Source organism: Ketobacter sp. (assembly GCF_003671495.1).
Lineage (GTDB): Bacteria > Pseudomonadota > Gammaproteobacteria > Pseudomonadales > Ketobacteraceae > Ketobacter.
In genome coordinates, this window is sequence record NZ_RCHN01000042.1 from 1 (window position 1) to 57,671 (window position 57,671).

Consider the following 57,671-nt stretch of genomic DNA (forward strand, 5'->3'; position numbering starts at 1 on the left):
GCGACTCGGTGCTGTTTGCCACCACTTACAAATACCGCGTACATAGCTGCTGACTCCAACCGCTTCAAAAGCATCAGAATAGTGTGTCTTGTTCCGACTGACCAACCGACGCTCTTGCTTTGTTGGCGTCAGGTCACAGGGGGCGCAATTGTAAGGGAATCGGATAACGCACGCAAGCCTAAAGCTCAGCTCATTTTTCCAGCCCTACCGGCCGGCCTTACAGCAAGCAAAATCAAGTCTTTAGCTTGACACCCCCCGGACCCCGCCATAGCATTCGAGACAATTTCATGTTCTTTTTGGTGCGGTCGATTGTCGCGCCCTGTCCAGGTTGCTCTTCGTATGGATTTTAAAGCCATTTCCGGTGCGGTCGGAACCGACTTTCAACAGGTTAACGACTTTATTTTCAAGCAGTTACATACCCATGTACCGCTTATCAAGGAAATCGGTAACTACATTATTGACAGCGGCGGCAAGCGTTTGCGCCCGCTGGTATGCCTGCTGAGCGCCAGAGCCCTGGGGTATGAAGGGCACAAGCATGTGGAAATAGCCGCCGTGGTGGAGTTCCTGCACACCGCCACCCTGTTGCACGATGATGTAGTGGACGAGTCCTCCCTGCGCCGCGGCAAACCCAGCGCCAATGAGGTGTGGGGCAATGCCCCCAGCGTGCTGGTGGGTGATTTCCTGATCTCCCGCGCCTTTCAGATGGTGGTGAATGTGGGCAACATGCGCATTTTGCAGATCCTCTCCAACGCCACCAATCTGATTGCAGAAGGGGAAGTGTTGCAGTTGATCAACTGCAAGAACCCGGACACCACTGAAGCCCAGTACATGGAAGTGATTCGTTATAAGACGGCCAAGATGTTTGAGGCCTCGGCTCAGTCCGGTGCCGTGCTGGCTGCTCCATCCGAAGCAGTGGAGCTGGCCTTTGCCCGCTATGCCGACCACTTGGGATCGGCCTTCCAACTGATTGATGATGTGCTGGACTACACCGGCAGCGCTGAAGAGATGGGCAAAAATGTCGGCGATGATCTGGCGGAAGGCAAACCCACCCTGCCGCTAATTTATGCTTTGCAGCACGCCACCGAAGCGGAACAGGCTATGATTCGGACCTCGATCCAAACCGGTGGCCTGGACCAAATTGATGGGATCACTGCAGCGGTGCGGAGCTGCGGCGCCATTGACTACACCATCGAGAAAGCCAACGACCAGGCACGTTTTGCCAAAGAAGCACTTGGCGAAATTGAAAATTCCGTATATAAAGAAGCCCTGTTAGCGCTATGCGATTTGGCGGTTGCCCGTAATCATTAAACTGTCAGTTCAGTCGGAGTGTAGCTCAGCTTGGTAGAGCACTGCCTTCGGGAGGCAGGGGTCGGAGGTTCGAATCCTCTCACTCCGACCATCATCAAATCATCCCCCCTTATCGGAATACAAACCATTGAACAGCGGCAGCCACACCGAAAAGGTGCTGCCCTGTCCCGGCTGACTGCTTACGCTGACGTTTCCCTTAAGCAACTCCACCAGTTCTTTCACCAGCGCCAATCCGAGTCCGGTCCCTTCCGGGTTCAGCTTGTCGGATTTGCCAACTTTCTGAAACTTGTTGAACAGCTTGCCCATGTCCTCCGGTGAGATCCCGATGCCGTTATCCATCACCTGCAGCATCACGCCTTTCACCCCGGACTGCTCCTGCTCCCGCAGTGTCAACCTGATCTCACCCCCACTGGTGAATTTGATGGCATTGGACAAAAGGTTGATGATGATCTGCCGAACGCGGGTGGCATCTGCCTGTATAGTGCCGTGGAACTGACAATCGAGGATAAAGCGGTTGTCTTTGGCTTTCGCCAGGGGCATGAACTGATCGCGGGCCTCCATCAGCATCTCATCCAGCGGGAACTCCGAGATACTGAGATCCAGCTTCCCCAGATCCACCTTACTGATGTCCAGCAGGTTATTGATCACCCCCAACAAATGGTTGGCATTACGCTCCACAATCACCAAAGATTCGCGGCTGCGTTCGTCCAGGCGATTGCCGGAACGCCGCAGCACCCGCTGGGTAAAGCCGATCACCGAATTCAATGGTGTTCTGAGCTCATGGGACATACTGGCCAGAAATTCGGTTTTGCTCATGCTGGCCCGCTCCGCGAAGTTCTTGGCCTGCTCCAGCTCCTGGGTTTTGATATCAACCTGCTGCTCGATAATACGCTGGTGGGTCAGCATGGTGAGCAACACCGCTTCCAGCAGTGCCACATACAACAGGCCACCGATCAGAATCGCATAGCTTTGCCAGGAGGAGACCCGTGACAGAATGTCGGGGGTAGCCGATAGCTCAACGCGAAGGGCCCGACCAAGAAACTGAAAAACAGACTGCCAGTCTGCGGGGGACTGGGCTGACCGGCCCTCATGAAGTAAGACGGGCTGGCTGGGATCGGTGACATCGATCAGGCGCAGCGCGGATTTCAGTTCATCCTGGTCCACGGCCTGTGCCAATAACGGCTGCACGTTGAATATCACCTGGGCCAGTCCGGCGATGGACTGGCTGGAACCATGCCGCACCGGCGCCGCCAGGATGTAAGAACGCTGGTCACCGCTTGCCTGCACCAGCACCACCGGCTCACTGGCTTTGGGCTCACCGGTTTGCAGAATCTGCCGCGGCTCGCGACGGTTGCTCAACGCCAGCACGTCCAGCCCATGAGCCCGCTCATTCCCCGCCATGGGGAAGATATAGGCCAGGGGTAGATATTGCGGTCGGTCCCGGCTTACCAGCATCTGCCCCTGTAACCCAAGCTCGCGGATCTCAAACAGCGGATACCCCTGCTCACGAACACGGTGCACAAAATCCGCCCGTTTACCATCCGGTATCAGCGGTGCCCACTGCAGCGCCTGAATGGCGGCATTGCCTCGCAGCAGCGGCGCACTGAAGGTTTCGAAATCTTTGGCCGAGGCCGCTTCGCTGGCACTGAGAAAACTGCTCACCGCCTCCAGCACCACCCGCAGCTCATTGACGTTGAGCTTTAACACCGCTTCCAGCTGAAGGCCGATGTCCGCCACCACCGCCCGTCGGTTCGACTGCTCCAGGCCACGCACGAAGAGAAACGATGCAACCACCAACCCCAGAAAGATTATTGGCATCAGAGCGCCCTGCCAGGCCCGGGAGCCCGTGCGGGCCCCTTTCAGCATGCGCACCACAAACGGCGTGATCACCAGGGCCCCCACCGAATCCCCCACCCACCACAGCACCCAGTTACTGAACCAGGCACCCCAGGGCACCATCCCGAACCACACCAGCAGGGTGGCGCCATTGAGGGAATTCACCAGACAACTGACCGGCCCCACCACCAGTAGAAAGCGCAGAATCTGGGTGCCATTGGTGAGTTCGTGCGGCAGCAGGTGCAGACGCCTCATCAATACGCGGCCCACTGCGGCCTGGGCCACTGCTCCTGCGGCCACCGCAGCAGCAAAGGTGAGTTGCTCCGGAAAAAGCGGCATCCCCTGACTGACCGGGTTGGAAAGATTGGCTGCCAGCGCCCCCAGGAACACCCCCGGATAGAGGCGGGAACCATAGATAACGACAAATCCCAGGGCGATACCGGCAGAAGGCCAGACCGGAGTGGCATAGTCCGGGGGAATGGCCAATAACCCGGCGCACAGGGATAGCCCCCAGTAGAGCAACACCACCAACAGGTTAAGCAAGACCGTGCTGTTCACTGCAACGTCATCCTCTACCTTATCGACTCCCCGAATTCACCCATGCATAGCAGTATAGACCTGACTGGCAGAGCTGATTTTGGTGCCAGGGGGGGGATCATTCCGACGCGGGGCGTGAGGCTTACTGGTTGCCGGCCTTAAGTGGTTGGAATCGAAGATAGCGCGCCAACACTTCCTGCAGGGCCCGGGCATCCACCGGCTTTGCCAGATGCTCGTTCATACCACAACGACTGGCCTGTTCCTGGTGCTCCTTCAGAACATGGGCGGTGAGCGCAACGATGGGCAGGGCCGGCCACTGCTTGCTTTGCTCCAACTGCCGAATGCGGCCAGCTGCGGTATAGCCATCCAGCACCGGCATTTCACAATCCATCAGCACCAGGTCAAAGTGGCTGTGCTTGCGCATGAGCAGATCAATGGCGGCCTGACCGTTCTCACACAGCACATAATCCACCCCCAACTTGTTGAGTTGGCCACCAATCACCATTTGATTAACGCGATTGTCTTCCACCACCAATACGGTCTTGCCAGGGAAACCGGGGCCACCGGATTTCATGCGCTCGATGTCCGGCAGAAGCTGCACTTGCTCAAACTGCAATAACAGCTGCAGCAACTGACAGGGAACAAAGGGCTTTTGCAGGCAGCGGATCAGCCCCGGATATGGGTTTTCAGCACAACGCTGGGCTGCATTCATACCATTGAGCAACACAAAGCGCGGCCCATTACGTTGGTCGCGGGTGCAGACACCACCGATAAAGTCCAGGGCAGCCTGACTGTAATCCGTAACCACATAATCCACCCCATTGCCCTGGCTCGCTTCAAACTGCAGCATTTCCGTGCCTTCGAGCCAGCTATTGGCCACCAGCGGGCGAATGCCCCAGTCCACTGCCTGCTCCCGCAGCAGCTGCGCCAGGGTCAGGGATTCAGTCATAATCAGGAGTGATTTATTCTGCAGCGGCACCATAGGCAGTTGCCGCTCCTGAATGAATGTGCGCCCCGCCCGATGGCATTCGATGCTGAACCAGAAACGGCTGCCGCGCCCGGGCGTGCTGACGACACCGATTTCGCCGCCCATTAATTCCGACAGTTTTTTGGAGATATTCAAACCCAGGCCGGTGCCCCCGAATTTGCGAGCGACACTCAGGTCCGCCTGGCTGAAGGCTTTGAACAGTTTTCTCTGCACCGCGTGCTCAATACCAATCCCCGTGTCCAGCACGTCAAAGCGGATTTGTTGTGCACTTTGATCCCGAATGGCGGGAGCAGATGATACCCTTAAACTCACATAGCCTTGCTGGGTGAACTTGAACGCGTTCGCCAGCAGGTTAAGGAGGATTTGCCGCAGGCGCACAGTGTCCGCTCTTACATAGCGCGGGGTACCCGGCGCGAAGGAGCACAGCAAGTCCAGCTGCTTGGATTCAGCACTGGCGGAAAAGAACGTGATACACTCCCGGCACAGTTGCTCCAGATCCACGTCAACGACTTTCAACTCCAGATTCCCTTCGGCAATCTTGGCGTAATCCATGATGTCATCTATGATGCCGAGCAACGCCTTGCCGGATTGGGATATGGACGCCAGGTAATGACGTTGCACTTCGTCCAGACCGGTATCCAACATCAACTCGGACATCCCCAGCACGCCATTCAGGGGCGTGCGGATCTCATGACTCATGGTGGCCAGGAAGCGGCTCTTTGCATTGTTTTCCGCCTGGGCCATCAACAGGTTTTTGCGGGTCTTCAGGTCATCCACTGCGGCCTGATACTTCAGTTCCAGCAGCCGTTTGTGTTCCGCCCGGACTTTCAACTCGTTTTCCACCACCTGTTTTTGCGCATCCAGCTTGGCTTTACGTTCATCATTGATCCGATCCGCCAGCGCAAACGAAAACAGCAGCACTTCCACCGCCGAGGCGATCTGCACGGAATAATTGATCCACGGGTGACTGGGGAATACACCGAACTTGCTCAAGCCGGTGATGAACACCGACGACAACAACACGGTCCATGCCAGCACAAAAAAACGCGCCGCTCGCACGCCCAGGTGCATCAGATAGAAGCCGCAACAGATCACGATCAACGTGGTGGGCATGCCGACCATGGACACCAGGATGGTGGCGGAACGGTATTCCAGTACAAAACTCAAGGCCAGTACCGCCACAAAGCAGCAGGCCAACAGAACGAAGACCCAATACAGCCGGGGGGTGTTGCGCCGCACATCCAACAACGAAATGGCGAACAGGATGCCCATAAAACCGAAGACCGACAGTGCAGCAGGAATTGCGAAGGTATTGATCCAGGGGTAGTCCGGCCAGACAAACTGGAACCCGATCCCCTGCACTGACGCCACATAGGCCGAACAACCAAACGCGGCGCCAATGTAGTACAGGTAACTGAGATGCCGGACACTAAGATAAATAAACAGGTTGTACAACACCATCACCAGGATGATGCCGTAATACAGCCCCTGCCCCACCATGGTGGACTGCTGTTCATCAAAATAATGATCGTAGTTCCAGATTCTGAGGGGCGCACCGAGAGAGCTGGTGGAGCGAATACGCAGATACACATACAGGTGGGTGCCGGGCTCAAAGTGCAACGGCACCATAAAGTGGTTGGCATCAACCGGTCGCTGGTCAAAGGGGTAGGCATCCCCCAAATGCCACTCCTGGCTCAGCTCACCCCGTTCAAATACAAACACATCCACGTAGTCCAACAAAGGGTACTGCACTTCCAACAGGCTGGTGAGCGCCGCGTTGCCACCGTGTTGGAGGTGGACCCGCACCCAAAGCGTATCGGAGCTGTATCCAAAAAAGGGCGCCGTGCTCTGACTGGAAAACCAGTCCTGCCGGGGCAGGGCTTGCACATCGGTGAGCGTCAAAACACTGTTCTGATCGAGAAAGTACTCGGCGAAGGGACTGATGGCGACAGACTGCAGGTCATCCTGGAGCGTCACCGCCGTGCGGGCAAATACAGTAGCGGAAAAAAAAATTAAGACGAAGCCCAGACAGATGCTGAAATCTGCCCTGAAGAAATTTCTGCTTGTATCCCTGTGTGCGCTATCCCTTTCTGAGCTGCCTGCCGCGTGATGCAAGGGTATCCTACCAGTCCGTCCATATTTATCCGTATTCACTCAATATAGACCAAGACGCGGCCAAAATGTCCAAATTTGAACTGGTTACGTTGTTTTTTATCTAGCCAAAGGACCCTCCGCCGTCGCAGATTCCAGGCACCCGCTCGCCCGGAACCCACACTCCGCCGTTCAACCCCCTGATTTGGTGGCAATTTATAAACCAGTCAAACCACTCCAGAGCAACGGCAGGCCCCAGGGGCAAGGGAGCGCTTACATGGCGCTGTAGTTCGGCCCACCGCCCGCTTCCGGGGGTACCCAGGTGATGTTCTGGGTGGGGTCTTTGATGTCGCAGGTTTTGCAGTGCACGCAGTTCTGGGCATTGATCCGGAACACCGTTTTACCGCCCTCCTCCACCACCTCATACACCCCTGCCGGGCAATAGCGCTGGGCCGGCTCCTGAAACCGGGGCAGGTTATATTGCAGGGGAAGATCAGGGTCCCGCAGCTGTAGGTGGCAGGGCTGGTCCTCCCGATGGTGGGTGTTGGCAAGATAAACCGAAGCGAGTTTGTCAAAGGTGATAACCCCATCCGGTTTGGGATAGGTTATGGGCGTGGCCCGATCCAATGGCAGTAACGTCGCATGGTCCGGTTGGTCATCCCGCAACGTCAGCGGCAGACGCCCCCGCAGCAGCCCATAATCCACAAAGCTGAACAACGAACCCAACAGCATGCCGAAACGGTGCATGGCTGGCGCCACATTGCGGGCCTGGTACAGCTCCCGGTACAGCCAGGACTGGCGCACCGCCGTCTGGTAGGACGTGAGGTCGGCTCTCGCAGGATTCGAGCCAGGCTGTGAGCTTGGGCCTGCCGGTAGCGGTATCGCTGGTCTTGCCGCCTCGCTGTGCAGCGCGTCCGCCACCACGTCCGCGGCCAGCATCCCACTCTTCATTGCGGTGTGGTTGCCCTTGATCTTGGGGTAATTCATAAAGCCGGCATCACAGCCCAGCAACAAACCGCCCGGAAAACTCAGTTTGGGCACCGCCTGCAACCCGCCCTTGTTGATGGCGCGGGCACCATAGGCAATGCGCTTGCCACCGGCCAGCATCGGTTTAATCAGGGGGTGCAGCTTCCACTGCTGTAATTCGTCAAACGGGCTAAGCCAGGGGTTGCGGTAGTTGAGGTCGGTGATCAACCCGAGGGACACCTGATTGTGCTCCCCGTGATAGAGGAACGCACCGCCCCCGGTGGAGGAGCGGGACAAGGGCCACCCGAAACAATGCAGCACCTTACCCGGCTCGTGCCGGGCCGGATCGATCTCCCATACTTCTTTGATGCCGATGGCGTAATGCTGGGTGCCGCAGTCACGGTCCAGGTCAAAACGTTGGATCAGTTGTTTGCCGAGATGACCACGGCAACCCTCGGCAAACAGGGTATAAGACGCCACCAGGTCCACACCGGGTTGAAAACCCGCTTTGGGATTGCTTTCCCGGTCCAGGCCCATGTCCCCGGTGCGTACGCCCCGAACCGCCCCGTCTGCGTCGTACAGCACTTCACTGGCGGTAAAGCCTGCATAGATCTCCACCCCCAGGTCTTGGGCCTGTTCCGCCAGCCAGCGGCACAACAGCCCCAGGCTGATGATGTAGTTCCCATCATTGTGAATGACCCGGGACGCGAGCACACCCGGGAATCGCACGCTGCGACGCTCAGACAACAGGTAATGCACGTCATCCCGGGTCACCGGCACCCGCAGCGGCGCTCCCCGCTCCCGCCAGTCCGGGAACAACTCGTTGAGGGCCGTTGGTTGCAGCAGGGCACCGGAGAGGGAGTGCGCCCCCACCTCAGCGGCCTTTTCCAACACACAGACACTCAACTCCCGCCCTTGCCGGAGGGCGTTCTGTTTCAGGCGGCAGGCGGCGGACAGACCCGCAGGCCCGGCGCCCACAATCACAACATCGTATTCAAGGGTTTCCCGTTCCATGTTTGCTCTCCTGATTGCAACTGTTCCAGCGTAATCAAGAGCGCGCTTGTAGCACTCACCCCGAGGGGTGATTTATGAGGGTGAAACGGGTTCAGCGGGAGGGTGATTGCAGTTTCAACAGGGCTTGAGTGCGGTTCTCGACCCCCATTTTTCCGTACAGGTTGCGAATGTGCACCTTGAGGGTGTTGGGCGAGATGAACAGGGATTCGGCAATGGCCTTGTTCGATAACCCCTGCTGGATCAGCGCCAACACCGCCTGCTCGCGGCGGGTCAAAGGCTCGATTTCGCAACCCGTTTCCAACGGGGACTCAGCCTGATCAGTGTTACGAACACGGGCCTTCTCAGCGCCCGCCGCCAACGGCATGCGCGATAACCAATAAGCCCTGCTACCGGCCACGCCCTGCTCCAGCTGCAGCCACTCATCGTCCAACAAACGATGGGCCTGTGGCCACAGTTCATGCTGAATGCACAGCTCCATGGCATCCACATAATTGCCGTTCTCCTGCAGCCAGGACAGCGCCCGCTCGCAGTAGGCAATGCGTTCTACCGGCGCCCATTGCTGTGCCATCTGCAGCAGGAACTGACGAAACAAATCATGATAACGATACCAGGTGCGATGATTATCCATGGGCACCAAAAACAGATCGCCGGTTTCCAGTGCCAGGATCACCTGCAGGCTGTCACCGTTTCCGCTCACCGCATTGCACAAGCCGGCACAGAACTTGGGCGTCAGCGCAGACAACACCAAAAACCGCTGGCGTTCAGCGGTTTGTTTCTGGAACACCTCTTCCAGCAAATAGTCCGAAACATGGCGATCCAGCTGCGGCTTGTGCAACAAGGTATCCGCCGATGCCAGTTCCGATTTCAAGGACAGCGCCACCAATTGCATGCCCGCCACCCAACCTTCCGTTTTATGCCCCAGCGCGCTCAGCGTTGTGTCCGGTTGCGGCAGCGCCATGCAACGATGAAAAAACTCCAGCGCCTCACGCTCATCAAAACGCAATTCATCAAGGCCCATCTGCAGCAACTGGCCATTGGCCCGACGACGGGACAGCTTCAGATCCGGCAGAGCGCGTGCGGTCATCACCACCCGAATGGAGGATGGCAAATGATCCAAAAACAGGTTGATGAGCCCGATCAATTCCGGATGGGTAATGTAGTGAAAATCATCCAGTACCAGGGTAATGGGATCATCGGATTGATTGTGTTCCGACAGGGAGTCCAGATCATTGAGCAGTGAAATCACCACACTGGCATCATTGCACCGAGGTGACTGCAGCCAGATGGAAAGCGCCTCGTGACCCAGACGCGGTTGGATTTGCTGCAGGGATTGAATGACATATTGCCAGAACACCTCCAGCACATTGTGTTCAGGCCCCAGGCTTAACCAGGCAAACTGGTGCGGGTGATAGTGCAGCCACTGGCTGACCAGGGTGGTCTTGCCGTAACCGGCCGGCGCAAACACCAGGCACAACGAGCCTCCACCGCTGCCACGCAACGTTTGCAGCAAGCGCTTGCGAACCACACAATGGGTTCGTAACGGGGGAAGATAAAATCGGGTTCTTAGAAGCATAATGGGGCAAAGTCTTTACGTTGCCCCATTGTTGCAAATCCGGAAGCGGGATAGCAAAAGCTTTCGTTCAGGCTTCCTGGGCCTGATTGCTGACGGCGTCCGCGTCGGCATCGGCTTCGGAACGCTCAGGGGGATTCAGTTCGTCTTCCCGCGGGAATTTGAGCTTGGCCCAGCTCTGCGCGTAAATAACCCACATCAGTTGCAGCCGGGCGATTTTCATCTCTTCCGTGTTGCCACTGACTTTTTCCGCACGCAGCTGTTTGATTTTCTGTTCCAGCTCGATTCTGCGTTCATTCAGATTCTGGCGGATCTCCTCACCCTTCAAACCGGTCAGGTTCATGAAAGGAATGCGAAAATCCTCAGGAAACTCCGACATGGGAGACTTGTTCCACTCCAGAATGGCTTGCCAGGGATACTGGGTATAACGACCCTGGTGTCCACAGATTTCATCCAGGCAACGTACCACGTAACGGAGCTTTCCCTTCTCCGATTCCGCACTGCGTTCCTTCACCAGGCGAGCTTCACAGCCACAGGTACAAAAATTTATCTCCGGCTTTAACTCGTAAATCGGGTTTTCGTTTGTGTCGTTCATATTATCCGCGAGTCTTTGTAATACAACGATTTAATTCCCTTATGCCTTCTTAACACCTTAAGGCAACAGGTTATGCGAGAAATTCCCAAAACAGGAATAAAAGTAAACAAAAATAACACCACTGGCCACTTTACTGGGATTTGGCTCTTTTTTGAAGAGGAAGGTACAATCTAGCCCACTTTTTACCTAATAATATTTTGGGAAACAGCACTATGTCTTACTGGTTGTTCAAGTCCGAACCGGATACGTTCGGCATTGATGATTTGAAAGCGCGAGGAAAAAAAGGTGAACCCTGGGATGGCGTGCGCAACTACCAGGCCCGCAATATGCTGCGGGACGAAGTCAAGAAAGGCGATCTGATATTTTTTTACCACTCCAACACCAAAGTACCCGGTATCGTCGGCATTGCGGAAGTGATCAAGGATGGTTTTCCGGATCCCACACAATTTGATCCCGAAGCCAAATACTACGACCCGAAGTCCGATCCGGAAAATCCCCGTTGGTTTTGCCCCCAGGTTCGCTTTAAAAGCAAATTCAAGGACACCATCAGCCTGGACCAGTTAAAAGCCATTCCCGCCTTGCAGGACATGGCGCTGGTACGCAAAGGCAACCGCCTGTCGGTGATGCCGGTCACTGAGGAACAATGGCATTTTATTATGGGGCTGGTGGAGGCGTAACCCGGGCAATCTGCGCAAAGTACACTTTATCTGTCACCAGATCCTGCACCGAGTCGACCCGGTCCACGAAGGTTTTGCCGATCAGGTGGTCGTACTCGTGCAGAAAAATACGCGCAGGGAATCCGCTCAACTCCATCAACCTCGATTGACCATCCCGATCAGAGAACTGCACGGTCACCCCATCCGGGCGGGTGACCCTGCCACGCAACCCGGGCACGCTGAGACAACCTTCCCACAGTGTTGCATTGGTTTCGGAAAAGGATTGGGGTTGCGGGTTCAGCATTAATAACGGAGCCATGGCAGGCGCATCGGGATAGCGCGGGTTAGGACGTGAGGCGATGATCATCATCTGCAGGGGCACGCCGATCTGGGGAGCCGCAATACCCACACCGCCACGTTCGTTCATCCAGTAGGCCATGGCCTCCGCCACGTCCAGGGCATAGCCCATCTGCGCCTCTGTCACCGGTTTTGCCAACGCCCGCAAACGGGGATCACCCAACTCAACAATCTGGAAATCGGCGGGCTGCATGATCAGGAGAAAACCTTGCTCTTGGGTAATTTGCTCATCAGGCTCAGCGGATTCAGCGTAGGCAGGTAAACCCGGCGGGCACTGCGCTGCAACAGGTCCAGCGAGTGCAGCACATCCTTGGCGGATTTCGGCGGCGCCATCTGCAACAGGCCCAGCGTGTAAACCGCTTCCTTGGCCGCCCCCAAGACGGAGGAGGATACTGCGAAGTCCTTGAACAGCATGAAGGTATCCAGGTCGCCGAAGGTCACCACCTGGGGTTTATTGGAGGGCTGGAACGCTTTCAATGGCTTGTTGGCCAACAGGCGTTCGACGTTATGGGCCGCGGCTTTCCCCATATCAATGGCATGATAGGCCTGCTTGGCCAAGGGCATGCCCGCAGGATTGGCCGCATCCCCGATGATGAACACGTTTTCGCGGGCGTCACTCTGAAAGTAGGTATTCACATTGGCCCAGTCGCCCGCGTTTTCAGTGAGATAACTGCGCTGCAAAAAGCCGTTGGGGGCTGCGCCGGCGGACCAGATGGTGATATCACTTTCAATGGCGCCACCGTCGGTGAGGCACAGCCCTTCGGGGTCCACCGACTCCACGTGCTTACCCAGGTGATACTGCACCCGGAATCCATCGGTATGGCTGCGGATCTTACCATCCAGGTGCCCGGGTGAGCGGGGCAACAACTGCTCCGAGGCCTCTACGATATTGAACTCGAACTGGGGGCGATGACGGTAGGCGCGCATCACCTCACCAAAAGCTTCCACCCCTTCGATGCCGCCACCGACAATGGTGACCCGGGTAGTGCGATGGGTGAGCGAAGCCCGATGCAGCTTGCGCGCAATCACCTGGCACTGCTCCACGCTCTTCATGGGCAGGGCAAACTGATCCGCTCCTTCCACGCCAAAGGTGTTGTTAACGCTGCCGGTGGCAACAATGCAGACGTCGAAAGGCACCTTCATGCCGTTATCCAGCACAATGGCGGAGGAGGTCATCTCCAGGGCCCGGTTCAGCAGGAAGCGGTGTCCCAGGCGACGCACCAGGATATTGCGGGACAGCCGCAGATCATCTCCGCTTTTCACTCCGGAGATGATCTCGTGGATGTTGGGAAGCCACTCAATATGAGGACTGGGGTCGATGACGGTGACGTCATAACGGGACGCTTTCAATTGCTGGGCTGCGTTCAGCCCGGCAAAGCCACCGCCCACAATGGCCACCTTGGGTTTATTCTGTTTTCCGAACATAAATTCTGCTCCGCTGGAATCGGTCCCTGATCAGCGATTGAATGCAAGCCTCTTGCCACGGATATGGGGATTCACCGCTCCATTTTCAAAGGCCACCTCGCCGTTCACCAGGGTAGCCTGAATGGATGACTTGAATATGTACCCGGCAAAAGGCGACCAGCCGCACTTGGAATAAAGGGTTTGCTCGTCCACGACGGTGGGGCGATTCAGGTCCACCAGCACCAGATCCGCCCAGTAGCCCTCACGGATATAGCCCCGCTCCGAGATCTGGAACAGCTCCGCCACATTGTGGCAGACCTTCTTCACGATGTGCTCCAGGGAGAAGCGGCCGGCGTGGTAATGCTCCAGCATGGAAACCAGCGCATGCTGCACCAGGGGCAACCCGGCGGGGGCCTTGAAATAGCTGTTCTGCTTTTCCTCCCAGGTGTGGGGCGCATGATCCGTGGCCACCACATCAATCAGGTCGTCGCGCACGGCGTTGAGCAACGCCTCCCGATCAGAGGCTTTTTTCACCGCCGGATTACACTTGATCAGCGAGCCCTTGGTCTCATAGTCCTCTTCGCTGAAGAACAGGTGATGGACACAGGCCTCCGCCGTAATCTGCTTGTTGGCCAGGTCACCGGCTTCAAACAACGCCAGCTCTTTCTCGGTGGTGAGGTGCAGCACATGCAAGCGGGTACCAAAGCGCTTGGCCAGAGACACCGCATAGCTGGAGGATTTGTAGCAGGCCTCTTCGGACCGGATCAGCGGGTGACAGGACATGGGCACGTCCTCGCCATACTGCTCCCGGTACTTGTCCTCATTGGCTTTGATCATGGGTGTGTCTTCGCAGTGGGTCACCACGATGGTGGGAGCATGGGCAAAAATCCCTTCCAGGATCTCCGGCTTGTCCACCAGCATATTGCCGGTGGAAGCGCCCATGAAGACCTTGATACCGCAGGCGGCTTTCGGGTCCAGGTTCTTGATTTCATCCAGGTTATCGTTACTCGCCCCAAGATAGAAGGCGTAATTTGCCAGGGATTTCTGGCTGGCCCGCTCGTACTTGTCTTCCAGAGCGGCCCGGTTGATGGTGAGGGGATTCACATTGGGCATTTCAAAGTAGCTGGTGATGCCCCCAGCCACGGCGGCGGCGGATTCGGTGGCGATCTCCCCCTTGTGGGTCAAGCCGGGCTCACGGAAATGCACCTGGTCATCGATCATCCCCGGCAGCAGGTGCAGGCCACTGGCATCCATCAACCGATCCGCTGACAACCCGGACAGGTCTGCGCCCACTTGAGCGATGCGACCGTCCTGCACCAGCACATCCAGCTGGCGGGTTGTGCCTTCGTTGACGACGTTGGCGTTGGTGATTAACAGACTGGTCATAAGGCTTTCCTACACTCTTGGCTTTGTTTAGGAGAATCTGGCAGCGTATTATAACGGATTCACCCCACCACAGGACACCGGGACTTCTCCATGGCCGCTTTGTTTGTTAATCACCTCACCGTACTCGACTTTTCCTACGTGCATCACGCCCGCGGCATTCTGGGGGAAAGCTGGATTGTGGACGTGGAACTCTATGGCGAACTGGACCATCAGGGCATGGTGTTTGATTTCGGTCTGGTTAAAAAACAGGTGCGGGACGCGGTGGAATCCCTGGTGGACCACAAACTGGTTTTGCCCCAGGACCTGCCCGGGCTGGCCACCCGGGAGCTGGACTCGGGGCTGGAGATCCGCTGGCGGGATGCCAAAGGCCGCGCCTACCGCCATCTGTCGCCCCTGGAAGCGGTGGAATGGGTGGCCGGGGACAGCATTACCCAGGAAGCCCTGATCCCTCTTTTGGAAGACGCCGCCATGGCGGCGGTGCCGGACAACGTGAGCCGGGTCGCCATCGAATTGCGCAACGAAGAGATTTCCGGCGCCTTTTATCAATACAGTCACGGCCTGAAAAAGCACGACGGCAACTGCCAGCGCATCGCCCATGGCCACCGTTCCCGCATTAAAATACTGCGCAACGGCAAGCGGGACCCGCTGCTGGAGAAAGCCTGGTCCCTGAAGTGGAAGGATATCTATCTGGGCACCGAGGAAGACCTGATGGACCGGCTCAGTGACGACGGCGTGGACTATTGCCAGTTCGGCTACGATGCACCTCAGGGGCGTTTCGAGCTGACCCTGCCCGCCAGCCAGGTGTACCTGATTCCCACCGACTCCACGGTGGAATATCTGGCGGATTACATCGCTGGCTGCCTCAAACAGGATGATCCCGATCACCAATTTGAGGTGAAAGCCTATGAAGGGGTCATGAAAGGGGCAATTTCCCAGCGTTGACCGGCGGCCAGGCGCTCGATTTGGGGCACAGAGCGCCCATTGCAGCCCCATTTCGGGGCCCTGCAACCCGGCAGGCGTTGCACCAAAGGGGGCTTTCCCCATGAATTCAACCTATTAACACCACCTGCTGCCAATTGGCACAGGCTTTGCGTTGCCCTCTGCAGATTTTCAACCGAGCCAGACACTTGCAGAGAGGGTAACCTTCATGACTCCGGAACAGATCAAACAAGTACAGACCACCTTCGACATGGTGGAGCCCATCGCCGACAAGGCCGCAGAGCTGTTCTATGGCCGCCTGTTTGAAATCGCGCCGGAAGTGCGCCCCATGTTCAAGAGCGACATCAGCGAGCAAGGGGCCAAGCTGATGCGAATGCTGGGCATCGCCGTGCGCGGTCTCACCAAACTGGACACCATTGTGCCTGCGGTACAAAACCTGGGAGTGAAACACCTGGAGTACGGTGTCAAGGAAGAACACTTCCAACCGGTAGCGGAAGCCCTGCTGTGGACCCTGGAACAGGGTCTGGGCGATGCCTGGAACGACGAGGTCAAGGCCTCCTGGACCGAAGCCTATGTGCTGCTGTCCACCACCATGATCGATGCCATGAAGGCCGCCCAGGCTGAGGCCGCACCCAAGCCGGAAGGTTTCTGGGCCAAGTTGAAGAGCTTTTTCGCCCCCTCCCCGGCCTGATCCCACAATCCCAGGCCAAGCCGAACGGACCCATCCCCGGCCACGTCGCCGCCGCCTGCTTCCCCGGGCAGCGGCGACTTCGGTTAAGCCCTTTTACCACCCCGCCCGTAAAAAACTCTCCCCCTGACGCTTTAGACAGAGCCCATTCTTTTATACAATGCGCGGTTCACGATCTGCGGTTCATGATCTAGTGTGCTCGTCGAATACCCAGTAATCGAACCCCCAAATTTGTAGGAATGAGTAGGAATCGAACCCCCAATGTCAATCCAGATTACTTTGCCGGACGGCAGCGTCCGCGAATACAACGCCCCTGTTACTGGCCTGGACGTGGCCAATGACATCGGCCCGGGCCTGGCCAAAGCCAGCCTTGCCATGTACCTGAACGATAATCTGGTGGACCTCACCACCCCCCTGACCGATTCCTGCGCCATTGCCTTTCTCACCCGCGACAAAGAAGAGGCCCTGGAACTGTTGCGCCACGACGCCGCCCATGTGATGGCCCAAGCGGTGAAAGAACTGTTCCCCGAAACCCAGGTCACCATCGGCCCGGCCATCGAAAACGGCTACTACTACGATTTCCACCGGGAAGAATCCTTCACCCAGGAAGACCTGCACAAAATCGAAAGCCGCATGGCCGAGATCGTGGATCAAAACCTGCCCATCATCCGCGAAGTGTGGGATCGGGACGAGGCCATCGACTACTTCAAGAACCAAGGCGAAGAGTTCAAAGCCGAGCTGATTCAGGATCTGCCCGCCACCGAGGTGATCTCGGTCTATAAGCAAGGCGATTTTCTGGACCTGTGCCGCGGCCCTCACCTGCCCTCCACCGGCAAGCTGGGCAAGGCTTTCAAGATCATGAAAGTGGCTGGCGCCTACTGGCGTGGCGATTCCACCCGCCCGCAACTGCAACGGGTGTACGGCACCTGCTGGCGTGACCCGAAAGAATTGAAAAAATACCTGCACATGCTGGAGGAAGCGGAAAAACGCGACCACCGCAAACTGGGCAAAGAAATGGGCCTGTTCCACCAGCAGGAAGAAGCCGTGGGCAGCATGTTCTGGCACCCCAAAGGCTGGCGCACCCGCAAGGCGCTGGAAAATTACATCCGCGGCAAAATGGAGCGCAACGGCTACCAAGAGATCGCCACGCCCCAGATCATGGATCGCAAGCTGTGGGAGCAGTCCGGCCACTGGGACAAGTACGCCGAAGACATGTTCACCATCTGCACCCACGACCACCGGGACATGGCCATCAAGCCCATGAACTGCCCCGGCCACGTGCAGATCTTCAAGCAAGGGCTGAAAAGCTACCGTGACCTGCCCATCCGCCTGGGCGAGTTCACCACCCTGTTCCGCAACGAAGCACACGGTGCCCTGCACGGCCTGATGCGCGCCCGCTCCTTCAGCCAGGACGACGCCCACATCTTCTGCACCGAAGACCAGATCAACGCCGAGACCGCCAGCTTCATCGAAATGCTGAACACGGTGTACAAGGATTTTGGCTACGAAGACATTCGCATCAAGTTCTCCACCCGCCCGGACAACAAAGCCGGTTCTGACGAGATCTGGGACAAGGCCGAAGGTGCCCTGCAAGCCGCCGTAGACAGCCTGGGTCTGACCTGCGAGCTGAACCCCGGTGAAGGCGCCTTCTACGGCCCGAAACTGGAGTTCGTACTGAAAGACGCCATCGGCCGTGACTGGCAGTGCGGCACCCTGCAGGTGGATTTTGTGCTGCCGGAACGGCTGGACGCCGAGTACGTGGGCGAAGACGGCAACCGTCACCGCCCCGTGATGCTGCACCGCGCCATTCTGGGTTCGCTGGAGCGCTTCCTGGGTATTCTGATCGAATCCACTGCGGGCCACTTGCCCATGTGGTTATCGCCCCTGCCGGTGGTGATCGCCACCATCACCGACGACGCCCGCGACTGGGCCATCGAGGTGGCCGACAAACTGAAAGCCGCCGGGGTGTACTGTGAGCTGGATCTGCGCAATGAGAAGATCGGCTACAAAGTGCGTGAGCACAGCAAAGCCAAAGTGCAGCAGATCTGGGTTGTGGGCAAAAACGAAGCCGAAGCCCAACAGGTGGCCGTGCGGACGTTGGGCAGCAATAAAAATGAAGTGACCAGCATCACTGACGCCGTGGAGGCCATCGTGGCCGCCACGCGCATTCCGCAGTAAGGAACTTGGGCAAACGCATGACCATACAACTGTACAACACGCTCACGCAGCAAAAAGAAGTCTTCACCCCCATCAAGTCAGATGAGGTGACGATGTACGTGTGTGGCCCCACCGTGTACAACTTTGTGCACATCGGCAACGCCCGCCCGGTGGTGATTTTTGACATGCTGTTCCGCCTGTTGCAACGGCACTACCCCAGCGTGAGATACGCCCGCAACATCACCGATGTGGATGACAAGATCAACGCCGCCGCCAAAGCCGGCGGTGAAACCATCCGCGAGTTGAGCGAGCGCTTCACGCAGGCCTATCACGAAGACATGGACGGCCTGAACACCCTGCGCCCCACCCTGGAACCCCGCGCCACCGACAACATCGACGCCATGATCGCGCAGATCCAGGCGCTGATTGCCAATGGCCACGCCTATGAGTCCGAAGGCCATGTGCTGTTCCAGGTGAGCACCGACCCGCACTACGGCAAGCTCTCGCACCGTAAACTGGATGAGATGATCGCCGGCGCCAGCGAACGGGTGGACGACGCCTCCTATAAAAAAGAGCCCGCTGACTTCGTGTTGTGGAAACCCTCCAGCGATGACCTGCCCGGCTGGGACAGCCCCTGGGGCCGCGGACGCCCAGGCTGGCACATTGAATGTTCCGCCATGATCAACCAGCACCTGGGCAAAACCATTGACATTCATGGCGGCGGACAGGACCTGATCTTTCCCCACCATGAAAACGAAATCGCTCAGGGCACCTGCTGCCATAAAAGCGGCGAGGAGCAGTTCGTGCGCTACTGGATGCACAACGGCTACCTGAATATCGAAGGCGAGAAGATGTCCAAATCCCTGGGCAACTTCTTCACCGTGCGCGAGCTGCTGGCGCTGTGGCCCGGCGAAGTCATGCGCTACGCCCTGATGACCGCCCACTACCGCAAGCCCCTGGACTGGACCAAAGACCTGCTGGCCAGCGCCAAATCCAGCCTGGATCGTCTGTACGGCGCCCTGCGCGACGCCCCCGTTGCCGTGGATGCCGAACTGGAACACCCAATGCTGGCGGAACTGGAAGGCCACCTGTGTGACGACCTGGCCACGCCCCAGGCCCTGGCGGTGCTGCACGGTCTGGCGGGGGACATCAACAAGGCCGAAGGTGCCGAGAAAGCCACTCTGCAAGCGGTGCTGCGCAAAGCCGGCGCCGCCATGGGCCTGCTGGAACAAGAGGCCGATGCCTGGTTCAAATGGCAACCCGCCAGTAACCAGGGTGGCCTCAGCGACACCGACATCGACGGCCTGATTGCGGAGCGGGCGCAAGCCAAGCAGGATCGCAACTTTACCCGTGCCGATGAGATCCGGGAGCAGCTGAAACAACAGGGCATCACCCTGGAGGACTCCAAGGACGGCACCCGCTGGACCCGGGATTAATCCCGGGCCGGCCATTCGCTTATTCAGTGAATCCGCTATACTTTCCGGAACGCAAAGGAAAGCACCACCGCAAGGCAATTTCATACCTAGGGATGTGAGCGACACGTTGTCACGACCAGAGTCCACCACAAACAGCTTCAGCCTGGCCTTAAAGGCACTCCTGTGTGCCTGCTGTCTGCTGCTGTGTTGCGGGGCTGTTTCCACCCAGGCCGAAACCATCGTCGTTTACCATTTCAACCCGGAATCCCACAGCGATCGCAACCTGGTTCTGAAGAACACCTTTGACCAGTATTTTCAGGTATCACACAACATCCAGCTGCAACCGGTGGATGACCGCGCCACGTTTGCCGCCCTTATCGCCAACAAACCGGCCAGCCTGTTCATCATGTCCGATTGGCAATACCACCAACTGGAATCCAGCAACAACGACCTGACACCCTATTTACGGGGCATCAAGGACGGCAACGACACGTTCCGTAAATTACTGATCGGTAAAGCCCCCCTGTCGCCGCAGCACGCTACCCTTGCCGTCTCCGGCACTGAAGACTATGTGTATTCCCTGCTGGGTTCCATGCGCTTGAACACGGCTCCTCTGCCCATGCAGCAGTTACGGCTGCTCACCGTTCCGAAAGATATCGATGCTCTGCTGGCAGTCAGCTTCGGGATGGCCGATGCCGCGCTGGCCACCGAGAACAGCTACGAAAAATACGAGTTACTGTATCGCAACGAATATCAACTTCTCAAAGTTCTGGGCACCAGTACACCGCAGAAGCGCTTGGTGGTGGCATTGTACCGACAGCACCTGCCTGCCCTGCAGGTTGCCCTGGAAGCCTTGCTTGACATGAGCCAGTCCCCGAATGGCCAGCTTGGCCTCAAGTTACTGGGCCTGGACGAATGGACTCTGTTACCGACCACCCAGGATAGGGGGGGGCAACTATGACCACGGTACTCAGGTATTTACTCGCCCTGTGCTGCAGCCTTGCCATCGGCGGCTGCCAGAACAGAACCGCACTGCCGCAGCAACCGGACACCTTCACCGTGCTGGTCGTCAACAGCAACAGCGCGCTGCCCCGCTATGAGGTGCCGGTACAGGCATTCCTCAAAACCATTAAGGGCGCAGAGCTGGTTACGGTGGACCTGGGGGAAGACGAACTCCCCACAGAAACCCTGCAGGACATGTTGAACGCACACCGCGTACAAGCCATTTACTGCGTTGGCGCCAAAGCGCTGGGCTCCATTGATTACCTGAGCCCGGCTACGCCAGTGGTATACAGTTCAGTACTCAGCTGGCGCGAATTCCAGTCCAGAAAGCACTTCTATGGGGTGACCGATGGCGTAGCACCGGCGGCACAGCTGGCGTGGTTCAAGCACTTTTTCCCGAACATCCAGCGCATTGGCGTGCTGTACAGCGACACCAGTGAAAATGTGTTGAAGGATGCCCGGCACTCCGCCGAAGCCCTGTCACTGACGTTGAACACGCGGAAAATTGCAGCCGGCGAAGCAAGAACACCTCATATCGAGGCACTGCTCGAATCCAGTGATGCCATCTGGATTCTGCCGGACCCGGAAGTGTTGGATTCAGAGGCCAACACCGTTCAATTGTTCGAACAGGCGCACCGCCGGAAAATCCCGGTGTTCGCCTATAACCCGTTCTTCATGGAGCTGGGTGCCACTCTAAGCATCAATGCAGATCTCGCCACCACCGGACGTCAGGCTGCCCTGATGGTACAGTCACTGCAGAACGCCGCCCCGGAGAGCAACATTCAGTTCCCGGCCGGCAGCAATGTCTCCCTCAATCTCAGGAAAGTGCGGGAATACCAGTTGAATCTTGACAGCGACGCACTCAATTCCGTCAGCGAACTGCTGGACCAGTGAAGGGATTGGCCAGCAGTCCCGCTTTTACAATTTGAACTGCAGCTCCAGCATAAAATTACGCCCTGGATTCGGATAGTCCGACAGCATGACCCCGGGCGCCGGATCCACCAGATCCTTATCCAACAGGTTATACAATGAGGCAGTCAGCACCAGATTTTCAGCACGGCTGCGCCAGGTGATGGACACATCCACTTCTGTTTGATCGCTGACGTCTGCGCGGGTATCCAACGCCTCCCGGCTCAACGAACTCTCATACAGCACACCCAGATAGGCGGAAATGTGGCGGGAATAGCGATAATTGAACTGCATATTGGCCCGGTGCAGCGGCACATCTGCCGCCCGTCGATCGGTGAGATCATTGATCGGGTCCTGATAGGTGTAGTTCAGGTTGATGCTGGAACCATCCTGCAACCGATGGGCATATTCCAGCTCGATGCCCTGTACAGTCAGCTCACCAATATTGTCGTAATACGCCACTGCCGGTGGCTGCGGGCGTGCACCGATGATGTTTTCGATGTTGTTGCGGAACAAGGTTGCCCGCGCCGTGCTGCGTTTGCTCAGCCAGGCATTCAAACCCAGCTCCACGGTTTCAATTTCCTCCGGTTCAACCAGGGGATTGCCCACAATGGCCGGGTTATTGATGTTGTAAAGCTCACCGAAGGTGGGCGCCCTGAACGCAGAGCCGTAAGTGGCGATACCCTGGAAGCGTTCTGAAAAATCCCAGCTCACGCTGGCACGGGGATTAAAGGTATTGCCAAAATCACTGTAGTCGTCATAGCGCCCCCCCACGATGAGCCGAACCTGTTCGCTGGGGTCCCAGATATCCTGCACATACAGTGCCCGCACATTACGGTTGTGGCTGTCATTCCAATTCGCCACATCGGAAATATCCACCATCGGGCCCTGACCGTTATTGGTCCACAACTCAACGCCATACTGTGCCTGATGCTCGAACATAACACCGGACACCAACTTGTGTCCGTTGAGCCAATTCCAGGTTAATTGCAATTCGATACCGGTTTTATCGTGCTGAATCGGACTGCGCAGAAAAAGCCCCTCAGGATAGGTTGTACTGCCATCGTCAAAACCGGGTGGAAAGACATCCCACAGATTATCGAATTCAAAATGATCAAAATAGAGTTTGGTGGTCAGGAATGCCTTGGGATTGATGTCATAGTGATGCGCCCCCTCCAGGAAATACTCACGGTATTCCTGCTCCGATCCATCGTTCAAAACATTGTTGGCGCCCAGGTATCCACCGGCCTCCCGCTGGACAAAACGCCCTTGCAAACTGAATTCACCATACCCGGCATTGAATCCGAGATCGTAACGTTTTTGCCAGTAGTCGGTATCGCCAGACTGGCCGATGGCGTCGGATGCCACCTCCCCTTTCCAGCCGTCACTGTGGTAGAGATTGGCGTCCACCGCCACATCAACAGCGCCCAGGGTGCCGCCGTATTGCAGATCCAGCCGGTTGGTCTCGTCACTGCCCGCAGCAGCGGTGGCCACTACGCCATTCACATCCTCCGCCTGTTTGGTGATGATGTTCACCACCGCCACGAAAGCATTGGCGCCATACAGCGCCGAACCGGGGCCACGTACAATTTCCACAACTTTGATGTCTTTCACTGGAAACCGGTTGTAGCTGGACAGCGCTCCGCCGTTGACCAGGTTATTGTTCACCGGATGGCCATTGATCAGGAATAAAACCTTCTCCGAAAAGTCGGTTTTAACCCCCCGCACCTCGACAGAACTGGTCCCCATATTGAAGCGGTTTATGCCGAAGCCGGGCACCCGTTTAAGCACATCCATCAGGTCCCGTGCGCCCATTTGCTGAACATCGGCTGCAGTGATCACGGTGACGGTGGCACCACTCTTACGTACGCTCTCCCGGGTTTTGGTGGCTGTGGTCACATAGCGTTCCTCCTGCAACCAGCGGATTTCCTCCTTCAGTTGCGGCAGCCCATCAGCCTGCACCACCATCGGCAACCCCAGGCCACATCCCAACGCCAACCACCCAACAGTCTTCCCTTTCACTGATCCCATGTCGCTTCTCATTTCACTGCATTCATGTCACTGCGCGTAGCAGGCTCTGTCGCTTACTCGCCCAAAATATGCGGCACATCCTCCAGGAAGCGATACCCCGTCAGATTCACCTCGCCGAATTTCTGTAGCAGCAACGCAAGATACTTAAAAAACATCGAAGGCACCCGAATGGTGTCCACCGCCTGAACCCACAACAATGTGATCTCCACCTTATGCCCGGCAGCAAACTGACTGCAGATTTCGGAGTTGGTCATCGGGGTGCCATCCACCCCCATGGAACAAATCATATCGGGGCCCAGAATGAATGCAACCGGATTGCTGCCATCATCAATGGTGGCCAGCAGGCTCTCGTTGACAAAATACAAGGTCACCTGACGCGTCCCTTCCTGCAACGTGACCGTGCCCACATCAAAGCCATCCTGCACCCGATTAGTAGCGGCGGTCACTTTACCCCGCCGCAGGATCACCGCCTGGGCGGGATAGCAGGTTGCAATAATTTCCTGTACCGCCGCCAGGGGGCTGGCCGACGCCATGGCCTTGCCAATCGAGCGGGCAACCGCCAGCGATCCCGGCACTAGGGCACCGGGGGAATGGATTTGCCTGCCGGTCAGCGACCAGGTAGCCACGGTCCCGGCATCCTGCAACTTGGTGCTGACAATGTTACGCACCTGTGCCTCCATGTCCTCCGCATTATCCGGATGCAGTGGATACTGGTCATCTTCTTCACTGACCACCAGGGTTTCCCGGGTGGAAAAGCCCCGCAATGCGTAACTGCACATACTCATTTGCGGCACAGAACGACCGGCACCGTCAGCGTCCACAAAGGGGATATCGAACTGGGCACAAGCCAGCAGGGGAATCATGGAATTCATCGCCCCCACTTCAATGGGCAACACGTAGTGATAGGACTCCCCGGTCATAGTTTGCAAACCTTCCAATCCATAGCCGGGGGAAAGCTTGAAATTCAAATTGGGCGCATCCGGGGCCCCCACGCCGCAGATCACCAGCAAGCGGGCATCATCATGGACTTCGTGCGGCTCCGCCACGGCCACCTGATCGGCGAAGGAAACGATATTTTTGATCACGTCATTGGCAGACTGCACACCACCACCACCACCGCTGGCCAGAAAGCTGGCACCGTTGACGATAATTTCCATATCTTCCTTATTTATGTGATACATGAACGCCTCCTCAGGACTGGTTTTTATAATTGGGGGGAACGTGGTAGGTCAGCCGGCTCTGTGTTTGCCCCGTACGCATCAGCATGTACAGGTAATTCACCGCCGCCATATTGGGATCAATGACAGGAATGTTGCATTGGTATTTGGCCGCCAGTTTGTCCGCCACCGCAGCAGCAATGTGCATGAACCCGGTGCAGCCCAGTAGAATCGCGTCTGCTCCATCTTCATCAATGGCTTTGATGCTGCACTCATAGACTTTCTGGATTACCTTGTCCCGTTCCGTCAGTTCATGAACCGGCAGGTTCACCGGAATGATGGACGCGAAATTGGGAGCAATGCCAAAGCTGCGCACATGTTCCCGCTGCATGTCTTCCACCGACGCCAGGACCGTGATGATAGAGAATCGTTCGGCCAGGGACATGGCGGTAAAGGCGCTGGGGCGAAAGCCGCCGATCACCGGTATCGACACCACTTCCCGGGCTTCCTCCACACCGCAATAATCAAAATCCGAGACAAATATGCCGTTGTAGCCTTCATTCTGGGCCTGGATCGCAAGGTCCACCACATAAGGCGCGTTCACCATTCGGTCCCAACGGCTTTCGATGGAGGAATTGCCCTGGGTAATGTTCGATACATCCACCTGCAGGTCCGGCGGTGCCACACCGCGGGCCACCTCGGCCAGCTCCTGGTTATAGGCACTGTCATTAATGGGAATGATGATTTTCATACGGTAGGGCATGGCCATATTGCAGCTTCCTTGAGCAGGAGGGAGGGACACAGGCGCACACAGGGCGCATTCATTCTCATTGTAGACAAAGATTCGCATCCTTCATCCGCTTGCAATGTCACGGCAGTCTGTCATTTAATGCTGATATAACAATCAATTAGCAGGTCCGGATGCGCCCCCAGGCCGATCCATTGCAACAATGCGAACCTGTGCAACAGCGTCTATCATTAGGTCTAAGGGACAAAAGCCAGAACCATGCTTGTTGAAGACCATGAAAAGGAATCATGATGAAGTCATTACCGCCTGACACAGGGTGGTCGAATCCTGCCTACGGCTTGACCTTTCCTCCTTTGTGGAAAAATAACCGGGTTTCCCCCTCTGGGTAGTCATATCGATGTTGGCTAACAGCAGTATTCGTAAAAAACTCGTCACGGTTATGTTGCTGCTGGTGCTGTCGGTGCTGGTGATCCTGACCGTCTGGCAGGTCAGCACCCAAAAGGGCCTGCTGCAGGGGGAGCTGAACAAGCAGACCGATCTGCTGCTGGAGAATCTCAACAACCGGGCCCTGTTCCAGGCCGATCAGGTCAAACGCCAGGCGGAAGAGGAGATCGCCTCCTTCAACCTGTTTGAACTCACCAGCGCCCTGGTGGAAATCACCCGCACCAATGAGGAGCTGGAGTTCATTATCCTCACCGACCACGAACGCCGCATTGTGGTACACACCGCGGACTCCAGCCTGCAACAGAAGATCTATTCCGACACGCTGTATCCCGACAGTCTGCAAATTCCCGTGTCCAATGGCGTCCCCCCCAGCGGCTCCGGCGCCGCCCTCAGCAATGCCCTGCAACAGGTCAGCGCCATCCTGTACCGGTTACCGGTAGAGGTGGGCAACCGCCAGTGGGGAGAATTGCTGCTGTCCTACTCCCTGAGCAACGTCAAGGATGAGGTCGCCCGCTCCAGGCTGGACAACGCTGCAATCATCCAGGGCCACACCATCCGCTCCCTGCTGGCCGCCACCACCATTCTGCTGATTACTTTTGTGGTGATATCACGGCTGTCCAGCCGCCTGTCCGCCCCCATAATCCGGCTCACCGAGATGACCCAGCGCCTGGCGCAGGGGGATTTTTCCGTCGCCAGCCAGGGCCGCACCGAATCCAGCGACGAAGTAGGCGTACTGTCACGCCAGTTCTCCGAAATGGCCATCAACCTGGAAAAGGCGTACCACGATCTGGAGGAGTACAACCTGTTGCTGGAACGCAAGGTCAACGAACGTACCCAGCAGCTGAACCTGCGCAACGAAGAACTGGTGAAGGCCATCAACGATCTGGAGGAAAGCCAGCAACAGCTGGTCCACTCCGAAAAAATGGCGGCCCTGGGCCAGCTGGTGGCCAGTATCGCCCATGAAATCAACACACCGCTGGGGGCCATCCAGGCCTCTGCCGGCAACGCCACCAAATACTACACCGCCTATGCCAACAGCCTGGATATGCTGTTCCGCCTGGAGCGGGAATCCGATCAGCAACTGTTCCTGTGGCTGCTGCATAATGCCCGCCCCATGGAATCCCTCACCACCCGGGAAGAGCGCGCCGCCAAGCGCAAGGCCGCCAAATTGCTGGACCAGCACGAAATCCAGCATTGCGCCGACATCGCTGAAATGTTGATCGATATGGGGCTCTCGGACCAGGTCGAAGTGATGCTGCCCATGCTCAGCGGCCCCAAGTACTTCGAAGTGATCCAAAGCGCCCATCAGCTGACCGGCATCATGCGCAGCAACCAGACCATTTACAGCGCCACTGCCCGGGCATCCAAGATCGTGTTTGCCCTGAAGAGCTTCGCGCGCCAGGATCAGTTTGGGGAGAAACAGGAAAGTGACATCAACGAGGGCATCAATACCGTGCTGGTGCTCTACAGCGGCCTGTTGAAACAGGGCTGCGAAGTGGTCAAGGAATTTGAAGAACTGCCCCCACTGGATTGCCACGCGGACGAGTTGAACCAGGTTTGGACAAATTTGATCCACAATGCGTTGCAGGCAATGGATTATAAAGGCACCCTGACCCTGAGAACCCGCGTGGACCATTCAGGCACCTGTCCGCAAATCATTGTCCAGATTGCTGATACCGGCCACGGCATTCCCCTTGAGCTGCAACACCGGGTGTGGGAATCCTTTTTCACCACCAAGGAATCCGGCGAGGGCAGCGGCCTGGGGCTGGGGATCTGCCGAAGAATCGTGGAGAAACACGCCGGGCGATTGTTTTTTGAGAGCCAGCCCGGGCAGACCACATTTACCGTGGTTTTACCCCTGGCAGCTTGATGCTGCTGGCAGCGCCGGATATCTGCTATAGTTGGAAAGAGGTTTTCCGGAAACAATCTGGCGCTACATTTTACCTATTGCATCCCAGGAACGTTGGCGTTGAATAAGTCCTATATAATCTGTGTTGACGACGACCGCACCATACTCATGAGCCTACGGGCACAGCTGCGTCACTGGTACCATGACCAATACATTGTGGAAATTGCCGAAAGCGCCGAGGAAGGTCTGGAACTGATCGAGGAACTGATCGAGGATGGCGAACACATCCGCGCTGTCATTTCCGATTGGCTGATGCCCGGCATGAAGGGAGACGAATTCCTGATTCTGGTTCACCAGCGTTTCCCGGAACTCACCAAGATCATGCTGACCGGGCACGCCGACCCCGATGCCATCCGCCGGACCGAAGAGGAAGCCCGTCTCAGCTGCTGCATCAACAAGCCCTGGACCCAGGAAGACTTTTTCAGGGCACTGCCGCCCTCGCATAAGGAAGTCTCGTCATGAACAAGCCGGTCATAATCTGCGTTGATGATGAGAAAATAGTCCTGACCAGCCTGAAGAGCCAGTTACAGCATCATTTTGGCACCCAATACCAGATCGAGCTGGCGGAAAGCGCAGAGGAGACCCTGGAGCTGATCGCAGAGCTCAAGGCTGAGCAACAGGCAGTGCCCCTGATCATCGCCGATTACGTCATGCCCGGCATGTACGGTGATGAGCTGCTGGTGCGGGTCAAGGAGCAACTGCCAGACACCCTTAGCATCATGCTCACCGGCCAGGCCACCGCCGATGCGGTGGGGGAAGCGGTCAACCGGGCCGGCCTGTTCCGCTACATTTCCAAACCCTGGCACGAAAAAGACTTTCTGCTCACCGTCTGCACCGCCCTCGACAGCTACCATCAAAAACTCGAAATTCAACGCCGCAGCCGCTTCCGTCAGGTACTGGCCAATGTCATCTCCCTGGCCCTGCGGGATGGTGATCTGTCGCAGCAACTGCATCACGCCCTGGATTCCCTGTTGGCGATCCCGGAACTGGGCGCGGCCTCCGCAGCGGTTTATCTGCTGGACCCCGCCACCGACCGACTGCAGCTGCAGATCAGCGCCGGCAACCAGGGGGCATTCAGCCCGCACCTGCCACTATCCGGTGACCAGCACGGCTGCCAGTTTTTCCAGCCCCTCACCTATCAGGGTCACACTATGGGCGCCCTGGGCATCATCAACAACGACGGGGTCCAGACCTGCCCGGAGCTGCCCGAGCTGCTGACGTCCTATGGCGAGGCCCTCGCCGGCATCATCCAGCTCAAGCAGTATCACGAGGCCCTGGAGCGCCATAACGCCGAGCTGGAGGAAACCGTCAAGCGGCGGACCCAGGACCTGCAAACGGCCCTGGACCAACAGGCCAAACTCAATAACATTTTGCTGGAGGCCAATCGCAAACTGGACTTCTATGCGTCCATGGACAGCCTGACCTCGCTCTACAACCGCCGTTTCTTTATGAAACTGGCCAATTCCGAAGTGGAACGGGCCAAACGTTACCAGCACCCTGTAACCTTCATGATGCTGGACCTGGATCACTTCAAGAACATCAACGACCAGTATGGTCACCTCGCCGGCGATCATGTGCTGGAACGCATCTCCCATTTACTTACGGATGAGTCCCGTGAAGCGGACATCATCGGCCGCCTCGGCGGTGAAGAGTTTGCAATCCTGTCACCCGAAAGCACCATGCAGCAGGCTTCACTGATGGCGGAACGCATTCGTGACCGGATTTTACAGGAATCCTTCGAATTTGAAGGTCAGCACATTCATGTCACCGTGAGCATCGGCATATCCGAAGTGGATGTGAATGAAGAACACATCGAATCCGCCATGAACCGGGCCGACAAAGCACTCTATAAATCCAAAGGCACCGGGCGCAATCTGGTTTCCATTGCCGGTCTGTAACACGAATACTCTGGTTTTTTCCAAACAGTTGATTAAGGTGAACAGGGCTGGAACGCACTGACGCCGCCATCAACAAAAACAAGGAAGGAAAAAACACATGGACCGTAGCAACACAGGACGCCTGCGTCCGATCACCCTGGCTCTCTCCCTCTCGTTACTACTCTGCACATCCCTGCTCACCGGCTGCAAAGCCCCCAATGTGGCGGACACCGAGCTCGGCAAGGCTCAGGGGACATTCCATTTTGAGCAGCGCACCATCGAATGGAAGGGCATCCCCTACGCCCAAGCTCCCACCGGGGAACGACGCTGGCAGGCACCGCAGCCCCCGACTCCCTGGGAAGGCACTCTCAAAGCCCGTGAATTCAGTCAGGCCTGTATGCAATTGGGCAGCATGTACGGACCCGGGCCAGACGGCTACAGCCAGGATCTGTCCCTGCGGGACACATTCAACCAGCCCATCGGCAGCGAAGACTGTTTGTATCTCAATATTCAACGCCCCCTGAATTTCAAACAGAAACTGCCGGTGGTGGTGTACCTCCATGGGGGCAGTCACGTGTTCGGGGCCGGCTCGCTCTATGACGGCAGCACCCTGGTCCAGCACGGGGTGGTGTTCGTGAGCCTGAACTACCGACTGGGACTGTTGGGCTGGTTACATCATCCGGCGCTGCACAGCACCGAGGCCTCACCTTCCAACTCCGGGAACTTCGGCACCCTCGACATCCTGCAGGCACTCACCTTCATCAAAAGCAACATCGCGGCCTTTGGTGGTGACCCGGACAACATCACCCTGGTGGGCCAATCGGCGGGTGCCTCCCACGTGTTCAGCATGATGGTTTCCCCCCTGAACCATGACCTGTTCCAGCGGGCGGTGATGATGAGCCCCGGTCTGCTCAACCAAACCCCGGCAACCGGGCTGGCCTTCGCCAACGGTCTGTTGCAGACCCTGGTGATCCTGAACGGCCTGGCCCCTGACCCGGAGTCTGCCGCCACCTTCCTGGCCGCCCAGGACAGCGCCTGGATTCAGAGCTTCCTCTACGGTCAAAGCGCCATCACCCTGCTCAACGCCACCACCATGGTGCCCGAACTGCTGATTCCCCCCGCCGTGTTCCTGGATGGAGAAGTGCAGCCGGTCGATCCCTATGGCGCCGTGGCCACCGGCCAGTTCCTGAATGTTCCCCTGATCATGGGCATCACCCGGGAGGAAGGCAAACTGTTCACCCAGAATGGCATGATCATCGACAGCTCAACCCTGTGGACCCATATGCTGGAATTCGACGCCAACCAACCGGAAAACACCCCGCTGGCGCTGGAAGACGTCATCGCGCCGGAGCTGTTGCCTGCGGAGCGGGCACAACAGGGGCACTGCGGCGCCACGGATTTTGTGATGGGAGGCTACAACGACTTTGCCAATCTGTGCGGCGCCCGGGCCACCACTGCTCTGTTCCGCTACCTGCAGAACGACGTGCTGCTGCCGCTGCTGTCCAGCCAGCAATCACAGCTTTATGCCTATGAATGGGCCTGGAACCAGCAACCGTTCCCCTGGAATGTCATTCACGGGTCTGCCCACGGGGGTGATATTGGTTTCATATTGGGTGGCTTCGACGCCGCTATCTTCGCCAACGGTTACAGCGAGCAAAACGCCCCGGGGCGCCTGGCGCTGTCATCCGCCATGGTGAAGTCCCTGGCCCGTTTCGCCCGCAACGGCGATCCCAATCACAGCACGTTGGGTGATGATTGGCTGAACTGGTCCCCATTGCCCAACAGTGCTAAACGGCTGCTCCTGGATGCGGACGACCTGGAACCGCACATCGAAATGCAGTTCCAATAGAAACGCACACGGGAGAAACGCACACGGGTTCCCCATTCGCAGACACAAAAAACCCCGCCATGGCGGGGTTCTTTCCAATCTCGGCCTTAGGCAAATGGCGGCCTTGGGCTGGATTTACAGCGCTTACGGAATTGGCAGGTAGCCACCTTCCAGGCCTTTGGTGACGATGGCCACGGCGTTGTGGGCATGCAGACTTTCCAGGTGGTTTACCCGCACCCAGAAATCCTGATAGGACACCTGCTCGTTCAATGCCGCCTGAATTTTACGGGCCGCGTCTTCACAGAACATCAGGTTCTGGCCGTTCAACAGCGCGAATTCCTGCTCGTCCTCACGCTTCACAGCAGTCTGCACCGGCGTTTTGAGCGCGCCTTCCACCACGTCAATCAGCTCTTCCAGGGGAAAACTGTCGGTATCATCCGACAGCCGCACTTTGATCTCGGCGATGCTGCGCTGGCTGTGGGGCGTGGCCACGATCCCCTGCTCCGTACCCAGCCAACCATAAACTTCATCGGCCGACACCTGCTGGTCTGCACCGAAGTCCTCGCGGAACTGTTTCTGGATCAGCTGACGCGCCAGAGCGGCAGAACAGGGGCAAGTGGAGGAATAGGGGATTTCCACCCGCAGTTCGAAATGAAAGCCATCAGGGTCTTCGGTAGCGATGATGCGGGACGGATAAGCCTTCCAGCCACTGAACTCACTCTTCAGGGCCGGACGGCGGGACAAAAAGTCAAAACGAAAATCCACAAACGCCTGGTCGCTGAGTCCCTCGTGGGATTCCAGGAAGCGAGCCAACACATCCCGCAGGCTGCTGGCAGTCAGGGTCTGGCTGCACAATTCATCCAGCAACAGATACAGGCGGGACATGTGAATGCCCTTCGCCTCAGGATTGATCAGGTTCACATAGGCCTGGGCCTTGGCCACAGCATGGGCCACGCCACCATTACGCGTCGGGATGGACAGGGGAACTTCGATTTCGCTCATGCCCACCCAATCCAGCAGGCCCGGGGCCTTGGGCTGGGAAACGGCGGCGATGTCAGGCATTGATTTACTGCCCATTACTGATAAATCCAAAAATTTCATGATGTAAGAGGACTCCTCCAAGCATAGGCCCTGATACGTTGGTTGTAACAGTTTACTGCGCTCGGACAATTAACCCATACGGTTACGCTCATGACAAGCGGCTAAAATGACGCGGGATTCTATAACAAACTGACGATATTCTGAAATTTACCTGATCATATCCCCACCACAACTAAGGCTTAATTTTATAAACCCCTTAAAAATCAGGCCATTGGACAAAATCTGGATTTGGCAGCATGATAGTAAAATCGGTGTATGTTGATAGACAATTTTGATCAAAACAATGTGAAAATTGCCACACATAACCTACTAATTCAGTCGGAAATAGACCACAAAAACAATAATCAAGGAGATTCCCCATGCAGCCCGACCCCACCCCAACCCCTTACGGTGCTCCCGAAGCCTCACTGCGAGGCGTTCCCGCCGGCCCCGTGCAGTCAGAAACCGTCCCGGCAGGCAACGGCGTAAACTGGGTCACCGACGCCTGGGCTCTGTTTAAGAAGGCGCCCGGGATGATGATCGTGCTGTGGATCATCCTGATGGTGATCGTCACTGCCGCCAACATGGTGCCGTTATTGGGTCAGCTGATCACTCCCGCCCTGATGGCTGGCTTCATGCTCGCCCTGGCGCAACTGGAACAGGCCGGTGAATTGCGGCTGGAGACCCTGTTTGAGGGGTTCAAAAGCCACGCGGCTCCTCTGCTGTTACTGGGTGCAATTTTCCTGCTGGCCATCTTTGTGCTGGTGGTGGTCTGTGGCCTGTTCGTGGCGGTTGCCCTGAACGCCATGGGCAGCGGCTCGGGGGCAGGTACGGTGCTGGGCGCCCTGATGCTGATTCTGCTGGGCTTCACCAGCCTATTGCTGGTGGTCTTTGCCATGTGGTGGGCCCCCTGCCTGGTGGTCTTCAACCAGCAGACCCCGGTAGCGGCATTGAAGCAATCCATCGAGGCGATTTTCCGCAACCTGCTGTCCAGCCTCGTGTACACCCTGGTGTTGCTGGTTCTCTATCTGGGTGTGGTGGTGACACTGGGTCTTGGCATACTGGTGGTTGGCCCCCTGATCATAGTGAGCGCTTACACCAGCTATAAGGACATCTTTCGGCCGGTGTAACGGGAAATTACACAAGCACAACAAATCTGTTCATCTGTTTGTGGTTCCATTGTCTACCTTAAATGTGGACCAATTAACACAATTTGATCATGTTTCGAGCAGTATTACTTTCACTCATCCTGTGGGTCCCTGCCAGCCTGATGGCAGACCCACTGTTTGATCAGGCCGCCCGCCATTACGGCATCAAACCGGCGCTGCTGCATTCCATTGCCGAAATGGAATCCCAGCTTCACCCCTGGGCGGTGAACCTGAACTGGGAGGGTTTCAAGCCCCGCAGCCGGGAAGATGCCATCGAGCTGGTGCAGGCAGCAGAGCAGCGCCCCTGGCTGCTACGGCTGGACTACCCGGACACCGCCCAGCGGCTGTTCTTTGCCAGCCGGGAAGACGCCCGGAAGGCCCTGGAGCACACCAAAGCCAATGCCGCCCTGCTGGGCATCAATCGCCCCTCTGACTGGGAAATCCGCAAACTGGATACCCGCAGCGTGGACATCGGGCTGATGCAGATCAACTGGAAGTTCCACGGTCGCCATTTCGACTCCCTGGACCAACTGTTCGAGCCGCAGGTGAATATCACCTACGCCGCCAAATACCTGAAAAAACTGCTGGCACGGCACGGCTCCACCGAGCGGGCGGTGGCGTTTTACCACAGCAACACCCAACGCTATCAGTCCCAGTACCTGAAATTATTCCGCCCCATTTATCAAAAACAGCTTTTACTGGCCCGCCGCTAGTGATTTCCACCTTATTCGCTTAATGTGTTCCCGTTCAGTGTCTATATTTATAAGGCTGTGACGCCTCACAGCCGTGGACCAACCAATCCGTTGATCATCAATTTTGGGAGCAGGCATGTCGGGCACAATCATTACCTTGATCATCATCGCCGTGGTGGTGGTCTACGCCATTACCATCTACAACAAACTGGTGGCGCTGAAAAACCGCTTCAAGAACGCGTTTGCGCAGATCGACGTACAACTGCAGCGCCGCTATGACTTGATCCCCAATCTGGTGGAAACCGCCAGGAAATATATGGAACATGAACGGGAGACACTGACCGCTGTCATCGAAGCCCGCAATGAAGCGGCCGCTGCCGCCAAGGCCGCCGCCAGCCACCCGGATGACGGCAAAGCGGTGCGCACCCTGGGTGGGGCCGAATCCCTGCTGGGTGGCGCCCTGGGAAAGTTTTTCGCCCTGTCCGAGAATTATCCGGACCTGAAAGCCAACACCACCATGACCCAGTTGATGGAAGAGCTCTCTTCCACCGAGAACCGGGTGGCGTTCGCCCGCCAGGCCTTCAACGACGCCGTGATGGAATACAATACCTATCGGGAACAGTTCCCCAACAGCCTGGTGGCCGGCGGCCGCTTCCAGCCCGCTGAACTGCTGGAAATTGAGGATCAGGCAGCCCGCAAAGGCGTTAAAGTCTCCTTTTCGTAACCGTTTCCTTTGACTGAACGCCGTTAACGGGTTGCCATGAGTTTCTATCAGAATCAGGACAACGCCCGCCGCAAGACCGGGCTGTTGATCTTTTACTTTGTGAGCGCAGTGGTCCTGATTGTGGCCGCAGTGAATCTGTCCCTGTTCGTGGTGTTTGCGTTCTCCGGCGAGTCTGGCCTGTCTCTGGGGCAATGGGTACGAAGCCCCCTGTGCTGGGGTCTGGCTGCAGTCACCCTGGGTGCCATCGTGTTTGGCAGTCTGTTGCGGCTGGCACAACTGAGCAAAGGTGGCGTTTCGGTGGCACTGATGGCCGGAGGCACCCCGTTGGACCCGGCCACAACACGCCCGCAAGAAAAGGTCTTGCAGAACGTGGTGGAGGAAATGGCCATTGCCTCCGGCACTCCGGTACCCCGTATTTTTGTGATGCGGGATGAACCGGCGATCAACGCCTTTGTGGCCGGCACCGAATCCAGGAATACCGTGTTGGCGGTGACCCAGGGCTGCCTGGACAAGCTGACCCGGGATGAATTACAGGGCGTCATCGGCCATGAGTTCTCTCATATCCTGAACGGAGACATGAAACTGAATGTGCGTCTGATCGGCATACTGGCCGGGATCCTGTTCATCGGCCAGATCGGGGAATTTCTGTTGCGCGGGCAATCCCGCCGTCATTACTACGGGCGCCGTTCCAATAAAGAAGGCAATCAGTTGATTCCCCTCGGGCTGGCCCTGATGGTGATTGGCTATGTGGGACTGTTTTTCGGACGCCTGATCAAAGCTGCCATCTCACGTCAACGGGAATTCCTGGCGGACGCTTCCTCTGTCCAGTTCACCCGCAACCCGGAAGGCATCGCCAGCGCCCTGTACGCCATTCAACATTACTCCGGCCAGAGCCTGTTACTGAACGCCCACGCCGAAGACATGAACCACATGTGTTTCGGCGAAACCGTTACCATGCATTTGAGCGGACTGTTGGCTACCCACCCACCCATTGAAGACCGCATTCGCACCATTGATAACGGCTTGCTGCCCCGACTCAAAGCCCGTTTCCGTAAACGGGCGGAAGCCGACTCCCACCAGGTGCCTGCTGCCGCAGAGTCTGCGTCAACAACGCTGCCTACATCAGCAGCGCCGGCAACCGCAGCGCCTGCGCTGTCCGTAGCGGCCTCCGGCTTTACGGGCTCGCACCCTATTAAAGCCGATGCCGCGCACATCAAAGCGTCTGTGGGCCGCCCCACACCGGAGCACGTCGACTACGCCCAACGCCTGCATCAACAGATTCCTCCAAATTTACAGAGCCTCGCCCACCAGCAACACTCGGCGGATGCGGTGCTCTATGGGTTGCTGTTACTGGAGTCACCGGAGATCACCCGCCTGCCAGTGGCCCTGCCTGCAGAGTCTCTGGCCTTGCGCGACGAGCTGACGGCCTCCTCTGCGCTGATCCGCCTACCGTTGCTGGACATCTGCCTGGCGACCCTTAAAACGGCGGATGCGGAGCGCCGGCAAACCATCATCAAAAACTCGGTGGACCTGATCAAGCTGGATCGCAAAATCACCTTGTCGGAGTTTGTCGCGTGTTTTCTGATTCAGCAAAGCCTGTCTGACATCAAGCGCCCGCAGCGGAGCATCAAAAGCTACCAGCCTCTGGAGCCCGCCCTGGCCACGCTATTCAGCGCCTTGGTGCAGGTCAGCGGCGACAGCAAAGACCAGCAGGCGGATAACTTTCAGAACATCATGCAGTACTATTGCCAGCGCGATTATTCCAGCCAGTTGCAACAGCCTCCCAGTCCAAAAGGGTTGAACCAGGCTCTGCAACAACTGAAACGGTTGACGCCGTTACTGAAACAGCCGGTGGTGGACGCCTGTGTGGATTGCATTCTGCATGATGGCAAAGCGGTACTGAAGGAAGTGGAGCTATTGCGAGCCATTTGCGAAGCCCTGGAGTGCCCACTGCCCCCGCTGATCATCCAGGGTGATTGACCCGGTTGCCGTGAGCCGCTCAGGGCGTTTATGAATCACGAGGGCGTTTCTGGATCACGAAAGGGCAAATACTCTGCGGCGTGTTCCCGATAACGTTCCGTGTGCTCGATTTCAGCCTGCAAAAAATCCGCGATGGCATCCCGAAACGCGGAGTGGGCAATCCAGTGCCAGGATTGTGTCGGAACCGGCTCAAAGCCCCGCAGCAATTTATGCTCACCCTGGGTACCCGGATCAAAGCGCTGCAAACCCCGCTCAATACAAAACTCGATGCCCTGATAAAAGCAGGCTTCGAAATGCAGGCAGTCTATCTCCTGCAAGGCCCCCCAATGACGCCCGTACAGAGTGGTGTCGTCAAAAAAACAGATCGCAGCCGCCACCAGACGGCCGTCGCGGTGAGCCTGCACCATCATAATGTTGTGTGCCAACGCCGTACCCACGCGCAGAAAGAAATCCAATGTCAGATACGGACTCATGCCGCGCTCATGATAGGTATTGCAATAGCAGGCATAGAATTCGATCCAATCCTTTTCCCCCAGCTCATGCCCCAGCCTGCGCTGCAGGGTCACCCCCTGTTCCAGCACTTTGCTGCGCTCCCGACGCATGCTCTTGCGTTTACGCGATTTCATCTGCGCCAGAAAGTCATCAAAATGACTGTAGCCCTGATTGCGCCAGTGAAACTGGGTATCACGGCGCACCAATGCGGTGGTATCCGGCACCGGCAAAGCCGTCCGCTCGCTGAATAACAGGTGCCAGCTGGACGCCTGCCCGTCCCGCAACAGACGCTCAATATGATCCTTGGCCAGGGCCCACAAACGGGACTCGTCTGCACCGGGTTTTACCCACCAGCGCGGCCCCTGGCTGGGGGTAAAAGGAATGGCGGTCACCAGCTTGGGATAGTAATTCAACCCATGGCGGTGATAGGCGCTGGCCCAGCTCTGATCAAATACGAACTCCCCCCAGGAGTGCGTCTTGGTGTAGAGCGGCAGGAAGAACACCGGCTCGCCCTGGTCTTCGATCCACACATGACAAGGTTGCCAGCCCTGCGCCGGCGTGACACAGCCAGATTCTTCCAGCGCCCCGAGAAAGGCCGAACAGAAGAAAGGGTTTTGCTGCGGACGGCACAGTGCTCCAGTCAACTCCCCTGGCAAATCAACAAAACGCTGCTCAATGTGTACCCGCATTGGTAATCACCTGATCAATTGATCCTCAACTGTAAAGCGAACATAACAATTTAGTTGATCTTTTCCTCAAACATGGTACTAAATTACAGAAAGAAGAGAACAACCAATAATATCCAATAAGAAAAAGGTCCTAAGCACAATGAGCATGTCAGGGAATGCACGAACCGCAATGGCGCCAACGGTCGAGCCAATGGCAACTAAAGGATGGAATTATGAGCTTGTTCCAGAACAAATCGGATTATTTCTTAAAGGGTGAAGACCAGCTAGACGTTTTCCACCTGGGGCCCCACGGCTGCGACGTGATGTTCAGTCGTTATGAAGCCGGTACCGAGGTCCATTCCGCCACCAACTCCACCCTCTCCAAATGCCTGGTTGTCCAGGGCCGGCTCACCGTCACCCAGCAGGGCCTTACCCGTCATTATGGTACCGGCGACTGGTACGAAGTGCCTGCCATGACGGAACACGATATTCATTACCTCAGCGATTGTTCCATTATCGAGTTCTGGTTTGATCCTCCGGCACCCTGAGCCCCGTTGCCTGCTCTGACCACACTGCGTTATGCTGCCGGGGCAAGGAGTACGCCATGGACAACAAACCTTTCTCTCAAGCCTGCGAAAACAACAAACTGCCCATCCTTGAGGTTCTGCAACGCCACTTGACCACCCCCGCCAGCCTGCTCGAAGTGGGTAGCGGCACAGGCCAGCATGCTGCTTTTTTTTCCGGACAGCTGCCCCATATTCAGTGGCATCCCAGTGACGTGGCTGACAACCTTACGGGCATCCGGGCCTGGTGTGATGAAGCCGGTCACCCTAATCTGCACGCGCCCATCAGCTTTGACGTCACGCAACAGAACGCTGTGCCCGGCCCCCGGGATCACCTGTTTTCCGCCAACACGCTTCACATCATGAGCTGGCCCGCCGTTGCAGCCTTCTTCGAACGGGTACCCGCCTTGGTGAAACCCACTGGCTATGTGATTATCTACGGACCGTTCAAATACAATGGAGAGTTTACCAGCGACAGCAACGCCCGTTTTGACCTGTGGCTGAAAGCGCGCGGTGCCCATCAGGGTATTCGGGATTTCGAAGCCATTGCCAGCTTGGCAACACAAGCCGGACTGCGATGGGTGGAAGATGTCAGGATGCCTGCCAATAACCAGACCCTGGTCTGGCAAAAGGCCCCCTAATGGGTGCTCAACCGGACTAAAGCGCTATACTGACCCGACTAATACCGGTATCCTACCTTGACTATTAATCCGAACAAAAACCATTCAGAGTTATTGCATTGACAGAACCGAACAGCAACATGACGGACACCGAAAGCAAATCAGAACCAAGCACCCTTCGCTTCAAAGATCTGAACCTGGTATCCACCCTGCAGCAGGGTATTGACGATCTGGGTTTCGAGTTCGCCACCCCCATTCAAGCGCTTTCCCTGCCCCACAGCCTGCAAGGCAAGGATGTGATCGGCAAGGCACAGACCGGCACCGGCAAGACCGCGGCCTTCCTCATCACCGTGATCAATCGCTTGTTGAAAGAGCCGGAGCAGGAGGAGCGCTATAACGGCGAACCAAGAGCACTGATCCTGGCGCCCACCCGGGAGCTGGCGTTGCAGATTGAGAAAGACGCCAAGGCCCTGGTGAAGCACACCCACCTGGGTCTGCTCAGCATCGTGGGGGGCATGGACTACCAGAAGCAACAACGCCGCCTGCAAAACGAGATCATCGACATTGTGGTGGGCACACCGGGCCGACTGATCGACTTTGTGCGCAGCAAAGACCTGTTCCTCAGCGAAACCGAAATTCTGGTTATCGACGAAGCCGACCGCATGCTGGACATGGGCTTCATACCGGACGTAAAACGCCTGATCCGGGAAACCCCGTTCAAGGAGTATCGGCAGACCCTGATGTTCAGCGCCACCTTCACCCAGGACATCATGAACCTGTCCTCCAGTTGGACCATCAACGCAGAGCAACTGGAGGTGGAATCGGAATCCGTGGCCGCCGCCAGTGTGGACCAGAAGGTCTACATCGTCACCACCGATGAGAAATTCACACTACTCTACAACCTGATCACCCAGAACCAGCTGGAACGGGTAATGATTTTCGCCAACCGGCGGGATGAAACCCGGGATCTGACCCACAAACTGCGGGATTACGGCATCAAGTGCGCCACCCTTTCCGGCGACGTGCCACAACACAAGCGCATCAAGGTGCTGGAAGGATTCCGTGAAGGCAACATTCGGGTGATGGTGGCCACCGACGTGGCTGGCCGGGGCATTCACATAGACGGCATCAGTCACGTTGTGAACTATTCCCTGCCGGAAGATCCGGAGGATTATGTGCATCGGATCGGACGAACCGGCCGCGCCGGGAAGACCGGCACCAGTGTCAGCTTCGCCTGCGAAGAAGATGCATTCCAACTGCCTGCCATTGAAGAGTTACTGGGAGCCAAGCTGGATTGTTCGCAACCGGAAGCCGAGCTGTTGCAGGCCATTCCGGAGCCGGAAGTCAGCCCGGAGCGTGAGGCGCAACGCAAGAGTCACCAGCACGACAACCAGCGGCGGCGACGGCGACGCCCGCGCCGGACCAACAACGGTTAACGGCACCGCCAACACGCCACAAATAAAAACGCCCGGCACAAGCCGGGCGTTTTTCTGAGCGTTCAGGCTGCCACAATCAGACTGGCTGGAACGGGTCACCCCACTCCTGGGCCAGCGCTTCACGCAGGGCCACAACGCGCTCGGTTCCAATTCGATTGGACAGAGAGCTTTCAATTTCCTGCAGGGCACTCACGGTGGCACCACCGACTTCCTTGCCCTTTTCGGTGTACACCACCACTTTGGCGCGACGATCAGTGGGGTCCGGTTGCAGAGTCAGGTATCCCAGCTCCACCATCTCATTAATCGTCTGATGAATCGCTTGTCGGGTGACACCTACTCGGGAGGCGATTTCGGAGGGACGGGTCACGCCTTCGCTGATATTCACAAATACCAGGGACTGGGCGCGGGTAATGCTGGGCCAGCCCTGCTTTTTCAGCGCGTTTTGCAAGCCTTCGTCGGCCCAGTAAAAGGCTCGCATGAACAGTTGAGCCAGATTTGTTTCAATGGAGCTGTGTCCAAGTTCAGACATACTTCATACCCTTATTGCTAGCTAATTACCAAAAACGGATTGCTGTTTGATCGTTGTGATCAAGGTGTCCTTTTCCTGCCATAACTGATTTACCCAAGCCTGGAACTCCGCACGGAACGCACTATCGTTTTCATAGTCGCCGCAACTGAATTGCTCGGGAATGGGACGCTCGACAACCTGTACCGTCAGGTGGCGAACCCGACCGCAGAGCAGGTCCCAAAATCCAATGGTCTCGTCGTGATAGACAATGGTTACGTCCAACATGGAACGCAACTGCCCCCCCATGGCCGACAACACAAAGGCAATGCCCCCAGATTTTGGCTTTAGTAAATTCTGGTAGGGAGATTCCTGCGCATCGTGTTTGGCCTGTGTAAACCGGGTTCCCTCCAGGAAATTCATCACCGACACCGGCAGCTCCTTGAATTTTTCGCAGGCTTTACGGGTCGTTTCCAAATCCTTTCCCTTCATTTCCGGGTGCTTTTCCAGGAATTCTTTGCTGTAACGTTTCATAAAAGGAAAATCCAGCGCCCACCAGGCCACCCCCATCAGTGGTACCCATATCAGCTCCTGCTTGAGGAAAAACTTCAACATAGGTATGCGTCGATTGAATACCTGCTGCAGGATCAAAATGTCACTCCAGCTCTGGTGGTTACAGCTCACCAGATACCAACCGTGGTAATGCAATCCCTCAGTGCCCCGCACATCAATCTGCAGACGCCCTGACAGGGACAACGCGAAACTGTTCACCGACATCCAGTTCTCTGCAATCTTGATCAACAGCCAGACGCACAGTTTGCCCCAGGCCCGGATGGGGATGATCAGTTTCAACAATGTTATGAACAACAGCGGCACTACTGAAATTATGGTGTTCAGCGCCATAACCAAAAACGCCAGCAAGCCACGAACAGGGGCTGGCAAAAAAGACAACATGTCCTTGCGTTCTCCCAAACAAATGTCGCTGCTAAATCGAGCCAGCGGCCTCAGCAAATCTGGCTTTGCGGCGCGACAAACCGCGGGCCCCCTTAGTAAAGAGGCCGCACATTATGCCACAACGGAACGAAAACTGAACCGCGAATTTGAAGAGTTTTTTGTCTTTTTCGGCCACAAAAATGCAGTAAACGTCAACAATTTACCAAAGTGGATTGGGTATTGGTGATTGTCCGCAGAGTCACGTTTTGAAGAAATGAATGAGGGTGATTGCAGTCAGATTCCCCCCTTTTAAGCAGCACGGGGATTCACAAATCAGCAGCCGGATAAACATGTATACATAAATAAACCTAACAGCCTATATGTGTGCCGAAAGTTCGACTATATTTAATATGGAATGGAGTCAAATTTGAGATAATTCATTGGTTTAGAGGGATTTTGTCATTTCCTTATGCGCTTCTCGCGCTAAAGGGCCCATTACAAACTCCAAGTCATTTCGTAGGCACTATACAGGTAGCTACATGAAGGTTGATTTCAAACATTTTTCTCCCATCCTGATCACCTGTTTATTTCTGACTCCCGGCATTGCGGTTGCAGATAAATTCGATGACGCCGTAAACGAATACATCAAGGGATACAAGGAGTGTACTGAGGCGAACACGCTGCGCACCACCAACCTGGCCGGAGCCAAGCGCAAGTTCGACGTCTACCTGAAACAGCTGGATCGGGCCAAATCCATTGACCCTTCCATTCTGAACACCACTCAGCGGGACATGGACTCCAACCTGCGCTATTGCGAGCGCGTGGAAATCAATATCAAGCGGGCGGAAGCCACCCCCATTCTGGAGAAAGGGTTCACCTATTGTGACACCGCCAAGGAGTCCCTCAGGACTGGCGATGTGCCCACAGCCCAGTCCAATATGGAAGAGTACAAACGTTACCGTGATGACGCCATGATCATTACTGACAGCATCATGGAGGTGTTTGCACTGGCCTCCAAAGTCAGGGCCTGTTCGCGGGTAGAGGAAAAGCTGGCGGAAGCCATGAAGGAAGAAAACGCGCTGGTCGAAAAGATCAACGCCGCCATCCTCGGCTATCAGTCCGTTATCAGCCAGTGTGAGACGGCAAAAACCACCATCTCGTCACCGAAGTTTTCCCTGGACCAGCTGGACGACGTGAATGCCATCATGAACGAGTCGGCGAAAGCCAAGAAGACCGCTCGCCAGAATACCGAAGCCTTCACCCTGATGCAGGAGCAACCCAACCGCCCCCAGAGCCAGGAACTACAGAAACTGGTGGATACCGCTGCACAATGTGAAGGCCAGACCTCTGAATACATTCGCACCGCCACCAAAAACAAACGCGCGCTGGAGAAAGACATCACGGATGGGGTGGCCACGCTTAAAGCCTCCCAGGATGCCTGTGAGAACGCCAGAAAACTTAGCAATCGTTTCGTGGCGGACGCCGACGTTGCCAAAGCAGAATCAGCCTATAAAGACTCAGCAACCCTGAAGAGCAAAGTCACCGCTGACAGCAAGCTGATCGCCACTGTGAAGCAATATCCCAACTGGAGTTCCAGTAAGCAGTTCTCCAAATTGATGAACAGCACAGAAACCTGCCAAAGGGAAACCGCTGCCGGCATCAAAAAGGAGAAAGCTGCTTTTGCGCAGCAACAGAAAGATGCCAAGCTGAAAGCCGCACGGGATGCCGAGCTGGAAAAAGAACGCCAACGCCTGGCAGATGAACAAGCGCGCAAAGAAGCGGAAGACGCGAAACGGCTGGCGGAGAAGAAAAAAGCCGAGGAAGAGGCCCGTCGCCGAGCGGAGGAGGAAGCCCGCCGCGCTGCCGCCCTGGACGATGTTCCCGATGACGTGGACCTGGAGGACGATGAGTTCGGCGACTTTGGTGATGAAAAGGAGAGCAGCGGAGGCTGGACAGACCTGGTGAAGTAGCCACGTAACAGCCCCAAAAAAACGCAGCCTGGCAGGCTGCGTTTTTTTATGGCCAATCGTTTTTGGCACAACTATCAGCTCACGCTCATAAGCAAAAAAAAGCCCGCGTGTTCGCGGGCAAAGGACTACAGAGGGAAACTGTTTCGGGATAACCTGCGATCAATAGAATCCGAAGTTATCCACTTCCATATCCATGAGGCAATCCAGGCCACCGTTAATCGTCTCAACCAGAGACTTGGTTCGGGGCAGGATGCGCTTGAAATAGAACTGTGCGGTCTGCACTTTCGCAGTGTAGAACCCGACTTCAGTGGTTCCGGCGGCCAGTTGCTCTTTGGCGGCTTTCGCCATCAGAGCCCAGAAATAAGCCAGCGTAATATAACCACTGTACATCAGATAGTCTACCGCAGCTGCTCCGATCTCTTCCTGGTTCGCCATCGCACGCATACCGATTTGCGTGGTCAGATCGCCCCATTCTTTGTTCATTGCGGCCAATGGCTCGATGAACTCAGCGATGTCGGCATTATCTGCGTTCTCTTTACAGAACTTGTGCACAATCTTGGTGAAGTTTTTCAGCAAACCACCCTGGGTCAGCATTACTTTACGACCAAGCAAATCCAATGCCTGAATGCCTGTCGTACCTTCATACAATGTGGCAATGCGAGTATCACGAACGATCTGCTCCATACCCCATTCACGAATAAATCCGTGGCCACCAAATACCTGAACACCGTGATTTGCCGCTTCCAGGCCAGTCTCTGTACAAAATGCCTTGGCAATGGGCGTCAGGAACGCCATCAGGTCATCCGCCAGCTTTTTGGCTTCTTCATCGGCACCGTGCTCCACGATATCGCCCTGCATGGACAAGTAATACAGCAAGGCGCGACCGCCTTCTGCAAACGCTTTCTGAGTCAACAGCATGCGGCGCACATCGGGATGCACGATAATCGGATCGGCTTCTTTCTCAGGACACTTGGGACCGCTCAGCGCACGCATAGCCAGACGCTCTTTAGCGTAGGTCAATGCACCTTGATAAGACCCTTCCGCTGCCGCAACGCCCTGCAGCGCGGTACCGATACGAGCGGTGTTCATGAACGTGAACATGCAGTTCAAGCCACGGTTTGGTGGCCCGATCAAATAACCTTTGGCACCTTCGAAGTTCAGCACACAGGTGGCGGAAGCCTTGATACCCATCTTGTGTTCGATGGAGCCACAGCTCACACCGTTCACCTCACCCAGGGAACCGTCTTCGTTCACATTGACCTTGGGCACGATAAACAGAGAAATACCTTTGGTACCCTTGGGCGCATCCGGCAGGCGAGCCAGCACGATATGGATGATGTTGTCCACCATATCGTGATCACCGGCGGAAATGAAAATCTTGGTGCCGGAAATGCTGTAGGAACCGTCGGCGTTGGGCTCCGCTTTGGTACGCAGAATACCAAGGTCCGTACCACAATGAGGCTCGGTCAGGCACATGGTACCGGTCCACTCACCGCTGATCAGACGCGTCAGGTAACGCTCTTTCTGTTCGGGGGTGCCGTGGGATTCCAGAGTTTTGATGGCGCCATGGCTCAGGCCAGGATACATACCCCAGGACCAGTTGGCAGTGCCCACCATTTCACTCATCACGATACCCAGGGAGTTGGGCAGGCCCTGCCCACCCTCTTCGATGGGCGCGCTCAGTGAAGGCCAGCCGCCTTCAACGTATTTTTGATAGGCTTCCTTGAAACCTTTGGGAGTGGTCACAACACCGTTGTCAAAGCCGCAGCCTTCTTCATCGCCGCTGCGGTTGATGGGGGCCAATTCGTTTTCACAGAACTTGGCACCTTCTTCAACAATCGCGTCGATCAAATCACGATTTACTTCTTCGTCACCACGCAGCGCCTTGTAGTGGTCTTCCACGTTCAGCACTTCGTGCATCACAAACTGAATATCACGTCTGGGAGCTTTATAGTCTGGCATTGCTTTACCCTCTCCGCCCACCAACTGAATGGGCTTTATCTGTCGACAACATTCGGCCCGCCATGCTCTGGCGGGACATGAAATTGCGGTGAAAAAACAACGTGCCTGCACTGGAGTCAGCGCTCGGTCGGGTACAGGATGGTACCTGAACCATTCAAACAAGCGTTAGAATTTTTAGCGACCGCAGAGTCATAACCTTATTAAGTAAACGCTCTGACGGCCACAAATTCCAGTGCAATTTAAAACACTGCCTAATGGCTAAACAATAGTTTCAAACATATGTTTGATTTCGTCAATAAACAATAGCACATTTCCTCCGCGAATGTCCGAAACACACAGACATTTGGCCAAAAATCAGATACTTAAGGAGTATGGTAAGTTAGACGGGAGTTGGACACCCTAGACAACAATGTCCAGGAAGCCGCTTTTTCCATAGGGGTTTTCGGGATTCACCAAGCCCAGCTGATTCGCCTGCTGTAACACCCCCTGGGAGCCCAGCAGGATTTTTTCCAGCTCCTCGCGGGCATTGGCTGGCTTGTCATCCGTGGATTCGGTTGCCGATTCCGACTCGGATGCTTCCGCTTCCCCAGGCTGTGGCTGTACCGCAACCGGAGCGACAGCCACAGCGTCCGTGCCGGATGAGTCTTCCTCTAGCGTCGCGTCTGCTTCAGCCTCCTGCTGCCGCTCTGCGCGTTCCGCCTTTTCCTGCTGCGACGCTTCCGACTGCACTGCCCTCAGCTCATTGCGGGCGGTCAATTCCAGTTGCGCGGCTTCCGCTGCCACCCTGCGATCCTGCACCGACGGTTCTGCCGGCGCCAATGCAGCGGCGCGAATTACGCGGGCTTTTTCAATGGTTGCCTGAGGGTCGCCCGCCACTTCGGACACGCTGATGCTCACCTCACCTCCGGTGGCATAGTTGCGCCCATCCGGGCCCCGCGTGTATTCAAACGAGGGACTGCCGGCATAGCGCCCGCCCACAGCGGCATGGGCTGCTTCGTGTACCCGCACTTCCCGGTCCCGCGCTTTCAGCTGGTCGATCACCACCAGGTCTTCTTCAGACAGAGTCCCTTGAGTATTACCTGTGGTTTCCTGCTGAGCAGCGCTGTTTCGGGGGGCATCCTTCTGACCGGACGCAGGCGGCTGAGCCGGGGAGTCATCTGTCCCATCCGCCGGGGGGCTGGTGGTAGCGGATACGGAAGATTCGAACAACCGGTTTTGTGCACCTGCCGACTTTTCAGTTTCTTCCACCGGGGGGATATCGGCACGCGCCAGCTCACGCTCCACCCCACTGGGGGTCACGGAGCCTGTGTAGGCGGTCACACTGGTGACATTGGTTTGTGCCGGTTGGATCAACATGCCTGGTTAACCTGACTCTATACCTTGATATCAATAATACTGCCCATGGTGTCACTGGCGGTTTTCAACACTTTGGCATTGGCCTCTACCTGCAACTTGCTTTCCAGCAGGCTGACGGCAGAGCTGGTCAGATCCGCAGCGGGATCTTCCGATGTTGCAACCTGGGCGATCTCAGCACTGGCCTTGTTCATATTGGACAGACCCTTCTGGATTCCGGTAACACCATTGTTTAGTACTGAACCTATCACCATCTTCACTACCTCTTGAGGCGATTATACCACCGGCCCTGCAGACACAATTCCGGCTCATGAAGAAGTATAGAAGGAAAACTCAAGCTGCGCACATTTTAACCAGGCACCTCATTCAGCAAGCGACTGATTATCCAGTCAATTTTTATTTTTTATGCAAAATCAGGAATCAAATTCGGCGGTTTAATAGCAAATCAGTATCAACGGACGACACCAGATCCCCCATGGACACGGCCGGGGCGTGAGGGACCACCCCCAAACAGGGCGCAGGCAGCATCGTCCTCAGGGTCTGGATATTCTCCTCCACCCGGGCCGCGTCCGGATCGATGCAGTTGGCCACCCAACCCGCCAGGGGCAGCCCTGCCGCAGCCACCGCCTGGGCGGTCAACAGGGCATGGTTCAGGCAGCCCAAGCGAACGCCCACCACCAGGATGACGGGCAGTTGCAGCTCTTTCACCAGGTTCGCCAGGGTTTCCCGCTCGTTGAGGGGCACCAGCCAGCCGCCGGCGCCCTCGATCAGGGTTACATCTGCAGGTGTCATCAGGGCACCACGAATCAATCCCGCCAAGCGATCCACAGACAGGCGCCGCCCCTCTTCCGCCGCCGCCAGATGCGGGGCTATGGCGGACTTCAGGGCAACGGGGTTGACCTGCTGATAACTCACATCCAGGGTCATGGCGGCCTGCAGTTTCAGTGCGTCATCGTTGCGTAACTCTCCGTTGATCTCTTCGCAGCCTGCGGCCACCGGTTTCAATGCCAGGGTGCTGAGTCCTTTGGCTTTAAGGGCCGCCAGCAACAGCACTGTCACAAAGGTTTTTCCGGCGTCTGTGTCGGTTCCGGTGATGAAAAACCGGTGCTTCATATCTGCCTCCTCAGTATCTGGACTCTGCTGATCTTCACCGTGGCTTCTGTAACGCAATCACGCAGTAATGCCAACTGGCGGGCAACAAGCCCTGGTGATTACGAAAGTGCTCGTAGTTGCTCATCATTTTGAACAGCGTTTTCTTGCCGGTAAGGGAATGGGTACGATTGCTGGTGACCTGATGGGCGCCCAGGGTTTTCAACTCCCGCGTCAACTCGCGCACGGACTCGTAATAGACCACGTCCAACCGCTCCTGCAATTGCAGAGTCAAAAACGGGGAGACATCCAGCAGCCCCTGAATCTCTGCCAGCGCAGGAAAATCGTTCACGTGATGGTAGCGGCTTTCCGCTTTGCGCCAGCTCAACTTCAGCTCCCGCAATGTGTTCTCCACCGGAATGGAAAATACGAAGCGGCCACCGGGGCGCAATATCGCATAGACATCCGCCATCACCCGGCTCAGGTCATCACACCATTGCAGGGCAAAGCTACTGAACACCAGGTCGAAGGATTGCGCGGGAAACGGCAACCGTTCGGCATCCGCGCACACCCATTCGCTGATCACCCGCTGCTGATCGTTCTGCTGTGCCACCGCCAACATACCAGGCGCAATATCCAACGCAGTGATGTGCTCGGCGTAAGGTGCCAGCTGGATGGTGAGCGCCCCGGTGCCACAACCGATGTCCAGCGCGGAGGCCACCGCAGCAGGCTCACTGGCCAACACCGCCAACATGGCCTCCCCCACCTGGCGCTGCACATGGGCCACACTGTCGTAGCGAGGCGCGGCCCGACTGAAGGAAAGGGCGATGGCTTTTTTATCCACGGTCATGTCAGGCGCCGCCCGCTAAACCCTGCTCGCGCAGGAAGTCACGGCAGGCCGCCAAAAACAGGTCCGGTGCCGATAGAAAAGGCAGGTGGGCCACGCCGCGAATCACCGCGGTTTGGGCAGCCGGTTGTAGCTTGGAAACCACTTCGCTCACCCCCACCGGAACCAGGTGATCCCGCTCACCAAACACATGCAACGATGGGCAACGCAGGTTCTGCAGATCACTACGCAGGTCTACGGCCTGCAAAATTTCCAATCCACCCCGCAATGCCTGTTTGGCGGGAATACCATGGAAATGCACCAGCTCCTTCAGGGCCCGAATATCATTTTTGATGGTGTCACTGCCTTTGCATTGCAGGGACAGGAACCGAATCAATGTGCCTTCGGCATCCTCCAGCAACACGGTATGGAAGGCGTCCAGCACATCAGGCTTCACAGCCAACGGCCATTGCTCATCGGCCACAAATTTTGGCGTGGAGGCCACGCTGATCAGGGCACTGACCCGCTGCGGATGCAAACTGGCAGCCCGCAGTGCCACCATGCCGCCCAGGGACCATCCCATCCACACCGCCCGATCCGGTGCAATGGCCAGCACATGTTCCACCAGATAATCCAGTGTGTATTCGCCGCCGGGTATTGGGCTGCGACCCAGGCCGGGCAGATCGACCACCGTCACTTGAAAATGCTCCAGCAACGCCGGCATCACTTCATCCCACACCAGGCTGTGCATTCCCCAGCCGTGGATGACCAGCATCTCCGGAGGATTGTCGACGGTTCCGGTACAGCGAAAGCGATCATGGTACAAGGTCAGGGACATACTGCGGACGACCTCCTCAGACTTGGGTGATGGCTGCCCGACTGAGGGCATCCAGTAATAATTCAATATCCCGCGCGCAGTGATCCGCGCTCAGTGTGATGCGCAGACGGGCGCTGTTCTGCGGTACGGTGGGCGGCCGGATGGCACTCACCAGAAAGCCCTGCTTCAACAGCGCATCGCTGGCCTGCAAAGCCCGCTCGGATTGTCCAAGCAGCAGTGGCTGGATTGCGGTGTCAGACGGCATCAACGGTAAACCGAGCTGGTGGGCACCCTGTTTAAACTGTGCGATCAACTGCTGTAATTTCTCGATGCGCCAGGCTTCACTCACCAACAGATCCAGGCTGGCCAACGTAGCGGCAGCCACAGACGGCGGTAGCGCAGTCGTGTAAATGTAAGTTCGCGCGGCTTGGATCAAATACTCCACCAGAGTCTCATCGCCAGCCACAAACGCGCCAAAGGTGCCCAGTGCTTTGCCCAGGGTACCCATGTAAACCGGCACCTGCAGCGGGCTCATTCCGCACTCCACCAGCGAACCGTGGCCGCCGCCCAGCACCCCGAGGCCATGGGCATCGTCCACCATCAGCCAGGCATCATAGCGCTGGCACAGCTCACTGATGCCCGGTAAGGGCGCCAGATCGCCGTCCATACTGAACACAGAATCCGTCACCACCAACACCCGGCCCCGGGCCTGATGCAGGCGCTGCTCAAGCCCCTGCAGGTCGTTGTGCGGATAACGCAGCAAGCGGGCCCGACTCAATTGAGCACCATCCAACAGGGACGCGTGATTCAATTTATCCTGCACCACCGTATCGCCCCGTTCCAGCAATGCGCTGATCACCCCCACGTTGGCCATATAACCGGAGGAAAACAACAGGGCCCGTGGTTGCCCCACCCAATCGGCCAGGCGCTCCTCCAGTTCATGATGGAGGTGGCTGTGCCCGATCACCAAATGGGAGGCACCGCTGCCAAAGCCGAATTGCTCAGCCGCCTGTTGCGCTGCCTGCACCACATAAGGGTGACGGGCAAGCCCCAGGTAATCGTTACTGCAGAAATTCAACAGTGCTCGACCGTCGCATTGGATGCGTGCCTGTTGTGGGGATTCCAATACACGGCGGTGCCGGTACAGGTGCTGCTCGCGCCGCGCCTGCAGGCGTTGCCCTAACTGAAAGGGATCACTCATGCTGAGTAGCCGGTCAGCTACTCAGTTTGGGGCAGTCTTTGTGGGGTTGGGGTGCACCCTGGCCGCGACTGGCATCCACATAAAGATGAGCCGTCTGCTGATGCTCCACCGCGTTCAACAAGGCTGCTTCGCTGGCTTCGTCACTGGCTTCCACCTGAATGTCCATTGGCTTGATGCCAAGCTTGTTGAACAGCTTCATATCGGAGGTGGCTTCCGGGTTACTGGTGGTGAGCAGGCGCTCCCCGTAGAAAATGGAATTGGCACCGGCCATGAAGCACAGTGCCTGCATTTGCTCGTTCATGGCCTCACGGCCGGCGGACAGGCGCACCGAGGATTTCGGCATCAAAATGCGCGCCACGGCCACGTTGCGGATGAAATCAAAAGGGTCCAGGTCATCCACGTTTTCCAGGGGGGTGCCCTCAATTTTAACCAGCATGTTGATGGGCACACTTTCCGGGTGTTCCGGCAGGTTGGCCAGCTGCATCAGCAGGCCGGCACGATCCTTGGCGGTCTCCCCCATGCCCAGGATGCCGCCACAGCAGACTTTCATGCCGGCGTCGCGAACGTTGGACAGCGTGTCCAGTCGATCCTGGTAGGTACGGGTGGTGATGATGGAATTGTAATGCTCCGGCGAGGTATCCAGGTTGTGGTTGTAGTAGTCCAGACCCGCGTCCGCCAGACGCTGGGCCTGATCTTTATCCAGCATCCCCAGGGTCATGCAGGTCTCCATCCCCAGGGATTTCACCTGCTTCACCATTTCCAGCACATAGGGCATGTCTTTTTCACGGGGGGAGCGCCAGGCGGCGCCCATGCAGAACCGGCTGGCACCAGATGCCTTGGCATCCCGGGCCTGGGACACCACATTCTGGATTTCCATCAGCTTTTCTTTTTCCAGGCCGGTGTTGTAGTGACCGCTCTGGGAGCAGTATTTGCAATCCTCGGGGCAAGCGCCGGTCTTGATGCTGAGCAGAGTACTGATCTGGACCGCATTGGGATCATGATATTGGCGGTGGACGGTCTGGGCCTGGAACAGCAAGTCATTGAAAGGCAGGTCAAAAAGTGACTGAATTTCTTTCAGGGTCCAATCGTGACGAACGGCTTCCATCGGGGTTTGCTGTGCGGTCATGGGTGCGGCCTCATCTGCATCTGCGGCTTATTTTAACGATAGGTTTATGGCAACGATGTCTCTCTTCTAAGGGCTGCATCTTATCGGCTCCCCCATCTTTGTCAACTTTGCCATTGATTCAAAAGTTTACAAGAGATCAACTTTAAACCTAAACGAATTTTCAACCGGTATGTTTTTTTGCCTGCTCTGCCACGGTTTGACCCACCCGAAACAGGATCTCTGCCATTCCTGTCGCCAGGACCTGCCCTGGAACCAGCACCATTGCGAACGCTGTGGTGAGCCCTGGCCAACCCCGTTTCAGGGCCTGTGCCAGCCCTGCGTATCCGAAGAGCCGTACTTTGATCAGTGCTTTGCACCCTTTCGATACGGGTTCCCCATCGACCAGCTGATTCTGCAGGGCAAAGGTGGCAAACGGGCGGAACTGCTGTTTGCACTTGGGCGACTGTTGGCGGATGCGCTGCTGCAACACAGGATTCCACTGCCAGACGCCATCATCCCGGTACCCTTGCATCCGCACAAACAACAAAAACGCGGCTACAACCAGGCCGGGGTTTTGGCCCAGGTGGTGGGACGCACGCTGGCGGTACCTGTGCGCCACGATCTACTGCTGAAGATACGGGAACCTGGAGATCAAAAAAGTCTCTCCCGTGGCGGGCGCCAGCACAATATTCAGCGGGCCTTTCGAGTGCAGCGATCACCGCTGAAAACCTGCACACCTCCGTTGCGGCATATCGTATTGCTGGACGATGTCATCACCACCGGCAGCACCATCAATCAACTGGCCAAACAGCTGCGCAGCAGTGGCGTGGAGCGGGTGGACGGGTGGGCACTGGCCAGGGCAGCCAAACAGATCTATAACCAGCCTTCCTCACCATTGTGATAGGATGCGGTCTCACCCCATATAAGCTGGCGACCATGAGTGAGATTGAGCTGTACCCCAACTACGATCACCTGACACCGGATCTGGTGATCAACTCTGTGGAATCCCTGGGTTTCCTTTCAGATGCCCGCATTTTCCCCCTGAACAGTTATGAGAACCGGGTCTACCAGGTGGGCATCGAGGAGAACGACCCCGTTATCGTCAAGTTCTACCGCCCGGGACGCTGGAGTGACGCCGCCATTCTGGAAGAGCATCAGTACTCACTGGACCTGGCGGAGCTGGAGCTACCCGCCGTGCCCCCCATGATCTTCAACGGCACGACCCTGCATCGGTTCCAGGGCTATCGCTTCGCGGCCTTTCGACGCCAGGGCGGCCAGGCACCAGAACAGGATGATTTTGATCAGCTGCTCTGGTTAGGCCGACTGCTGGGGCGCATGCATAAAGTGGGCGGAACAACCCTGTTCCAGGCCCGCCCCACCCTCACCGTGGAACGGCTGGTGACTGAACCGGCGCAATTCCTCCTGGAGCACCCATTTCTGCCGGAATACCTGAAGCCCCGCTACCGGCAATTAATTGAAGATTTCAGCCAACGCTTCCGAGGCCTGTTTGAGCAGATAAAGCCACAATGGATTCGCTGTCATGGAGATTGCCACATCGGCAACATTCTCTGGCACCGGGAAACTGGACCCTGGTTTGTGGATTTCGACGACTGCCAGAACGCACCGGCCGTGCAGGACCTGTGGATGCTGCTGGCAGGCAGTCGCCCGGAGCAGATCAGCCAATTCAGTGAACTGCTGGACGGGTATGAGGAATTCAACACCTTCAACCGCCGCGAGCTGCAATTGATCGAGCCCCTGCGCACCATGCGTATGATTTACTACGCCTGCTGGCTGGCCAGGCGCTGGGATGACCCCGCCTTCACCAGCAACTTCACCTGGTTCAATACCGATGGTTACTGGCAGCACCATGTGAACAGCCTGGAGGAGCAACGCCAGCTATTGGACGACGAGCCCTTCTCCCTGTTCTGATGCCACCCGGACGGGTCACCGCAATGCCCAGCAAAAAGCCCGGCAAGCCGGGCCTCTTCTGCTACGAACAGTGGAATATTATGCGACTTTCTTCAACTGGGGCTCTTCTGGCAGTCGCTCATAGAGCGCTTTCAGGGATTGCACCGACTGGCCCAGCTTTTCGCCGTCCTCAATAAAGTGCTTCAGCATCATCCGGGTTTGCGGAGCCGTTTTCACGAACTGGAACTTGGCATAGGATTCCGCATCCATGGGCGACAGCAGCCGCATCACCGGCAATGCCATCTTGACCCAGAACAGACTGAAGAGGCGCTCCGTCCAGTTCAGGCGCTTGCCGAACTTAGCAGCCACGATGGACAGGGCCTCCTGAGCTGCCGCCACCGCCAACTCCAACGATCCACTGAGGCGCAGCCGACGGAAAGACCAGTTTTCCAATTCCAACAACGCCACCAGGGGAATCATCATGGCGGAACGGTCTGCGTAGATACGGGACGCATCCTGCTCCACCTTCACATTGAAGCGTCCGGCAGCCATGGCACCCGCCACGTCCGGCAGACGATTCTCGTTCCCGGAAAACTCAGCGGGCATCATCGGCAGCACCAGATACGCCACGCCCTTTTTGTCCGCATCCGGGTGGTAATCCGGCAAATCCGGTAATGGTGTCTGATAACTGATAAAGTTAACGATGCCGCATACCACTCGCTCTGGTGGGAACTGGCTGAACACATAATCCCGGTCATCCAGATCAGGCTGCAGCATGACCACCGTCGCGTCGCCGATAACCGCCTTCAATTGCGCCAACCAGCCACCACGCAGGTCCGCTGACGAAACCGTCAGCCACACCTGATCCCATTGCGTTTGCTTCAGTTCATCAAATTCAGTGTAAATGCCATCGGCGTCGAACTTCTCCGCTGCGCCCAGCCCGCTGCGTCGGCACCGATAAAGCGTAAATCCCTTTGCGCATTCTTCTTTGTATTTTTCTTTTACGAAGTATGAGACGGAAGCGCCACCGCGTTGCAGAAAATGGCCATATACCTGGCCCACGGCGCCTGCGCCCACAATCAATGCTGTTACCACGTTGTCAGTCCCTCCGATAGTGACAGTCTTTTCGATATAAACACACCACTTGTAGGGTCACAAGGTATTGATTGGGTTAATGCTTTAATTTTTATATCATGTTGTTCTAATAGGTTTACGTTGAAAACGGAAACTTATATCTGCCCCTCCACGCATCGCACCACCAACATCAGAAGAGCATTAACGTATTGTTATGGCTAAGAAAATCACACTGAAAGAGTTGTCTGAGGCGAACAATAAATGTGATCGTTGTTTTGAGTCGAAATGCTGCCAGTACATCACCCAGAACATCGACAAGCCCACGACCATGAAGGATTTTGACCTCCTGCTGTGGCAGGTCTCCCACAAAAACGTGCACATTTTCAAGGATGAGGAAGGTTGGTTTTTGCTGATACTGAATGAGTGCGTGCACCTGCAGAAAGACGGCCGTTGCGGCATCTATGAGGTGCGTCCACTGATCTGCCGGGATCACACCAACGATTATTGTGAGTACGACGTCAGCATCAAGGATGGCAGTGAACTGTATTTTTCCGGCTACGACGACCTCAACAAATATTGTCGCAAGCGCTTCAAGAGCTGGGACAAACGCTTCAAGAAGAAAAGCTGGAAGAAAAACGCTGAACCCATGTTGTCGTAATAGCGGACCCGCTCACCGAATAATAAAAAAGGGTCTGCTGGCCCTTTTTTATTATTCAGATTCGTACTCGTCCTGATCTGCCCCAGACTCTGATGGCTTGGGCGGCGGCCCAAAGCGGAGCCCTTTCTTCAACACCACTCTGGCGTCCTCCGGAAACACCGAACGGGGTTCACGCTCAAGATTGCCATATTGATCGATGATCAGGCTCAAGCCGCGCATCTGGTCGTACTTCTCCTGGCTGACTCGATTGGCGGAAGTATCATCCCGGACAATCGTGGGCTGCAGAAACAACAGCAGGTTGCGCTTCGTCATCTTCTGACTCTTGGCCCGGAACAAGGCACCCAGCAACGGCACGTCACCCAGCAACGGCACTTTGTTCACCACCTCTTCCACGTCATCCCGCACCAAACCGCCGGTGACAATGATCTCACGGTCATTCGCCAGAATCACCGATTTGACTGAGCGCTTCTGAGTGGAAATATCCGCCGCCCCGGTGATGGTTTCGTTACTCACGTTGGACACTTCCTGCACCAGCTGCAAGCGCACCACATTGCCGTCATTGATCTGGGGGGTCACCCGCAGGGTCAGACCCACGTCCTGTCGCTCAATGGTCTGGAAGGGGTTGTCGTTGTTACTGCTGAGGCTGGTACCGGTGATGAAGGGAACGTTCTCACCCACAATGATTTCCGCCTCTTCATTGTCCAGTGTCATGATGCTCGGGGTGGACAACAAATTGGAGTTGGCGTTGGATTCCACGGCCTGGATCACCACGCCCATTTTCACGTCACCACTCTGGTTGGCGCCGCCCGCCAGCAATCCCGAGAAGGAAGCGCCATCGGTTGAAGCACCGTCGGAGCCCTCCAACAGTCCAGCGATCGTAGCGAGGGAAAGTTGACCTGGCACCGCCAGACTGGTTCCCGCCAGTCCATTGGCAGGATCGCCGTAGCCCCATTGCACACCCAACGCCTCGTTGGCGGTGCCGGACACCTCCACAAAGGCCGCCTCAATCAGCACCTGGGCCCGGCGTACATCCAGTTGATCCACAATATTGCGAA

General features: G+C 56.7%; 49 protein-coding genes and 1 tRNA gene (1 of these 50 running past the window's edge). 25 read left to right on the forward strand and 25 right to left on the reverse strand.

What is annotated here, in order from left to right; genetic code table 11:
* Positions 1-339 precede the first annotated feature (339 nt).
* Positions 340-1,308, forward strand: coding sequence for a polyprenyl synthetase family protein (locus D9N14_RS18900; RefSeq protein ID WP_290582662.1), 969 nt, complete (start codon positions 340-342; stop codon positions 1,306-1,308).
* A 14-nt stretch (positions 1,309-1,322) separates the two neighbouring features.
* Positions 1,323-1,399: transfer RNA gene (locus D9N14_RS18905), tRNA-Pro, on the forward strand.
* Between the two features lie 8 nt (positions 1,400-1,407).
* Here the strand turns inward: D9N14_RS18905 and D9N14_RS18910 are convergent.
* From D9N14_RS18910 to D9N14_RS18930, 5 genes are all read right to left on the reverse strand, one after another.
* Positions 1,408-3,702, reverse strand: a complete 2,295-nt coding sequence (locus D9N14_RS18910; RefSeq protein ID WP_290582664.1) for a CHASE domain-containing protein — start codon at positions 3,700-3,702, stop codon at positions 1,408-1,410.
* 121 nt (positions 3,703-3,823) lie between these two features.
* Entirely contained in the window at positions 3,824-6,646 is a 2,823-nt protein-coding gene (locus D9N14_RS18915; protein WP_290582666.1) for a hybrid sensor histidine kinase/response regulator, read from the reverse strand.
* Positions 6,647-7,033: 387 nt separating this feature from the next.
* The gene (locus D9N14_RS18920; RefSeq protein WP_290582668.1) at positions 7,034-8,740 is read right to left on the reverse strand and encodes an electron transfer flavoprotein-ubiquinone oxidoreductase; all 1,707 of its coding nucleotides are present in this window, start codon (positions 8,738-8,740) and stop codon (positions 7,034-7,036) included.
* A gap of 91 nt (positions 8,741-8,831) precedes the next feature.
* Positions 8,832-10,265 (reverse strand): LuxR family transcriptional regulator, encoded by a 1,434-nt coding sequence (locus D9N14_RS18925; protein WP_290582670.1) that lies wholly within the window; start codon positions 10,263-10,265, stop codon positions 8,832-8,834.
* Positions 10,266-10,380: 115 nt separating this feature from the next.
* Positions 10,381-10,905 (reverse strand): hypothetical protein, encoded by a 525-nt coding sequence (locus tag D9N14_RS18930; protein WP_290582672.1) that lies wholly within the window; start codon positions 10,903-10,905, stop codon positions 10,381-10,383.
* Positions 10,906-11,117: 212 nt separating this feature from the next.
* Between D9N14_RS18930 and D9N14_RS18935 the strand changes: the two genes are divergently transcribed.
* Entirely contained in the window at positions 11,118-11,582 is a 465-nt protein-coding gene (locus D9N14_RS18935) for an EVE domain-containing protein (RefSeq protein ID WP_290582674.1), read from the forward strand.
* Here D9N14_RS18935 and def read toward each other — a convergent pair.
* Genes def through D9N14_RS18950 form a run of 3 tightly spaced genes read right to left on the reverse strand, consistent with a single transcriptional unit; the run spans position 11,560 to position 14,708 of the window.
* A complete protein-coding gene (def, locus tag D9N14_RS18940; protein WP_290582676.1) occupies positions 11,560-12,111 on the reverse strand; it encodes a peptide deformylase in 552 nt (183 codons plus the stop codon). The genes D9N14_RS18935 and def overlap by 23 nt on opposite strands.
* Before the next feature lie 2 nt (positions 12,112-12,113).
* Positions 12,114-13,343: an NAD(P)/FAD-dependent oxidoreductase gene (locus tag D9N14_RS18945; protein ID WP_290582678.1), complete on the reverse strand. Its 1,230-nt coding sequence runs from the start codon at positions 13,341-13,343 to the stop codon at positions 12,114-12,116.
* Between the two features lie 30 nt (positions 13,344-13,373).
* The gene (locus D9N14_RS18950) at positions 13,374-14,708 is read right to left on the reverse strand and encodes a dihydroorotase (RefSeq protein ID WP_290582680.1); all 1,335 of its coding nucleotides are present in this window, start codon (positions 14,706-14,708) and stop codon (positions 13,374-13,376) included.
* A gap of 90 nt (positions 14,709-14,798) precedes the next feature.
* Between D9N14_RS18950 and D9N14_RS18955 the strand changes: the two genes are divergently transcribed.
* The 6 genes from D9N14_RS18955 to D9N14_RS18980 all read left to right on the forward strand — a co-directional run bounded on the left by D9N14_RS18955 (position 14,799) and on the right by D9N14_RS18980 (position 21,803).
* On the forward strand, positions 14,799-15,650 hold the full coding sequence (locus tag D9N14_RS18955; protein ID WP_290582682.1) for a 6-pyruvoyl trahydropterin synthase family protein: 852 nt from the start codon (positions 14,799-14,801) through the stop codon (positions 15,648-15,650).
* Between the two features lie 205 nt (positions 15,651-15,855).
* Positions 15,856-16,338, forward strand: coding sequence for a globin family protein (locus D9N14_RS18960; protein WP_290582684.1), 483 nt, complete (start codon positions 15,856-15,858; stop codon positions 16,336-16,338).
* Between the two features lie 258 nt (positions 16,339-16,596).
* Positions 16,597-18,513, forward strand: coding sequence for a threonine--tRNA ligase (thrS, locus tag D9N14_RS18965; protein ID WP_290582686.1), 1,917 nt, complete (start codon positions 16,597-16,599; stop codon positions 18,511-18,513).
* Positions 18,514-18,530: 17 nt separating this feature from the next.
* Positions 18,531-19,928: a cysteine--tRNA ligase gene (gene cysS, locus D9N14_RS18970; protein ID WP_290582688.1), complete on the forward strand. Its 1,398-nt coding sequence runs from the start codon at positions 18,531-18,533 to the stop codon at positions 19,926-19,928.
* Between the two features lie 94 nt (positions 19,929-20,022).
* The gene (locus tag D9N14_RS18975) at positions 20,023-20,868 is read left to right on the forward strand and encodes a PhnD/SsuA/transferrin family substrate-binding protein (protein WP_290582690.1); all 846 of its coding nucleotides are present in this window, start codon (positions 20,023-20,025) and stop codon (positions 20,866-20,868) included.
* On the forward strand, positions 20,865-21,803 hold the full coding sequence (locus D9N14_RS18980; protein ID WP_290582692.1) for an ABC transporter substrate-binding protein: 939 nt from the start codon (positions 20,865-20,867) through the stop codon (positions 21,801-21,803). Before D9N14_RS18975 ends, D9N14_RS18980 begins: the two co-directional genes overlap by 4 nt.
* A gap of 24 nt (positions 21,804-21,827) precedes the next feature.
* Here D9N14_RS18980 and D9N14_RS18985 read toward each other — a convergent pair whose 3' ends face one another.
* Genes D9N14_RS18985 through D9N14_RS18995 form a run of 3 tightly spaced genes read right to left on the reverse strand, consistent with a single transcriptional unit; the run spans position 21,828 to position 25,775 of the window.
* Positions 21,828-23,849 (reverse strand): TonB-dependent receptor plug domain-containing protein, encoded by a 2,022-nt coding sequence (locus D9N14_RS18985; protein WP_290582694.1) that lies wholly within the window; start codon positions 23,847-23,849, stop codon positions 21,828-21,830.
* Between the two features lie 53 nt (positions 23,850-23,902).
* Complete coding sequence (locus D9N14_RS18990) at positions 23,903-25,030, reverse strand: DUF917 domain-containing protein (RefSeq protein WP_290582696.1); 1,128 nt, start codon at positions 25,028-25,030, stop codon at positions 23,903-23,905.
* Positions 25,031-25,040: 10 nt separating this feature from the next.
* A complete protein-coding gene (locus D9N14_RS18995) occupies positions 25,041-25,775 on the reverse strand; it encodes an aspartate/glutamate racemase family protein (protein WP_290582698.1) in 735 nt (244 codons plus the stop codon).
* Between the two features lie 376 nt (positions 25,776-26,151).
* Here D9N14_RS18995 and D9N14_RS19000 point away from each other — a divergent pair, with 376 nt between their 5' ends.
* The 4 genes from D9N14_RS19000 to D9N14_RS19015 all read left to right on the forward strand — a co-directional run bounded on the left by D9N14_RS19000 (position 26,152) and on the right by D9N14_RS19015 (position 31,833).
* The gene (locus D9N14_RS19000) at positions 26,152-28,068 is read left to right on the forward strand and encodes an ATP-binding protein (RefSeq protein ID WP_290582700.1); all 1,917 of its coding nucleotides are present in this window, start codon (positions 26,152-26,154) and stop codon (positions 28,066-28,068) included.
* A 99-nt stretch (positions 28,069-28,167) separates the two neighbouring features.
* The gene (locus D9N14_RS19005) at positions 28,168-28,569 is read left to right on the forward strand and encodes a response regulator (RefSeq protein WP_290582702.1); all 402 of its coding nucleotides are present in this window, start codon (positions 28,168-28,170) and stop codon (positions 28,567-28,569) included.
* Positions 28,566-30,005: a diguanylate cyclase gene (locus tag D9N14_RS19010; RefSeq protein WP_290582704.1), complete on the forward strand. Its 1,440-nt coding sequence runs from the start codon at positions 28,566-28,568 to the stop codon at positions 30,003-30,005. Before D9N14_RS19005 ends, D9N14_RS19010 begins: the two co-directional genes overlap by 4 nt.
* Before the next feature lie 97 nt (positions 30,006-30,102).
* Positions 30,103-31,833, forward strand: a complete 1,731-nt coding sequence (locus tag D9N14_RS19015; protein ID WP_290582707.1) for a carboxylesterase/lipase family protein — start codon at positions 30,103-30,105, stop codon at positions 31,831-31,833.
* Positions 31,834-31,956: 123 nt separating this feature from the next.
* On the opposite strand, the gene folE2 is transcribed toward D9N14_RS19015, so the two are convergent.
* Positions 31,957-32,889, reverse strand: a complete 933-nt coding sequence (gene folE2 / locus D9N14_RS19020) for a GTP cyclohydrolase FolE2 (protein ID WP_317622647.1) — start codon at positions 32,887-32,889, stop codon at positions 31,957-31,959.
* A gap of 383 nt (positions 32,890-33,272) precedes the next feature.
* Here folE2 and D9N14_RS19025 point away from each other — a divergent pair, with 383 nt between their 5' ends.
* From D9N14_RS19025 to D9N14_RS19040, 4 genes are all read left to right on the forward strand, one after another.
* Positions 33,273-34,022, forward strand: a complete 750-nt coding sequence (locus tag D9N14_RS19025; RefSeq protein WP_290582711.1) for a BPSS1780 family membrane protein — start codon at positions 33,273-33,275, stop codon at positions 34,020-34,022.
* An 89-nt stretch (positions 34,023-34,111) separates the two neighbouring features.
* The gene (locus D9N14_RS19030) at positions 34,112-34,753 is read left to right on the forward strand and encodes a transglycosylase SLT domain-containing protein (RefSeq protein ID WP_290582713.1); all 642 of its coding nucleotides are present in this window, start codon (positions 34,112-34,114) and stop codon (positions 34,751-34,753) included.
* Between the two features lie 115 nt (positions 34,754-34,868).
* Positions 34,869-35,456, forward strand: coding sequence for a LemA family protein (locus D9N14_RS19035; protein ID WP_290582715.1), 588 nt, complete (start codon positions 34,869-34,871; stop codon positions 35,454-35,456).
* A gap of 36 nt (positions 35,457-35,492) precedes the next feature.
* Positions 35,493-37,436 (forward strand): M48 family metallopeptidase, encoded by a 1,944-nt coding sequence (locus D9N14_RS19040; RefSeq protein ID WP_290582717.1) that lies wholly within the window; start codon positions 35,493-35,495, stop codon positions 37,434-37,436.
* A 35-nt stretch (positions 37,437-37,471) separates the two neighbouring features.
* Here the strand turns inward: D9N14_RS19040 and D9N14_RS19045 are convergent, their stop codons facing one another.
* Positions 37,472-38,617, reverse strand: a complete 1,146-nt coding sequence (locus D9N14_RS19045; RefSeq protein ID WP_290582719.1) for a GNAT family N-acetyltransferase — start codon at positions 38,615-38,617, stop codon at positions 37,472-37,474.
* 212 nt (positions 38,618-38,829) lie between these two features.
* Between D9N14_RS19045 and D9N14_RS19050 the strand changes: the two genes are divergently transcribed.
* The 3 genes from D9N14_RS19050 to rhlB all read left to right on the forward strand — a co-directional run bounded on the left by D9N14_RS19050 (position 38,830) and on the right by rhlB (position 41,215).
* Positions 38,830-39,144 (forward strand): hypothetical protein, encoded by a 315-nt coding sequence (locus D9N14_RS19050; protein ID WP_290582721.1) that lies wholly within the window; start codon positions 38,830-38,832, stop codon positions 39,142-39,144.
* A gap of 56 nt (positions 39,145-39,200) precedes the next feature.
* A complete protein-coding gene (locus tag D9N14_RS19055) occupies positions 39,201-39,800 on the forward strand; it encodes a DUF938 domain-containing protein (RefSeq protein WP_290582722.1) in 600 nt (199 codons plus the stop codon).
* Between the two features lie 119 nt (positions 39,801-39,919).
* Positions 39,920-41,215, forward strand: coding sequence for an ATP-dependent RNA helicase RhlB (gene rhlB, locus D9N14_RS19060; protein ID WP_290582724.1), 1,296 nt, complete (start codon positions 39,920-39,922; stop codon positions 41,213-41,215).
* Positions 41,216-41,291: 76 nt separating this feature from the next.
* On the opposite strand, the gene D9N14_RS19065 is transcribed toward rhlB, so the two are convergent.
* On the reverse strand, positions 41,292-41,744 hold the full coding sequence (locus D9N14_RS19065) for a MarR family winged helix-turn-helix transcriptional regulator (protein WP_290582726.1): 453 nt from the start codon (positions 41,742-41,744) through the stop codon (positions 41,292-41,294).
* Between the two features lie 21 nt (positions 41,745-41,765).
* On the reverse strand, positions 41,766-42,674 hold the full coding sequence (locus tag D9N14_RS19070; RefSeq protein WP_290582728.1) for an acyltransferase: 909 nt from the start codon (positions 42,672-42,674) through the stop codon (positions 41,766-41,768).
* On the opposite strand from D9N14_RS19070, the gene D9N14_RS19075 reads away from it, so the two are divergent.
* Together D9N14_RS19075 and D9N14_RS19080 are read left to right on the forward strand one after the other, a co-directional pair.
* The gene (locus D9N14_RS19075; protein ID WP_290582777.1) at positions 42,580-42,900 is read left to right on the forward strand and encodes a hypothetical protein; all 321 of its coding nucleotides are present in this window, start codon (positions 42,580-42,582) and stop codon (positions 42,898-42,900) included. The two genes, D9N14_RS19070 and D9N14_RS19075, sit on opposite strands and share 95 nt — an antisense overlap.
* A 292-nt stretch (positions 42,901-43,192) precedes the next feature.
* Positions 43,193-44,623, forward strand: coding sequence for a hypothetical protein (locus D9N14_RS19080; protein WP_290582730.1), 1,431 nt, complete (start codon positions 43,193-43,195; stop codon positions 44,621-44,623).
* A 159-nt stretch (positions 44,624-44,782) separates the two neighbouring features.
* Here D9N14_RS19080 and D9N14_RS19085 read toward each other — a convergent pair whose 3' ends face one another.
* From D9N14_RS19085 to bioB, 8 genes are all read right to left on the reverse strand, one after another.
* Positions 44,783-46,585 carry an acyl-CoA dehydrogenase C-terminal domain-containing protein gene (locus tag D9N14_RS19085; RefSeq protein ID WP_290582732.1) on the reverse strand — a complete coding sequence of 601 codons (1,803 nt, stop codon included), beginning with the start codon at positions 46,583-46,585 and terminating at the stop codon, positions 44,783-44,785.
* A gap of 399 nt (positions 46,586-46,984) precedes the next feature.
* On the reverse strand, positions 46,985-47,941 hold the full coding sequence (locus D9N14_RS19090; protein WP_290582734.1) for a putative metalloprotease CJM1_0395 family protein: 957 nt from the start codon (positions 47,939-47,941) through the stop codon (positions 46,985-46,987).
* A 17-nt stretch (positions 47,942-47,958) separates the two neighbouring features.
* On the reverse strand, positions 47,959-48,132 hold the full coding sequence (locus tag D9N14_RS19095; RefSeq protein ID WP_290582735.1) for a hypothetical protein: 174 nt from the start codon (positions 48,130-48,132) through the stop codon (positions 47,959-47,961).
* 226 nt (positions 48,133-48,358) lie between these two features.
* On the reverse strand, positions 48,359-49,051 hold the full coding sequence (gene bioD / locus D9N14_RS19100; protein ID WP_290582737.1) for a dethiobiotin synthase: 693 nt from the start codon (positions 49,049-49,051) through the stop codon (positions 48,359-48,361).
* A gap of 34 nt (positions 49,052-49,085) precedes the next feature.
* Positions 49,086-49,877, reverse strand: a complete 792-nt coding sequence (bioC, locus tag D9N14_RS19105; protein WP_290582739.1) for a malonyl-ACP O-methyltransferase BioC — start codon at positions 49,875-49,877, stop codon at positions 49,086-49,088.
* A gap of 1 nt (position 49,878) precedes the next feature.
* On the reverse strand, positions 49,879-50,691 hold the full coding sequence (gene bioH, locus D9N14_RS19110; RefSeq protein WP_290582741.1) for a pimeloyl-ACP methyl ester esterase BioH: 813 nt from the start codon (positions 50,689-50,691) through the stop codon (positions 49,879-49,881).
* Positions 50,692-50,707: 16 nt separating this feature from the next.
* Positions 50,708-51,871 (reverse strand): 8-amino-7-oxononanoate synthase, encoded by a 1,164-nt coding sequence (gene bioF / locus D9N14_RS19115; protein ID WP_290582743.1) that lies wholly within the window; start codon positions 51,869-51,871, stop codon positions 50,708-50,710.
* Positions 51,872-51,884: 13 nt separating this feature from the next.
* Positions 51,885-52,997 carry a biotin synthase BioB gene (bioB, locus tag D9N14_RS19120; protein WP_290582745.1) on the reverse strand — a complete coding sequence of 371 codons (1,113 nt, stop codon included), beginning with the start codon at positions 52,995-52,997 and terminating at the stop codon, positions 51,885-51,887.
* 169 nt (positions 52,998-53,166) lie between these two features.
* Here bioB and D9N14_RS19125 point away from each other — a divergent pair, with 169 nt between their 5' ends.
* Positions 53,167-53,877, forward strand: a complete 711-nt coding sequence (locus D9N14_RS19125) for a ComF family protein (RefSeq protein ID WP_290582747.1) — start codon at positions 53,167-53,169, stop codon at positions 53,875-53,877.
* Between the two features lie 35 nt (positions 53,878-53,912).
* The gene (locus D9N14_RS19130) at positions 53,913-54,905 is read left to right on the forward strand and encodes a serine/threonine protein kinase (protein ID WP_290582749.1); all 993 of its coding nucleotides are present in this window, start codon (positions 53,913-53,915) and stop codon (positions 54,903-54,905) included.
* Positions 54,906-54,983: 78 nt separating this feature from the next.
* Here the strand turns inward: D9N14_RS19130 and D9N14_RS19135 are convergent, their stop codons facing one another.
* Positions 54,984-55,979 (reverse strand): ketopantoate reductase family protein, encoded by a 996-nt coding sequence (locus D9N14_RS19135; RefSeq protein WP_290582752.1) that lies wholly within the window; start codon positions 55,977-55,979, stop codon positions 54,984-54,986.
* 193 nt (positions 55,980-56,172) lie between these two features.
* Here D9N14_RS19135 and D9N14_RS19140 point away from each other — a divergent pair, with 193 nt between their 5' ends.
* Positions 56,173-56,616, forward strand: coding sequence for a YkgJ family cysteine cluster protein (locus tag D9N14_RS19140; RefSeq protein WP_290582753.1), 444 nt, complete (start codon positions 56,173-56,175; stop codon positions 56,614-56,616).
* Between the two features lie 51 nt (positions 56,617-56,667).
* On the opposite strand, the gene gspD is transcribed toward D9N14_RS19140, so the two are convergent.
* Positions 56,668-57,671: the final stretch of a type II secretion system secretin GspD gene (gene gspD / locus D9N14_RS19145; RefSeq protein ID WP_290582755.1), read on the reverse strand. The gene runs 1,042 nt beyond the window's last position; the window shows 1,004 of its 2,046 coding nt (coding positions 1,043-2,046); the start codon falls outside the window, past its right edge; the stop codon is at positions 56,668-56,670.

What these genes read in the sequence shown, in the direction of transcription:
- D9N14_RS18900 (WP_290582662.1), top strand. Translation starts at nt 340, where the DNA reads ATGGATTTTAAAGCCATTTCCGGTGCGGTCGGAACCGACTTTCAACAG.
- D9N14_RS18920 (WP_290582668.1), bottom strand. Translation starts at nt 8,740, where the DNA reads ATGGAACGGGAAACCCTTGAATACGATGTTGTGATTGTGGGCGCCGGG.
- D9N14_RS18930 (WP_290582672.1), bottom strand. Translation starts at nt 10,905, where the DNA reads ATGAACGACACAAACGAAAACCCGATTTACGAGTTAAAGCCGGAGATA.
- D9N14_RS18935 (WP_290582674.1), top strand. Translation starts at nt 11,118, where the DNA reads ATGTCTTACTGGTTGTTCAAGTCCGAACCGGATACGTTCGGCATTGAT.
- def (WP_290582676.1), bottom strand. Translation starts at nt 12,111, where the DNA reads ATGCAGCCCGCCGATTTCCAGATTGTTGAGTTGGGTGATCCCCGTTTG.
- D9N14_RS18945 (WP_290582678.1), bottom strand. Translation starts at nt 13,343, where the DNA reads ATGTTCGGAAAACAGAATAAACCCAAGGTGGCCATTGTGGGCGGTGGC.
- D9N14_RS18950 (WP_290582680.1), bottom strand. Translation starts at nt 14,708, where the DNA reads ATGACCAGTCTGTTAATCACCAACGCCAACGTCGTCAACGAAGGCACA.
- D9N14_RS18955 (WP_290582682.1), top strand. Translation starts at nt 14,799, where the DNA reads ATGGCCGCTTTGTTTGTTAATCACCTCACCGTACTCGACTTTTCCTAC.
- D9N14_RS18960 (WP_290582684.1), top strand. Translation starts at nt 15,856, where the DNA reads ATGACTCCGGAACAGATCAAACAAGTACAGACCACCTTCGACATGGTG.
- thrS (WP_290582686.1), top strand. Translation starts at nt 16,597, where the DNA reads ATGTCAATCCAGATTACTTTGCCGGACGGCAGCGTCCGCGAATACAAC.
- cysS (WP_290582688.1), top strand. Translation starts at nt 18,531, where the DNA reads ATGACCATACAACTGTACAACACGCTCACGCAGCAAAAAGAAGTCTTC.
- D9N14_RS18980 (WP_290582692.1), top strand. Translation starts at nt 20,865, where the DNA reads ATGACCACGGTACTCAGGTATTTACTCGCCCTGTGCTGCAGCCTTGCC.
- D9N14_RS18985 (WP_290582694.1), bottom strand. Translation starts at nt 23,849, where the DNA reads ATGGGATCAGTGAAAGGGAAGACTGTTGGGTGGTTGGCGTTGGGATGT.
- D9N14_RS18990 (WP_290582696.1), bottom strand. Translation starts at nt 25,030, where the DNA reads ATGTATCACATAAATAAGGAAGATATGGAAATTATCGTCAACGGTGCC.
- D9N14_RS18995 (WP_290582698.1), bottom strand. Translation starts at nt 25,775, where the DNA reads ATGGCCATGCCCTACCGTATGAAAATCATCATTCCCATTAATGACAGT.
- D9N14_RS19000 (WP_290582700.1), top strand. Translation starts at nt 26,152, where the DNA reads ATGTTGGCTAACAGCAGTATTCGTAAAAAACTCGTCACGGTTATGTTG.
- D9N14_RS19010 (WP_290582704.1), top strand. Translation starts at nt 28,566, where the DNA reads ATGAACAAGCCGGTCATAATCTGCGTTGATGATGAGAAAATAGTCCTG.
- D9N14_RS19015 (WP_290582707.1), top strand. Translation starts at nt 30,103, where the DNA reads ATGGACCGTAGCAACACAGGACGCCTGCGTCCGATCACCCTGGCTCTC.
- folE2 (WP_317622647.1), bottom strand. Translation starts at nt 32,889, where the DNA reads ATGGGCAGTAAATCAATGCCTGACATCGCCGCCGTTTCCCAGCCCAAG.
- D9N14_RS19025 (WP_290582711.1), top strand. Translation starts at nt 33,273, where the DNA reads ATGCAGCCCGACCCCACCCCAACCCCTTACGGTGCTCCCGAAGCCTCA.
- D9N14_RS19030 (WP_290582713.1), top strand. Translation starts at nt 34,112, where the DNA reads ATGTTTCGAGCAGTATTACTTTCACTCATCCTGTGGGTCCCTGCCAGC.
- D9N14_RS19035 (WP_290582715.1), top strand. Translation starts at nt 34,869, where the DNA reads ATGTCGGGCACAATCATTACCTTGATCATCATCGCCGTGGTGGTGGTC.
- D9N14_RS19040 (WP_290582717.1), top strand. Translation starts at nt 35,493, where the DNA reads ATGAGTTTCTATCAGAATCAGGACAACGCCCGCCGCAAGACCGGGCTG.
- D9N14_RS19045 (WP_290582719.1), bottom strand. Translation starts at nt 38,617, where the DNA reads ATGCGGGTACACATTGAGCAGCGTTTTGTTGATTTGCCAGGGGAGTTG.
- D9N14_RS19050 (WP_290582721.1), top strand. Translation starts at nt 38,830, where the DNA reads ATGAGCTTGTTCCAGAACAAATCGGATTATTTCTTAAAGGGTGAAGAC.
- D9N14_RS19055 (WP_290582722.1), top strand. Translation starts at nt 39,201, where the DNA reads ATGGACAACAAACCTTTCTCTCAAGCCTGCGAAAACAACAAACTGCCC.
- rhlB (WP_290582724.1), top strand. Translation starts at nt 39,920, where the DNA reads ATGACGGACACCGAAAGCAAATCAGAACCAAGCACCCTTCGCTTCAAA.
- D9N14_RS19065 (WP_290582726.1), bottom strand. Translation starts at nt 41,744, where the DNA reads ATGTCTGAACTTGGACACAGCTCCATTGAAACAAATCTGGCTCAACTG.
- D9N14_RS19075 (WP_290582777.1), top strand. Translation starts at nt 42,580, where the DNA reads ATGAACAACAGCGGCACTACTGAAATTATGGTGTTCAGCGCCATAACC.
- D9N14_RS19070 (WP_290582728.1), bottom strand. Translation starts at nt 42,674, where the DNA reads ATGTTGTCTTTTTTGCCAGCCCCTGTTCGTGGCTTGCTGGCGTTTTTG.
- D9N14_RS19080 (WP_290582730.1), top strand. Translation starts at nt 43,193, where the DNA reads ATGAAGGTTGATTTCAAACATTTTTCTCCCATCCTGATCACCTGTTTA.
- D9N14_RS19085 (WP_290582732.1), bottom strand. Translation starts at nt 46,585, where the DNA reads ATGCCAGACTATAAAGCTCCCAGACGTGATATTCAGTTTGTGATGCAC.
- D9N14_RS19090 (WP_290582734.1), bottom strand. Translation starts at nt 47,941, where the DNA reads ATGTTGATCCAACCGGCACAAACCAATGTCACCAGTGTGACCGCCTAC.
- D9N14_RS19095 (WP_290582735.1), bottom strand. Translation starts at nt 48,132, where the DNA reads ATGAACAAGGCCAGTGCTGAGATCGCCCAGGTTGCAACATCGGAAGAT.
- bioD (WP_290582737.1), bottom strand. Translation starts at nt 49,051, where the DNA reads ATGAAGCACCGGTTTTTCATCACCGGAACCGACACAGACGCCGGAAAA.
- bioC (WP_290582739.1), bottom strand. Translation starts at nt 49,877, where the DNA reads ATGACCGTGGATAAAAAAGCCATCGCCCTTTCCTTCAGTCGGGCCGCG.
- bioH (WP_290582741.1), bottom strand. Translation starts at nt 50,691, where the DNA reads ATGTCCCTGACCTTGTACCATGATCGCTTTCGCTGTACCGGAACCGTC.
- bioF (WP_290582743.1), bottom strand. Translation starts at nt 51,871, where the DNA reads ATGAGTGATCCCTTTCAGTTAGGGCAACGCCTGCAGGCGCGGCGCGAG.
- bioB (WP_290582745.1), bottom strand. Translation starts at nt 52,997, where the DNA reads ATGACCGCACAGCAAACCCCGATGGAAGCCGTTCGTCACGATTGGACC.
- D9N14_RS19125 (WP_290582747.1), top strand. Translation starts at nt 53,167, where the DNA reads ATGTTTTTTTGCCTGCTCTGCCACGGTTTGACCCACCCGAAACAGGAT.
- D9N14_RS19130 (WP_290582749.1), top strand. Translation starts at nt 53,913, where the DNA reads ATGAGTGAGATTGAGCTGTACCCCAACTACGATCACCTGACACCGGAT.
- D9N14_RS19140 (WP_290582753.1), top strand. Translation starts at nt 56,173, where the DNA reads ATGGCTAAGAAAATCACACTGAAAGAGTTGTCTGAGGCGAACAATAAA.